We start from the raw sequence: 57,089 nt of genomic DNA, 5'->3' as shown, positions 1-57,089 counted from the left end.
GGCGCTCGGTGAGCGGCACGCGGCCGCCCTCGATGTCGAGGTCCTGGGCGTAGGCGGCGAGCTCCGCCTCGATGACGTCGAGGTCGCTGATCGGGTCGCGGCCCGGCTCGAGCGTCGCGCAGTCGAGGACGTGCACGATCACGGCGGTGCGCTCGATGTGGCGGAGGAACTCGAGCCCGAGCCCCTTGCCCTCGCTCGCGCCCGGGATGAGGCCGGGGACGTCCGCGACGGTGAACCGCGCAGAGCCCGCCTGCACGACGCCGAGGTTCGGCACGAGCGTCGTGAACGGGTAGTCGGCGATCTTGGGCCGCGCGGCCGAGATCGCGGCGACGAGAGAGGACTTGCCCGCGCTCGGGTACCCGACGAGCGCGACGTCGGCGATCGTCTTCAGCTCGAGGACGACGTCCCGCTCCTCGCCCGGCTCGCCCAGCAGGGCGAAGCCCGGCGCCTTGCGGCGCGGCGACGAGAGCGCGGCGTTGCCGAGCCCGCCGCGGCCGCCCTCGGCGACGACGTACTCCGCGCCGTCGCCCACGAGGTCGGCCAGGACGGTCCCGTCCGCGGTCTTGACCACGGTGCCGTCGGGCACGCGCAGGACCAGGTCGTCGCCGTTCGCCCCGTCGCGGTCGTCGCCCATGCCCTGGGTGCCCGACGTCGCGTGCCGGTGCGGCGAGTGGTGGTACTCGAGCAGCGTGGTGGTCTGCGCGTCGACGACGAGACGCACCGTCCCGCCGTCACCGCCGTTGCCGCCGTCGGGGCCGGCGAGCGGCTTGAACTTCTCGCGACGGACCGAGGCGCACCCGTTCCCGCCGTTGCCGCCGGAGACGTGCAGGACGACACGGTCGACGAAGCTGGCCATGGAACGATCCTCTCAGAGGTGGGTGTGCATGAAACAGCAGGAGGGGCGCACCGCGTCGGTGCGCCCCTCCTGCTCGAAGCCTGTGGCTGTCGCTCAGCCCTCGACGGCGACGATGTCGATCACCTTGCGGCCACGACGCGTGCCGAACTGGACCGCACCGGCGGCCAGGGCGAACAGCGTGTCGTCCTTGCCGCGGCCGACGTTCTCACCAGGGTGGAAGTGCGTGCCGCGCTGGCGGACGATGATCTCGCCCGACTTGACGACCTGACCGCCGAAGCGCTTGACGCCGAGGCGCTGGGCGTTCGAGTCGCGACCGTTGCGCGAGGAGCTCGCGCCCTTCTTGTGTGCCATGACGAACCTGCTTTCGTGCTGGTTGCTGAGGGAGGGTGCCGGTCGGCGCGGGGCGGCCCGGGGCCGCTACCTCGCGCCGGGCGAGGTCACTTGATGCCGGTGACCTTGAGGCGGGTCAGCTGCTGGCGGTGACCCTGACGACGGCGGTAACCGGTCTTGTTCTTGTACCGCAGGATCGTGATCTTCGGACCCTTCTCGTCCCGCACGACCTCGGCGGTGACCTTGACCTTCGCGAGCTTCGCCGCGTCGGTGGTCACCTTCTCCCCGTCCACCAGCAGGAGAGCGGGCAGCTCGAGGGACTCACCGACCTTGGCGGACACCCGGTCCACCACGACGATGTCGCCGACGGAAACCTTCTCCTGACGGCCACCGGCCTTGACGATCGCGTACACCACGTTGCTGCTCATCTCTCCTAGTCTTGGCGTGCTCGTCACGGCGAGTTCGTCTTGGAGACTCCGGCCACGCCGCGGCGTGCGAGTGCGAGTCGTCCGTGGGCACACGGGACCGGCGCGCCTGGGCGCGCCGACGTTCAAGAGTACGGAAATCGGCTGGGCAGGTCAAATGGCGCGGACCGTGACCACGCGCACGATCACCCGCGCGCGACGGCCCCGTCCCGCGGTCCGCCGTCCGCCGTCCTACTCGAGGACGAACGTGATCTCGAGGACGACCTGCCAGGTCGTGATGCGACCGTCGACGATGTCGACCTTCTGCTCCTTGACCCACGCGCCCGAGACGTTGCGCAGCGTGCTCGCCGCGCGCTCGACGCCGATCTTGACGGCGTCCTCGAAGCTCGTGTCCGACCGCGCGCTGATGTGCGTGATCCGTGCCACCGTGCCGCTCATGCCGGGCTCCCCCGTCCGGGGCGGGCGCACCGACGCGCCCGCGCACCCGTCGAGCATCCCGCCGCGCGTGCACCCTCGCCACCGGGGGAGGTCCGGTCGCGCCCGTCCGACCTCACGACGTCGGCGACCGCCGGCGACCGCCACGACGGAGGGCGGGTGGCGCGCGGGCGTGCCTACGCTGGCGGTGGAGGTGGTCGCATGCGCCCGGCAGGCCCGCCCGACGGCAGCCGCCGTCGCGGGCACGACGACGCCGTCGCCGCCGCGATGCGCGCGGTCGACCGCCGCGCGTTCCTCCCTCGGGCGCAACGCCGCTGGGCCGGTCAGGACCGCCCGCTCGCGATCGGGCACGGCCAGACGAACTCGCAGCCGTCGACCGTCGCGGCGATGCTGCGGCTGCTCGACCTCGCCCCCGGGCACCGGGTCCTCGACGTCGGCGCCGGCTCCGGGTGGACGACGGCGCTGCTCGCCGTGCTCGTCGGGCCGTCGGGCGCTGTGCTCGGGCTCGAGCGCGACACCGACCTCGCCGCGTGGGGCGCCGCGAACCTCGCGACGGCTCACGTCGCCTGGGCGCGCCTGGAACCTGCGCGCCGCGGCGTCCTGGGGACCCCCGGCGAGCGCTACGACCGGGTCCTCGTCTCCGCGGCGGCCGACGCGCTCCCCCAGGCCCTCGTGGACCAGCTCGCGCCAGGCGGCCGGATGGTGGTCCCCGTGCGGCACACGATGCTGCTCGTCGAGGCCGATCCGGACGCGGCGGGCGGCACCCGGGTGACCGAGCACGGCTCCTACTCGTTCGTCCCGCTGATCGAGGACCCGCCGGGCCGCCCGGGGGCGCCGGCCGGCTGAGCCCGCCACGGCGCCGCGGGCAGGTGCGCGCGGCACCGCGCCTCGTAGCTCTCGGCGCCGCCGACGTGCGCGGCCACGGGGATCAGCGGGTCGCGCGGCCCGTCGTCCTCGGCCGTCGCCTCCGGAGCCACCCGCACGTGGAACGCCGCGTCCTCCCCGCACACCGCGCACACGGCGGTGAGCTTGTCGACGCGCTCGGCGAGGGCCGCGAGCGTCGGCAGCGGCTCGAACGGCCTCGCGTCGAACGTCACGTCGAGGCCCGCGACGACCACCACGAGCCCGTCGTCCGCGAGGCGCTGCACGACGTCGACGAGGTCGGGCCCGAAGAAGTGCGCCTCGTCGACCGCGACGAGGTCGAGGGGGCCGCCGTCGTGGACCAGCCGAGCGAGGTCGGCCGCGTCGCGCGCCGTGCGCGACGGGATCGCCAGACCGGAGTGCGAGCTCACCGTGCCCGTGCCGCGCCGCGTGTCGAGGACGTGGCCGACCACCTCGACGCGGCGCCCCGCGACCTCGGCGCGTCGGACCCGACGCAGCAGCTCCTCGGTCTTGCCCGCGAACATCGGGCCGCACACCACCTCGACCCGGCCGCCCGCGCGGGGAGAAAGGTCCGGGAGACGTGCCGCGCCGCTCATGCGAGCAGTGAACCACCGGACCCCGACGGCGCGCGACGCGGGCCGGTGCGCCGGTCAGTGGTGCCGGGCCGAGCCGTTCGACGACGGGCGGACGGGGAGCGGCTTGGGCTCCCCCGCCGGGCCGAGCACCGACACACGGTCGGGCGCGCCCGGGCGCGCGACGTCCCGACGGCTGAGGAGCGTGGTCCCGGTGGGCGCCGAGTCCTCGACATCGGACGGACGGCCCGCGCGCTCCGCGCTCGTCGCCGGCTCCGGCCCGGCCTCGCCGTCCCGCGGCGCAGCCGGAGCGGGGGCAGCGGGAGTCGTAGGACCGGGGACCGGCTCGGGACGCTCGGCCTCGCGCGCCGTCTCCGCTGGCGGCACGACCGTCGACGCACCGGCGAGACCGGCGAGGCCCGTACCGCCGATGCCCGGCACGGAGCGCACGAGCGGGAGCTCGCGCGTGCCGGTCCCCCGGGCGCGGACCTCGTCGCCACGCGCGGGCGCCGGCTCCTCCTCGGCGTCGCGCTCGCCCGTCGGCGCCGCCGGTGCCGGCGGCGTGGCCACCTCGCGCCGCGTCGGCGCGGGAGGCACGGCGTCGGCCGGACGCGGGCGCCGGGTGTCGAGCGTCGGGTCCGCGGGCAGGACGCCGCGGTTGAGCTCGCCGTAGGGCACGTGGACCGACGGGGCGACGCGGCGGGTGGCCTCCACGACGGCGCGCTGGTCGTCGAAGAAGATGTGCGGGCGCAGCACCTCGAGGACGCCGTCCTTGTCCACGCCGCCGAGGAAGAACGCGTCGTCGACGGTGACGCCCCACGACGACAGCGTCGCGACCGCGCGCTCGTGCGCCGGGGCCGATCGAGCCGTGACGAGCGAGACGTGCACGCGGGGCCGGTACGACGCGTCGGCCGCGTGCCGCTCGCGCTCGACGACCTGCACGCGGTGGATGCCGACGAGGAGCTCGCGCAGCGGGCCGCGCCCGAGCGGGACATCGGCGTTGAGCTCCTCGTGCGCGCGGAACGAAGCGAGGCCACCGTCCTGGAAGTGGCGCTCCGACGAGTCGTCGGCGAGGACGCCGTCGAAGTCGAAGGCGATGCGCAGCTCGTCGCCGGCCTCGTCGGCGAACGTCGGGTCCAGAACGTATCCGGCCGGCAGGCCGAGGTCGACCGCGTCGCGCACGGAGCGCTCGTCGGCGGAGAGGAACAGGTCGACGTGCAGCGGACGGATGAACTCGTGCGGGCTGCGGCCCTGGCGGAAGACGGCGCGCGTGATGTCGAGGTCGTGGTGCCGGATCGAGCGCATGACCCGCAGGCCCGTCTCGGGCGAGTTGCGCGACATGACGATGACCTCGACGAGCGGGTCGTCCGCCGCCGGCGCCAGGTCGTTCAGCGCGAGCAGGCGGCGCACGAAGCCGAAGGCGACGCCCGGGGCCAGCGCGTCGTCGCGGTGACGCTCCTGGAAGTCGCGGTACGCCGCCTCCCCCTGCGTGCGGAACACGCGGTCGGACTCGGTGAGGTCGAACAGTGCGGACGAGGCGACGCCGACGACGAGGCGGCCCGAGAGGTCGTAACCCATGGCGGCATGATGCCAGGTGCAGGTGACGGGGACGAAGACGCCCCGGAGCCGGTCAGGCCCGGGCGGCCCACTCGCGGCGCAGGACGCCCAGGACGACGGCGTCGTGCCGCACGCCGTCGACGACGCGGGCGTCGCGGAACCGACCCTCCTCGACGAGGCCGAGCGCTCGGGCTGCACCGAGCATCGCGGCGTTCCCCGACCACGTCGCGAGGTCGAGGCGGACCCAGTCCGTCACCGAGAACAGGTAGGTGATCCACGCGCCGAGCGCGTCGCGGCCCAGGCCTCGGCCGCGCACCGCGGGGTCGTACAGGCCGATCCCGACCCGCGCCCACTGCGTCTCGGCCGACTCCCAGTACCAGGAGCACGTCCCGACGAGCCGGTCCTCCTCGTCGGCGACGACGACGCGCCCCGGCGGGAGGCCGTCGGCGTCCAGGCCGTCGGCGCGGGCGGCCTGCGCGGCGGCCGTGCGCGCGAGGCGCGCGACCGCGGCGTCGGACGCGGGGTCGTCGGGCACGGGGTAGTACGGGCCGTCCCATCGGTGCCACTCGTGCTCCGGACGCAGCCACGCTCGGTAGGCCGCGAGGTCGTCCGCGCGCCACCCGCGCAGGCGGGTGTGCGCCCCGGCGGCGTACCGCGGTACGCCGCCGGGTGCGGCACCGGTCACTCCTCGCCGGGCTCCGTGCGCGCGTCGTCGCCGGCGACCGGCGCGGGGTCCGCGCCGTCGTGCTCGTGCTCGTGGGCGTGCGCCGCGGCCGCGGCGATCGTCGCGAGCGTGGCCTTCACGGCCTCGCGCGCCTCGGACGAGACCTCCGGCAGCACCGGGACGGCCGGCTGCGGGAGCGTGATGGCGGTGTCCTTGGCCGCCGCGGTGCCGGATCCCGACCCGCGCTTGCGGCGCGACCGCGAGCGGCCGGCCTCGGCCGGCTCCTCCGCAGCCGTCGGGCCGCTGCTCCCGCCGTGGTCGTGGCCTCCGCGACCGTTGCCGCCCGACTTCTCGATCGGGTCGGTGTGCACGATGAAGCCGCGCCCGTGGCAGTGCTCGCACGTCTCGCTGAACGCCTCGACCAGGCCCTGGCCGACGCGCTTGCGCGTCATCTGCACGAGCCCGAGCGACGTGACCTCGGCGACCTGGTGCTTGGTGCGGTCGCGGCCCAGGCACTCGACGAGGCGACGCAGCACGAGGTCGCGGTTGGACTCGAGCACCATGTCGATGAAGTCGATGACGATGATGCCGCCGATGTCGCGCAGGCGGAGCTGGCGGACGATCTCCTCCGCCGCCTCCAGGTTGTTGCGCGTCACCGTCTCCTCGAGCGTGCCGCCCGAGCCGGTGAACTTGCCCGTGTTGACGTCGACGACGGTCATCGCCTCGGTGCGGTCGATGACGAGCGAGCCGCCGGAGGGCAGCCAGACCTTGCGGTCCATGCCCTTGGCGAGCTGCTCGTCGACGCGGTGCACCGTGAAGACGTCCTGCGTGCCCGTCCACTTCGAGACGCGCTCGCGCAGGTCCGGGGCGAGCTCCTCGACGTACGAGGAGATCTCGCTCCACGCCCCGTCACCCTCGACCACGAGCGAGCTGAAGTCGTCGTTGAAGATGTCGCGGACCACGCGGATCGCGAGGTCGGGCTCGCCCTGGAGCAGCGCCGGCGCCGAGGCGCTCTTCGACTTCTTCTCGATGGCCTCCCACTGGCCGCGCAGCCGCTCGACGTCGGCGCGCAGCTCCTCCTCGCTCGCACCCTCGGCGGCGGTGCGCACGATGACGCCCGCACCGTCGGGCACGACCTCCTTGAGGATCTTCTTGAGGCGGTTGCGCTCGGTGTCCGGGAGCTTGCGGCTGATGCCCGTCATGCCACCGCCGGGCACGAACACGAGGTAGCGGCCCGCGAGCGTGATCTGCGACGTGAGGCGCGCGCCCTTGTGCCCGATCGGGTCCTTGGTCACCTGCACGAGCACGGAGTCGCCCGACTTGAGCGCCTGCTCGATCCGGCGCGGCTGGCCCTCGAGCCCGGCCGCGTCCCAGTTCACCTCGCCCGCGTACAGGACTGCGTTGCGGCCCTTGCCGACGTCGATGAACGCGGCCTCCATGCTGGGCAGCACGTTCTGGACGCGGCCCAGGTAGACGTTGCCCGCCATCGACGCCTGCGACTGCTGGGAGACGTAGTGCTCGACGAGCACGCCGTCCTCGAGCACGGCGATCTGCGTGCGGCCCGAGCGCTCGCGCACGACCATCGACCGCTCGACCGCCTCACGGCGCGCGAGGAACTCCGCCTCGGTGATGATCTGGCGGCGACGACCGGCGTCGCGCCCCTCGCGGCGACGCTGGCGCTTCGCCTCGAGACGCGTCGAGCCCTTGAGCGCCGTGACCTCGTCGGCCAGGCTGCGCTCGCGCGGCCGCGACCGGGTCGAGGAGCTCTCGCCGCTCTCGCCCCGCCCGCCGCGGCGCCGGCGACGCCGACGGCGGCTGCCGCCCGCCTCGTCCTCGCCGGACTCGGCGTCGGCAGCCTCGTGCTCGGGCTCGTCGGCCTCGGCGGTCGCGCCGGCGTCGGCCGGCTCGTCACCCTCGGCGGGGGTCTCGTCGCTCTCGTCCTGCTCGCGACCGGTGTCGGGACGACCGCGGCGACCGCGGCCACCGCGGCGACGGCGGCGGCGGGGACCCGTCTCGGCGTCGTCGGACGCGGCCTGCTCCTCACCGGTCTCGCCCTCGGGCTCGTCGAGGTCTGCGAAGTCCTCCGGGCCGAACGCGTCGTCGGGGAGCTCGACCCCCTCGGCGACGAGCTCCGACTCGATGGCCTCGATCTCCTCGACGGCGGCGGCGTCCTCGCCCGTGAGGGCGACCTCGACCGTCACGTCCTCCGTGCGCTCGGACGCCACCGGGGCAGCCGCAGACTCCTTCGGAGCCCGCTCGCGCGGCTCGGCCGCGACAGGAGCCGCCTCGGCCACGGCGGTCGGCTCGACGTGGCGCGGCGGACCGGCCGGGCTCTGGGCCCGGCGGGGACGACGCGGCGCGGCCGCAGGGTCCGGTGCCTGGAAGAGCAGGGCGGTCGTCGCGAGCCGCGGCGTGCTCGTGCCCGCGCCGGTGGCGGCGGGCGAGACGGGCGCCTCGGGTGCGGTCGTGGGTGCCGCAGCGTCGCTCGACGTCGCCTCGGCCGCCTGCTGCGGCTCGGCCGGGGCTTCGGCGGGGACAGCCTTCGAGGTCGCGCGGCGCGAGCGGCGCGCGGGCTTCTTCGGCGTCTCCTCGGAGGCTGGTGCGTCCGGCCCGACGGGCGGGGCGGTGGCTTCGGCGACGACGGGCGCGGCGTCGTCTGCCGTCGCGACCGGAGCCTGCGCGTCAGCGACCTTCGCGGTCGGGGCCTTCGCGGTCGGGGCGCCGGCCGCGGAGGTCGCGCGGCGCGAGCGACGCGCGGGCTTCTTCTCCACGGGAGCCTCGGCCGCGGCCTGCGCAGGCTCGGTCGGCGCGGCGGGCGCCACCTCGGGCGTCTCGGACGCGGAAGCGTCGTCCGCCGGGGCCGCCTTGCGCGTCGTCCGGGTGCGCTTGGCCTTGCGCGGCGCGTCGGACGCGCCGAGCAGCGCGTCAGCGTCCGGGCCGGGAGCCGCGGACGCTGCCTGCTCCACGGCGGGGGCCGCGCTCAGCCCGAACTCCGAGAGCACGTCGAGCGGGGCGTCCGTCGTGGCGGTCGCGGGCTTCTTCGCGCCGCCCTGGGCGCGGCGCGCGGTGCGGCTACGGCCCTTGGAGGCGGTCGCCTCCGGCGCCGGCTCGACGTCGGCGGACGCCGGGACGTCGGGGGACGGCGGGGTGTCGGGGGACGCCGCGTCGGCGGCAGGCTCGACCGTCACGGACGTCGCGCGGGTCGCGCGGCGCGATCGGCGCGCGGGCTTCTTCTCGGCTCCGTCGGGAGCCGCCGACTCGGCGACCGGCGCCGGGTCGGCGGGTGCCGTGGACGCGTCGGCAGGGGCGGTCGCTGCCTCTGTCGGCGCGGCAGGGGCCTGGGGCGGCGCCGCGCTGCGGGTGGCGCGGCGGCGGGCGGGCTTGCGCCCTGCGGTGGTCGGGCTCTCGGCCCGGTCGTGGGTCGCGGCGGCGTCCGCCGTCGACTCTGAGGGGGTGCTGTCGGAGGTGCTGTCGAGCGTCACGCGTCGTGCTCCTGCTGCCACAGGGACCGCCCCGCACCGTGCGGCCCTTCGGGGCGGTCGGTCGTCGCTCGTGACGAGCGCACCGGAGCGCGTCGTCCGGCGACGGAAGTCGTCGGCCACGGCCGCGGTCCGCGTGCGCGGCGCGGGCGCCTGCCACCGGGCCCTTCGCCCCGGTCGGCGCTCCGACTGCCGCGGTCCGCTGGTGCCGCGATCTCGTGCTCGTCGGGAGGGCGATGCGGAGCCCACCCGGCTTCGCCCAGTATCGCACAGGGGCGCGAACGAACCTCGGCGACACGCACCGCGCCTCGGGCCGCGGGTCCCGGCGGATCGGGACCATGGTCCCGGAGGCTTGTGAACATAGTCACAAGCGGCGTGTTTTCAGCACTTGGCGTCATCTCCCGCCCTGCCGATGGGGCAGATTGGGCCTACCGTCGGAGCACGGGCGGTCCTCCCCCGGACCGTCCTGACCGGCGTCGTAGCTCAGCACCTCCCCCTGAAGCCCGCCGACCCGTCGGCCCCCCGAGGAGCGCACGTGGAAGCCCTGGATCTCGCCCGGTGGCAGTTCGCCATCACGACCGTCTACCACTTCATCTTCGTCCCGTTGACCATCGGGCTGGCGCCCCTCGTCGCGATCATGCAGACGGCCTGGGTCCGCACCGGCAACGAGCGGTGGCTGCGCCTGACCAAGTTCTTCGGCAAGCTCCTGCTCATCAACTTCGCCCTCGGCGTCGTGACGGGCATCGTGCAGGAGTTCCAGTTCGGCATGAACTGGAGCGAGTACTCGCGGTTCGTCGGCGACGTGTTCGGCGCCCCGCTCGCGATGGAGGCGCTCGCCGCGTTCTTCATCGAGTCGACGTTCCTCGGGCTGTGGATCTTCGGCTGGGACCGCCTCAACAAGAAGGTGCACCTCGCGTGCATCTGGGCCGTGGCGATCGCGACCAACCTCTCCGCGTTCTTCATCCTCGCCGCGAACTCGTGGATGCAGCACCCCGTGGGCGCGGTCTTCAACCCCGAGACCGGGCGCGCCGAGATGAACGACATCGGCGCCGTCCTCACGAACAACACCCTCTGGGCCGCGTTCCCGCACCAGATCACGGCGACCTTCCTCACCGCGGGCACGTTCGTCACGGGCATCGCCGCCTGGTGGATGGTCCGGCTCGTGCGCACCAGGAAGGCCGCGAACGTCGAGCTCGCGCGCGACGTCTACCGCCCGGCGGTCACGCTCGGCGTCATCGCCATGCTGGTCGGCGGGATCGGCGTCGCCGTCTCCGGCGACATCCAGGGCAAGATCATGTACGAGCAGCAGCCCGGCAAGATGTCGTCCGCCGAGGCGCTGTGCCAGGGGCAGGAGGCCGCCGCGTTCTCCATCCTCACGATCGGCGACCTGTCGAACTCGTGCGAGAACGTCACGCACCTCATCGAGATCCCGGGCCTCGCGTCCTACCTCGGCACCGGCCACTTCTCCGGCCCCGAGTCCTACCTGCCGGGCGTCGAGGACGTCCAGGAGCAGATGACCGAGCGCTACGGCGACGTCACCGCCTCCGGCGACCCCGTCACATACACGCCCAACCTCGCGATGACGTACTGGTCCTTCCGGCTCATGATCGGCATGGCCGCCGGCTCCGTCCTCCTCGCGCTCATGGCGCTGTGGCTCACGCGCAAGGGCCGGGTCACGGACAACAAGTGGTTCGCGCGCGTCGGCCTCATCGCCATCCCCATGCCGTTCCTCGCCAACTCGTTCGGCTGGATCTTCACGGAGATGGGCCGCCAGCCGTGGGTCGTCGCCCCGAACCCCACGGGCATCGACCAGATCCGCCTGCTCACCGAACGGGGCGTGTCGACCGTGGTGAGCCCCGGCGTCGTGCTCACGTCGATGATCGTGTTCACGCTCCTGTACGGCGCGCTCGCCGCGGTCTGGTTCACGCTCATGCGCCGCTACGCGATCGAAGGCGTGCCGCTCGTCGTGCACGACGAGTCGCCCGAGGCGCAGGAGCCGCCCGACGACGGCACCGAGGCCGCAGACCGACCGCTGTCCTTCGCGTACTGACGCGCCCGGACCCGTCCAGAATCTCAGGAGAACACCACCGTGGATCTCGCCGTCGTCTGGTTCGTGCTCATCGCGGTCCTGTGGACCGGCTACCTCGTGCTCGAGGGCTTCGACTTCGGGGTCGGCATGCTGCTGTCGATCCTCCCGCGCGGTGACAAGGAGCACCGCGAGAAGGAGCGCCGCGTCCTCATCAACACCATCGGCCCCGTCTGGGACGGGAACGAGGTCTGGCTGCTCACCGCGGGCGGCGCGACCTTCGCCGCCTTCCCGGAGTGGTACGCGACCCTCTTCTCGGGCTTCTACCTGCCGCTCCTGCTCATCCTCGTCGCGCTCATCGTGCGCGGCGTGGCGTTCGAGTACCGCGGCAAGATCCGTGACGCGGGCTGGGCGCGGCGCTGCGACGTCGCGATCCAGGTCGGGTCGTGGGTACCCGCCGTGCTGTGGGGGGTCGCGTTCGCCAACCTCGTGCGCGGCGTGCAGCTCGACGCCGACCACCAGTTCGTGGGCGGGTTCTTCTCGCTCCTGTCGCCGTTCGCGCTGCTCGGCGGCCTCGTCACGCTGAGCCTGTTCCTGCTGCACGGCTCGGTGTTCGTCGCCCTGAAGACCGACGGCGAGATCCGCGCGCGGGCCCGGCAGCACGCCTCGGTCTTCGGCGTCGCGGCGCTCGTCCTCGCGGGCGGCTGGGCCGTGTGGGCCCAGGTCGCTTACTCCGTGCCGTGGACGTGGGCGGCCGTCGTGCTGGCCGCCGGCGGCCTCGTCGCGGCGCTCGTCGCCAACCGCCGGGCCGCCGAGGGCTGGGCGTTCACCGCCTCCGCGGTGACGATCGTCGCGGCCGTCGTGCTCATCTTCGGGTCGATGTACCCGGACGTCATGCCCGCGGTCGACCCCGCGAACTCCCTGACGATCCACAACGCGTCGTCCACGGACTACACGCTCACGGTGATGACCTGGGTCGCGGTGATCCTCACGCCCCTCGTCATCGCCTACCAGTCGTGGACCTACTGGGTGTTCCGGCGCCGCCTGTCGACCAAGGACATCCCCGCGCCCGCCGGTCTCTCGCTCAAGAAGGTCCGCGAGGCGGCGTTCGGCGGGGCGTCCTCCGGCGGCTCGGCGGGCCGCGACCTCGGGACCGGCGGGTCGGGAGACGCGTGAAGCCGCTCGACCCGCGGCTCCTGCGCCACGCGCGGGCCGCGCGAGGGTACGTCGTCCTGACGGCGGTGCTGGGGTTCGCCACGGCGGCCCTGGTGGTCGCCCAGGCCGTCGTCCTCGCGTCCGTCCTCGCGCCGGCGATCCAGGGGACGGCCGACCTGGCCGACCTCGGGCCGCGGGTCGGGCTGCTCGCCGGGGTCGTCGCGGCCCGGGCCGCGACGTCCTGGGCGCAGGAGCGGTTCGCGCTGCGCGCCGCGACCCGGACCGTGGCCGAGCTGCGCGAGCAGGTCGTCACGCACGCCGTGGCCCTCGGGCCGCGGTGGCTCGCGTCGGGGCGCGGCCCCGAGGTCGCCACGCTCGCGACCCGCGGGCTCGACGCCCTCGAGCCGTACATGGTGCGCTACCTGCCCCAGCTCCTGCTCGCCGCGACCGTCACGCCCGCGACGCTCGCCGTCGTGCTCGGCCTGGACTGGGTCTCGGCCGTGATCATCGCGGTGACCATCCCCCTCGTCCCGATCTTCATGGTCCTCGTGGGGCGGCTCACGGCCGGGACCTCGGAGCGGCGCCTCGTCGTCATGCAGCGGCTCGGCGCGCAGGTCCTCGACCTGCTCGCCGGGCTGCCGACCCTCCTCGCGTTCGGCCGCGCGCGCGGCCCGGAGCAGCGCGTGCGCGCGCTCGGCGACGCCAACCGGCGCGCGACCATGGGCACGCTGCGCATCGCGTTCCTCTCCGGCATGGTCCTCGAGCTCCTCACGACGCTGTCCGTCGCGGTCGTCGCGGTGGGCGTCGGGCTGCGCCTCGTGCACGGCGGCATGGAGCTCGAGCCCGCGCTCGCGGTGCTCGTGCTCGCGCCCGAGGTCTACCTGCCGCTGCGTCAGGTCGGCCTCCACTTCCACGCCTCGACCGACGGCATCGCCGCGGCGGAGCAGGCGTTCGCGGTGCTCGACGAGGAGGCCCCCGAGCCCGGGACCGCCCTCGCGCCCGCGCTCGCCGGCACCGTGCTGGCCCTGCACGGCGTGAGCGTCCGGGCGGGTGACCGTGACGTGCTCGCCCCCGCCGACGTCGACCTCGTGCTCCGGTTCGGCGGGTCGGGCCACGTCGTCGCCCTCACCGGCCCGAGCGGGGCGGGCAAGACGACGACGGCGCTCGTCCTCCTCGGCCTCGTCCGCCCCGACCGGGGCACGGTCACCCTGACCGCTCCGGGTGCCGAGCCGCTCGACCTCGCCGACGTCGACCCCGCGACGTTCTGGCCCCAGGTGACCTGGCTCCCCCAGCGCCCCGTGCTCGCCCCGGGCCGGCTGCGCGACGTCGTCGCCGGCGGGCTGCCCGTGAGCACCGTGGACCTGGACCGCGCGGCCCGCACCGCCGGGCTCGACGCCGTCCTCGCGACGCTTCCCGACGGCTGGGACACCGAGATCGGACGCGGCGGCGTCGGACTCAGCGTGGGCCAGCGCCAACGCGTCGCGCTCGCCGCAGCCCTGCTCGGCGACCCCGCGCAGGTCCCGCTCGTCGTGCTCGACGAGCCGACGGCCCACCTCGACGCCCGCGGGGAACAGGTCGTGCTCGACGCCGTGCGGGCCTTCCGCGACCAGGGCAGGACGGTCGTCGTCGTCGCGCACCGGGCCTCGCTCGTCCGCGCCGCGGACGACGTCGTCGAGGTCCGCTCGGCGGCGCTCGACGACCGGCCGGCTCTCGCGGACGGCGGGCCCGAGGACGCGATCGAGCTCGCCCCCGCCACCGCGCCCGTCGAAGGGAGGCACCCGTGACCGGTCCCCGTGCTCGCCTCGCGGACGACCCGCTGTGGCGCGCCGTCGGGCTGCTCGACGTGCGCTGGCGCCGTGTCGTGTGGGCCGTCGTGCTCGGCACGCTCTCGCTGGGGAGCGCCGTCGGCCTCGCGGCCGTCGCCGCGTGGCTCATCGCGCGCGCCTCGCAGATGCCGCCCGTCCTCACGCTGTCCGTCGCGGTCGTCGGCGTCCGCGCGTTCGGCATCTCGCGCGGGGTGTTCCGCTACCTCGAGCGCCTCGCCTCGCACGACGTCGCGCTGCGCGGCATGGCCGCCCTCCGCGCCAACCTCTACACCGCGCTGGCGGAGGGGTCGCCGGGCGCGCTCGTCGGGCTGCGGCGCGGCGACCTGCTCGCCCGGGTCGGCGCGGACGTCGACGCGGTGGGGGACGTCGTCGTGCGCGCGCTCGTCCCGGCGGGTGTCGCGCTGGCGATCTCCGTGGGGTCCGTGGTGCTCGTCGGGGCGTTCCTGCCCGCCGCGGGCGTCGCCCTCGCGCTGTGCCTGCTCCTCGCCGCGGTCGTCGCACCGTGGCTCTCCGCGCGGTCGGCGCGCGAGGTCGAGGCGCGTGGCGCGACCACGCGCGCGGCGATGACCGCGACCACGCTCGAGATCCTCGAGCAGTCCGGCCCGCTCGCCGTCTCCGGTCGTCTCGACGCGCGCCTCGACGACCTCCGCGCGACCGACCGCGCCCTCGCCCGCGTGACCGACGACGGCGCCCGCCCCGCCGGGGTGGCCGCCGGGATCGCCGCGCTCGCGGTCGGCCTCGCGGTGCTCGCGTCGCTCCTGCTCGGCATCCCGGCGGTGACGTCCGGGACGCTCGCGCCCGTGGAGCTGTCGGTCATCGTGCTCACGCCGCTCGCGGTGTTCGAGGCCGCGAACGCCCTGCCCGCCGCCGCCGTCCAGCTCCACCGCTCGCGCCAGGCGGCGGCCCGCGTCGTCGGGCTCCTCGACGGCTCCGCGACGCGCGCCACCACGACCGCCCGCGCGGCGGACGCTTCCGTCGCCGGTCCGGCGGGGCCGTCGTCCACCGAGCAGGCGTCGCTCGCGCTCGACGACGTCGCGGCGGGCTGGCCGGGCGCGGCGCGCGTCGTCGTGGCGGGCGTCGACCTCGACCTGCGCCCCGGGCGCGCGGTCGCGGTCGTCGGACCGTCCGGCGTCGGCAAGACGACGCTGCTCGCGACCGCCGCCGGGCTCGTCCCCGCGCTCGCGGGCCGGGTGACGCTCGACGGGACCGAGGTGGGCGCACTCCCCCGCGAGGCCGCGGCGCGCGGCGTCGTGCTCGTCGCCGAGGACGGGCACGTCTTCGACACGACGGTGCTGGAGAACCTGCGCGTCGCGCGGGGCGACGTGACGGCCGAGGTGGCCGTGGCGACGCTGCACGACGTCGGCCTGGACTCCTGGCTCGCCGCGCTGCCGGACGGCGTCGGGACGTTGCTCGGCCCGGACGCCACGACCGTCTCCGGTGGCGAGCGTCGTCGCCTGCTCGTCGCGCGGGCGCTGCTGTCACCGGCGCCGCTGCTGCTGCTCGACGAGCCGGCCGAGCACCTCGACGCGGCCGGCGCCGACGCGCTCGTGCGGCACCTCGTCGCGACGACGCGCGGGACGGCGGGCGTGCCGGCCGGAGGTGGCCGGCGCGGCGTCGTCCTCGCGACGCACCGGCTCAGCGCGCTCGAGGCCGTCGACGAGGTGCTGCTCCTCGGTGTCCCCGACGGTGCGCCGGACGATGCTCCGGCGCGCGTCGTCGCGCGCGGGACGCACGCCGAGCTGCTCGGGCTCCCCGCCTACCGGTGGGCGCTCGACCAAGAGGCTCCCGCACCGCGGTAGCCCCGAGATCGACCCGCACGGTCGAGATCGGCCCTCCGAGGGCCGATCTGGGGACCGGAGGGTCGATCTCGGACGGTGTCAGCGCGTCAGCCCTCGCCGAGGCGCGCGAGGAACAGCGCCTCGCCGACCGCGAGGCTCTCGATCTCGCTCGGTGCGACCGACTCGTTGGGCGCGTGGATGAGGCAGGCCGGCTCCTCGACCCCGAGGAGCACGATCTCCGCGTCCGGGTACTGCCCGGCGAGCACGTTGCACAGGGGGATCGAGCCGCCCTGCCCCGCGGTGACCGTCTCGCGCCCGTACGCGTCCGCGAGCGCCGCGGTGAGCGTGTCGAAGACGTGGCCGCTGGTTCGGGCCGCGAACGGCTGCCCCACGGCGTCGCGCTCCACGCGCACCCGCACCCCCCACGGCGCGTGGGCGTCCAGGTGCGCGACGAGCTTGTCCTGCAGGTCCTGCGCGTCCGATCCCGGCGGGACGCGCAGGTTGAGCCGCGCCGAGGCGCGGGGCTGGATCGCGGCCGCCGAGCCGACGACGCTCGGCGCGTCGATCCCGAGGATCGTCACCACGGGGCGCGCCCAGAGCCGGTCGGCGACGCTCCCCGTCCCGACGAGCCGGACGCCGTCGAGCACGCCCGCGTCGTGACGGAACTGGTCCTCGTCGTACGCGACGCCGTCCCACGTCCCGTGCGCGACGGCGGCCGGCACGCCGTCGATCGTCGTGTCGCCGTTCTCGTCGCGCAGGGTCGCGAGCACCGCGACGAGCGCGGCGAGCGCGTCCGGTGCCGCCCCGCCGAACATGCCCGAGTGGATCTCGCCCTCGAGCGCCTCGACGTGCACGACGACGTTCGCCGCACCGCGCAGCGTCACGGTGAGCGTCGGCAGGCCGAGCTCGGCGTTGCCGGTGTCCTGGACGAGCATCGCGTCGGCCGCGAGCGCCCCCGGGTTCGCCTCGACCCACTGGTCGAGGCCGCCGGTCCCCTGCTCCTCCGAGCCTTCGACGACGAGCCGCACGCCGACCGGGTAGTCCTCGCCGCCGAGCGCGCGCAGGGCCCGCAGCGCGGTGAGGTGCGTGACGATGTTCCCCTTGCAGTCGGCGGCCCCACGCCCGTAGAGCCGGCCGTCGCGCTCGGTGAGCTCGAACGGCGGCGTCGTCCACGCGTCGTCGTCGAGGGGCGGCTGCACGTCGTAGTGCGCGTAGAGCAGGACGGTCGGTGCGCCGTCGGGGCCGGGACGGTGCCCGAGCACGACCTGCGACCCGTCGGGGGTGACCTCGAGGTGCGTGTCGATCCCCTCGGCGCGGAACGCGTCGGCGACCCACCGGGCGGCGCGCTCGCACTCGGCGCGCGGGAAGAGGCGCTCGTCGGCCACGGACGGGATGGCGACGAGCGTGCGCAGGTCGTCGAGCGCGCGGGGCACGAGGCCCTGCACGGCGGCACGCACCTCCTCGACGTGACCGGTGCCGGCGGATCGTGCTCCGGTGCCCTGCTGGCTCATGCGCCCTCCTCGGTCGGGGTGTCGTCGGCGCCCTCGGTGGGGTCGCTGCCCGGCTCGGTCGTGCGGCCGGGGTCGAGGTCGAGCGAGTCGACGTAGGCGTCGAACTCGTCGAGCTGGTCGGGGCAGTAGACCTCGATGACGAGCCGGTCGCCCGCGAGGCGACGCTCGTCGAGCACGGACGGGCGCAGCCCCGGGCCGGCCGCCCCGTTCGCGGCCCCGAGGTTCGCCGTCGCCTCGACGAGGGCGGCCGGGTCGGTGCAGAAGCCGCCGCCGTCGTCGCCCAGCACGTCGGCGATGGTCTCCTCGCTGAACGCCGTGATCCCGATCTCGGCGAAGCGGTCGTGCAGCTCCGCCGCCTTCTGCTCGGCCTCGCGTGCGTCGCGGTGGGACCGCACGTTGTCGAAGACGATCAGCATGACCGCGCCGAGCGCGACCAGGAGCAGCGCGGCGGCGGTGTACGTGACCCACCGCTTGGACGAGACCGGCTCGGGCTCGTGCACGGGGACGTGGTCGGGGCGCGTCGAGGTCATGCCGCCTCGCCCTCCCCCGCCTCGTCCGCCGCCGCGATCGCCGCGGCCTCGGGGTCCTTCCAGGACGGCTTGCGCAGCAGGTAGAACAGCGCCGGCACGAGCAGGCCGATGATGCCGAGGCCGCCGCCGACGATGAGCACGTACACCCCGACGTTCCCGCTGGAGAACTGGGCGGGCGGCACGAACCCGATGATCATCGCCGCCACCGACGCGCAGAACCCGACGACGCACAGGAGCGTGAGCGCCGGGGCGCGGTAGCCGCGCGGGTGGTCGGGCGCGCGGCGGCGCAGCCGCACGGCCGCGATGAACAGCAGCAGGTACATGACGAGGTACACCTGCGTCGTGATGACCGACAGGATCCAGTAGGCGCTCGACACGTCCGGGATGAACGCGTAGAGGAGCGCGATCCCGGTCGTGATGACGCCCTGCGTGACGAGGATGTTCTGCTGCACCCCGTGCTTGTTCAGGCGCTGGAGGAACGGGGGCAGGTAGCCCTCCTCGCGCGCGACGGTGAGCAGGCCCTTGGACGGCCCGGCGAGCCACGTGAGCATCCCCCCGAGGGACGCCGCGATGAGCATGAGGCCGAGGATCGGCGTCAGCCAGCTCACGCCGAAGTTGGCGAAGAACGCGTCGAACGCCTGCATGACGCCCGCGGTGAGGCTGAGCTGGTCGGCCGGGATCACCCAGCTGATGGCGACGGCCGGGAGGATGAAGATGAGGAGCACGAGCCCGATCGCGAGGAACATCGACCGCGGGAACTCCGTCGAGGGCTTGCGCAGGCTCGTGACGTGCACCGCGTTCATCTCCATGCCCGCGTAGGACAGGAAGTTGTTGACGATGAGGACCAGGGAGGCGAGCCCCGTCCAGGCGGGCAGCAGGTGCTGGGCGTCCATCGGCGCGGCCGACGGGTTGCCCTGGCCGAGGAACACGATGCCGAGCACGACGAGGATCGCCGCCGGGATGAGCGTGCCGATGATCAGGCCCCAGCTCGACAGCCCGGCGACCGTCTTGGTGCCCTGCGAGGAGAGCCACACGCCCGTCCAGAAGAGCACGACGATGACGATCGCCACGTAGAGCCCGTTGCTCGCGAGGCTCGGGTTGATGACGTACGCGAACGTGCTCGCGACGTACCCGAGCAGGCTCGGGTAGTAGAAGATCGTCATCGCGAACTGGCACCAGATGGCGAGGAAGCCGAGCGGCTTCGAGACGCCGTCCGCGACCCACCGGTACACCCCGCCCGACCAGCCGGACGCCAGCTCGGCGGACACGAGCGACGTCGGCAGCAGGAACACGAGCGCCGGGACGACGTAGAGGAACACCGCCGCGAGGCCGTAGACCGCCATCGTCGGCGCGGCGCGCAGGCTCGCGACCGACGACGTGATCATGAACGCGAGCGTGAGCCAGGTGATGTAGTTCTTCGGCGTCCGTGCCGTGATCGCCGCGCGCACCTCTGCGTGCGTCGGCGTACCCGTGGACGAGCCCATCCCCACCCCCGAAGCCGTGACCCCGCGGGGCCGACCGGGACGGCGCGCGGAGGGCGCGTCGTCGGAACATCGCGAACATATCCCCGGGGGCCAGGTCGCGCCCGCGGAAGCGCAGGTGGGAGGGGCGAGCGGGACCTCCACCGCACCGGGACGGCGGCTGAACGGCTGGTGGTACGTTCACGAGGCGGTCCGCCCCGCGCCGGGAGGCCGCGACCTCGACGGACCACCCGGGAGCAGTCTTGAAGATCCTCGTGCCCAGCACCATCGCCCTCGACGTGCACGCCGGGCCGGGCGACGTCGTCGTCCGCTACGACGCCGCGGCGCCGATCGGACCCGAGGACGCCGACGCCGAGGCGCTCGTGGCATGGGCGAACACCCCCGAGAACCTCGCGGACGCCGCCGCACGGCTGACCCGCCTGCGCTGGGTCCAGACGCTCGCGGCCGGTCCGGACGCGGTGCTGGCCGCCGGGTTCGGCCCGGACGTGACGATCACCTCCGGGCGGTCGCTGCACGACGGTCCCGTCGCCGAGCACGCGCTCGCGCTCGTCCTCGCGGCCGTGCGCCGGCTCGACGAGCTCGGGGCGGCGCAGCGCGAGCACCGGTGGGACACCGCCGTCAACCGCGCCCAGGCCGACCCCGCGACCGCCGCGCGGTACACGCTCGACGGCGCGCGCGTGACGGTCTGGGGGTTCGGCTCGATCGCGGCGCGCCTCGCGCCGCTGCTCGCCGCCCTGGGCGCTGAGGTGACGGGCATCGCGAGCAGCCCGGGCGAGCGCCACGGCTTCCGCGTCGTGACCGACGACGACCTCCCGGACGTCCTCGCGACGACCGACGTCCTCGTCTCCCTGCTGCCCGCTCTCGACGCGACCCGGCACGCGTTCGACGCCGCCCGGATCGACCAGCTCCCCGACCACGCGGTCTTCGTCAACGTCGGCCGCGGCGCCACGGTCGACGAGGACGCGCTCGTCGCGGCGCTGCACGACGGCCGTCTGGGCGGGGCCGCGCTGGACGTCACCGAGACCGAGCCGCTGTCGGAGACGTCACCCCTGTGGGACGCGCCGCGCCTGATCCTCACCCCGCACGTCGCCGGCAACCGCCCCCAGCGCGCGTCGGACCTCGTGAACGCCAACCTCGACGCGCTCCGCGCGGGCCGCGAGCTCCGCAACGTCGTCCCCCGCTGACCCGCTGAGTGCATGAATTCGTCGCGCCCGATCGACTCGGACGCGACTATCTCATGCACTCAGTGGAGCCAGGGGCGGGTTACCAGCGGCCGTTGCGTGGGCGCGGCTGGCAGCGCGGGCACGTGTAGGACGAGCGGTTCATGAACTCGTCGCGACGCACCGGCGTCCCGCACCGCGGGCACGGCTCGCCCTCCTGCCCGTACACCGCGAGCGAGCGCGAGAAGTAGCCGGACTGCCCGTTGACGTTGACGTAGAGCGCGTCGAAGCTCGTCCCGCCCTGGGCGAGCGCCTCGTTCATCACCTCGGCGGCGGCGTCGAGCAGGCGGTGCGCCTCCGGGCGGCGCAGCGTGTCGGTGGCGCGCGCGAAGTGCAGCCGGGCGCGCCACAGCGCCTCGTCGGCGTAGATGTTGCCGACCCCGGACACGACGGTCTGGTCGAGCAGCGCGCGCTTCACGCCGGTCCGACGACGGCGGATCGCGTCCACGACGTCGTCGCGCCGCAGGGCGGGGTCGAGCAGGTCGCGGCCGATGTGCGCGACCGGACCGGGCACCGCGGCGAGGTCGGAGCCGAGGCCGCCGGGGGCGCCGTCGGGCGTGGGCACGAGGTCCTGGACGGACAGGTGCCCGAACGTGCGCTGGTCGACGAAGTCGAGCGCGAGCGCGCCCGCGGGGCCCGCGCCTTCTGGCTCGAGCACGAGCCGCACGCGCAGGTGCGGCGACCGCTCGCCGAGGCCCGGCCCCGAGCGCACGAGGAGCTGGCCCGACATGCCGAGGTGCGCGAGCAGCGCGGCCGCGGGGCCGTCGGCGGGGCCGTCCGTCGGCCCGCTCGGGGCGAGCGGGAGCCAGAGGAACTTGCCGCGGCGCACCGCCGCGTCGAGGCGCTGGCCCAGGAGCTGGTCCCGGAAGTCGGCCGGGCCGCCGTCGTGGCGCCGCACGCTGTAGTCGCGCAGCACCTCGACGTCGACGACCCGGGCGCCCAGCACGTGGCGGTCGAGACCGTCGCGGACGGTCTCGACCTCGGGCAGCTCAGGCACGGGTGTCCTCGGCCGCCTCCGCCGTCGCGTGCTCGTCGGACGGCTGCGACTCCGCCCGTTCGGTCGCCAGGGCCCGGTAGGCGCGCTCCGCGGCCTCCTGCTCGGCGTACTTCTTCGCGGTGCCGCTGCCGGTGCCGTAGAGGCGCCCGTCGAGGTGCACGTACGACGTGAAGACGCGTGCGTGGTCGGGCCCGACGGCGTCGCTCGAGTAGGAGGGCGCGCTGAGCCCCGCGGCGGCCGCGGCCTCCTGGAGCGACGTCTTCCAGTCGAGCCCCGCGCCGAGCCCCGCGGCGGCCGACAGCGTCGGCTCCACGAGCCGGAGCACGAGGCCGCGTGCGGGCTCGAGCCCGTGGCTCAGGTAGACCGCGCCGATGATGGCCTCGACCGTGTCCGACAGGATCGAGTCCTTGTCGTTGCCGCGCGTGCGGATCTCGCCCTTGCCGAGCAGCACGTACTGGCCGAGGCCGAGCCGGCGCGCGATCGCGGCGAGCGACTTCTGCGAGACGGTCGCGGCCCGCATCTTGGCGAGCTCGCCCTCCGACAGGTCGGGGTGGCGGCGGTAGAGGGTCTCCGTGACGACGAGGCCCAGCACCGTGTCACCGAGGAACTCGAGACGCTCGTTCGTGGGGATGCCGCCGTTCTCGTGCGCGAACGACCGGTGCGTGAGCGCAAGCACGAGAAGCTCGGGGTCCAGATGGACCCCGAGCTTCTCGAGAAGACCGGATGCCGGTGCAGCCGGTGCCACGCGCCTCAGCCTGCGTGCTCGGTGCGCAGCGCCTCGGCGTACTGGCGGCCCTTGTAGGTACCGCACGTCGGGCACGCCGCGTGCGACAGCTTGTCGCCCTTGCACTGCGGGCAGGTGGTGAGGTTCGCGGCGGTCGTCTTCCACTGCGAACGACGCGCACGGGTGTTGCTGCGCGACATCTTGCGCTTCGGAACAGCCACGGCTAGCTCTCTTTCGTCTCGTCGGACACGTTCGAGGTGTCGAACATGCTCTCCAGCGCCGACCAACGAGGGTCGACAAGTTCGTGCGTGTGCCCCGGGTCGTCCGCCAGACGCGCCCCGCACTCGGAGCACAGCCCCGGGCAGTCCGCTCGGCACACCGGACTGAATGGTAGTGCAGTGACGACCGAATCCCGTAGCGCGGGCTCGATGTCCGCGAGGTCGCCGTCGAGGTCGTAGACGTCCTCGGCGTCCTCCAGGTCGTCGCCCGACTCCTGGGCGGCCTTCGCGCGCTCGGGGTAGGCGAAGAGCTCCCCGAGCTCGACCGTGACGTCCTCGTGGACCGTGTCGAGGCAGCGCACGCACTCCCCGACCGCCTTGCCCGACACCGTGCCCGAGACGAGCACGCCCTCCATGACCGCCTCGAGGCGCAGGTCGAGCTCGAGCTCGCTGCCCTCGGGGATGCCGATGACGGCCGTACCGAGGTCGGCGGGCGCAGGGACGGTCGCGACGACCGTCCGCATGCTCCCGGGTCGCCGACCGAGCTCGTGCGTGTCGAGCACGAGCGGCGACGTCTTCTCGGCGGTGATGGCGCACTCCAGGATCGCCAGGCCGCGGGCGTGGAGGCCCGCGGACGGATGGTCAACGATGGTCGGGGGCCGACGGCCGCTCGACGGCGACTGCCAGGCACAGGTCGACGCGTGACGCGCCGAGCCAAACATCGATCTTACGTCACGCGACGGCCCGACCGCCACCTGCCCTCCGCGCCCGTCGAGCCGGGATCACGGCGTCGGGACGACGGCGCCCCGTGGTCCCGGAGCGGCGCGCGGCCTCAGCGGGCGGCGCGCTCGCGCATCGTCGCCGGGAACGGCGACTCCTCCGGCTCGCCGACACGGTCCCCGAGGCGGTCCGCGAGCTTCGCGCGCCCGCCCTGGACCTGTGCGAGCAGCTTGCCGAGGTCGACCTCGAAGTCCGCGAGCCGGCGGTCGCAGTAGTCGTCGGCGTCGCGGCGGAGCACGGCTGCCGCCTCGTCGGCCTCGTCGACGATCTCCCGCGCCCGCGACTCCGCCTGGACCACGACCTGCTCGGCCTGCACGAGCTCGATGGCCCGCGCCCGTGCCGTCGTGAGGATCTCCTCCGCCTGCCGGTGCGCGTCCTCGAGCACGGCGTCCGCCTGGGCCAGCACCTCGTCGGCGTGCGCGAGCTGCTCGGGCAGCGCGCCGCGCAGCTCGTCCAGGAGCGCGACCGCGTCACCCTTGTGCACCAGCACGGACGCCGACATGGGCATCGCGCGCGCCGACTCCACGAGGTGCGTGAGGTCGTCGAGGATCGCGTTCAGCCCGACCTGCGCCTCCTCCGTCGCGCGGTCCTCGTGCGTCACCCGCCGGTCCTGCTGCTCGCTCACGTACCCGGTCCTTCCCGTCGTGCTCACCTGCTGCTCCCCTGCACCCGTGCCAGCGCCGCACGGACGGCGTCCCCGACCCCCGGGGGGACCAGGTCGTCGACCGGCCCCCCGTAGCGCGCGATGTCCTTCACGAGCGACGACGCGACGTGCAGGAGCGCGGCGTCGCCCGCGACGAACACGGTCTCGACGCCGGCCAGGTGCCGGTTCATGAGCGCCATCGGCAGCTCGGCGTCGAAGTCCGCGCCACCGCGCAGGCCCTTGACCACCGCGCCCGCGCCGATCTCCCGGCAGAAGTCCACCAGGAGCCCCGGCACGACCTCCACCCGGACCCCGTCGAGCCCGGCGTCGGCGACCGCCGCGCGGGCCAGCGCGACCCGCTCGTCGACGCTGAGGAGCGCCGACTTCGACGCGTTCCGCGCGACGCCGACGACGACGTCGTCGAAGAGCGCACGGGCACGTCGGACGATGTCGAGGTGGCCCAGGGTGATCGGGTCGAACGACCCGGGACAGACGGCTGTGGTCACCTCGTCACGGTAGTACACAGGGTCGCGCGGACCGCGACGGCACGGCCGGGCGGGCGCGGATCGGCGTCGCGCGCGACGATGGTCCGCGTGACCGCCCCGGAGGAACCCGCCGTCGTCCCGCTCACGACGCCCGAGCTCGTGCGCTCGCTCCACCGCGACGTGCTCGCGCCGTCGTTCCCGCCCGCCGAGCTCGTGGACGTCGACGAGCTCCTCGACGACCACGCGAGCGGACGCCTGCGCAGCCTCGGGGTGGTGGAGGACGGCCGCGTCGTCGCCGGTGTCGTCGGCGAGTGGTTCCCCGACGCGCGCGTCCTCCTCGTCCTCTACCTCGCCATCGCGCCCGGTCGGCGGGGCGGAGGCGTCGGCGGACGGCTCGTGGCCGCCGCCCTCGCCGACTGGCGCGCCCTGGACCCGCTCCTCGTCGTCGGGGAGGTCGAGCACCCCGCGCACCACGCCGGCAGCGAGGCGCACGGCGATCCCGTCGCACGGCTGCGGTTCTACGCGCGGCTCGGCGCACGTGTGCTCGCGCTCCCCTACTTCCAGCCCGGCGACGGCCCCGGCGGCGAGCGCGTACCGGCGCTCCTGCTCGTGTCCTTCCCCCTCGGGCCGGACGCGGCCGACGACGTCCCCGCCGCGCCGCTGCGCGCGTTCCTCGCGGAGAACCTCCGCGCGAGCGAGGGCACCCTGGCGGAGGACGCCGCGACCCACCACCTGCTCGACGCCGCGTCCGGGGACCGCGTCACGCTCGTCGACCCGGCCGACCCCGACGCCCTCGCGGCCGTCCCCGTCGGTCTCCTCGCCCCTGACGAGGCCCACGCGCCCCGGGCCTGACGCCGACGCCCCCCGAGACCGCCGCCGCAGGCCACGGAGCGCTCGAGCACACGACCGTCGCCCGCCGAGCACGTGGTTGCCGCCCGTTCCGCCCCCAGGACGAGCGACGACCGCATGCTCGGCCGGAGCGACGGCTCTGCCCCGGCGGGGTGAGGGGCCCGCGCGGCTACGTCTCGTCGGGGAGCTCGGGGCCGACGAAGTACACCGCCGTCTCGCCGTAGTCCTTGTGCGCCACGAGCTCCCAGCCGGAGGGCCAGGTCGGTTCCGGGGTGCGGGTCGAGCGCTCGACGACGACGACGGCGGCCGGGTCGAGGACGCCGGGCACCGCGAGGTGGGCGAGCACGCGCTCGAGCGCCTCCGCGGTCACGTCGTACGGCGGGTCGACGAGCACGAGGTGGTACGGGCCGCGGCCCGCGCGACCGGTCGGCGTCCCGTCCGCGCCGCCGAGCGCCGCCCGCTGCGCCGCCTCCGCCGCCACGCCGGCGACGAACGTCTCGGCCGGCTGGGCGACGACCCGGACGCCGCTGAGCCCCAGGGCGGCGACGTTGCGTCGGGCGACATCGGCGGCGACCCGGGCGGAGTCGACGAGCGTCACGTCGGCGGCGCCACGGCTCGCGGCCTCCAGGCCGAGAGCGCCCGAGCCCGCGTAGAGGTCGAGCACGTGCGCGTCGTCGACGACGCCGAGGTGCTCGAGCCGCGAGAAGATCGCCTCCCGCACGCGCTCGCTCGTCGGTCGGGTACCGCGGGGCGGGACCTGCAGAGTGCGCCCGCCGACTGTTCCCGCCACGATCCTCGTCACGCGCCCACCCTACGCACGGGTCGCGGGGCGCGACGCACGCGGCACCCCGCAAGGCGCACTGGCCGGGGCACGCCCGGACCGCGGCGCCGGCGCCGTCCCCCGTCACGCGCGCTCGAGGAACTCCTCGCGCTCGGGGTCGAGCTGGTCGCGGATCGCGTCGGCGAGCGCCGGGTGGCCGGTCAGGTCGGGATCCTCCGCCACGACGGCGGCCGCGTCGGCGCGCGCGGTCGCGATGACGTCCGCGTCCTTGACCACGCGCAGGAGCCGCAGCGAGCTCGCGCGCCCCGACTGCGCGGCGCCGAGGACGTCCCCCTCGCTGCGCAGCTCGAGGTCGACGGTCGCGAGCTCGAACCCGTCGGTCGTCCGGGCCAGCGTCTCGACACGCGTCGCGGCGGGCGTGCCGGGCTGAGCGGTCGAGACGAGCAGGCACAGCCCCGCCGCGGAGCCGCGGCCGACACGCCCGCGGAGCTGGTGGAGCTGGGAGATGCCGAACCGGTCCGCGTCGAGCACGACCATCGCGGTCGCCTCGGGGACGTCGACCCCGACCTCGACGACCGTCGTCGAGACGAGCACCTGGACCGCACCCAACGCGAAGTCGGCCATCACGGCGTCCTTGTCCGCCGGCGGCATCTGCCCGTGCAGCACCCCGACCTCGAGCCCCACGAGGCGCGGGTGTCCGCGCAGCTCCTCGGCGACCTCGAGCACGGCCCGCAGGGGCGCGCGGTCCGAGGCGTCCGGGGCGTCGGGGTCGAGGAGGAAGTCGGGCACCTCGTCGAAGTCGTCGGTCCCCTCCGGCGGTCCGTCCGCGTCCGGCTCGTCCGGGTGGATGCGCGCGCACACCACGTACGCGCGGTGCCCCGCGTCGACCTCCTCGCGCACGCGCGCCCAGGTGCGCTCCATCCACGCCTCGTTGCCGGCGGGCACGACGTGGGTCGTGATGCCGGCCCGCCCGGCCGGGATCTCCGTGAGCGACGACGTCTCGAGGTCGCCGAACACGGTCATCGCGACGGTGCGCGGGATCGGGGTGGCCGTCATGACGAGCAGGTGCGGGGCCGTGCGCGCCTTGGCGCGCAGCGCGTCGCGCTGCTCGACCCCGAACCGGTGCTGCTCGTCCACGACCACGAGGCCGAGGTCGGCGAACTGCACGTTCTCGGACAGCAGCGCGTGCGTGCCGACGACGATCCCCGCCGCCCCGCTCGCAGCGTCGAGCAGCGCCTCCTTGCGCGCCGCCGCGCCGAGCGAGCCGGTGAGGAGCGCGACGCGCGTCCCGTGCTCCGCGCCGCCGAGGAAGCCGCCCTCCGCGAGCGGCCCGAGCAGCGCGCGCAGCGTGCGCGCGTGCTGCGCGGCGAGCACCTCGGTCGGGGCGAGGAGCGCCGCCTGCCCGCCGGCGTCGATCACCTGGAGCATGGCGCGCAGCGCGACGACCGTCTTGCCGGAGCCCACCTCGCCCTGCAGGAGCCGCTGCATGGGCCGCGCGAGCGCGAGGTCCGTCGCGATCTCCTCCCCGACCTCACGCTGACCCGTCGTCAGCGTGAACGGGAGGGCGGCGTCGAAGTCGGCGAGGATGCTCGGCTCCCCCGGACCCCGGGGAGGGCGGGCAGTCGCAGGCTCGGCCGCGGCGCGGGCCCGGCGCTGGGCGAGCGCCGCCTGGAGGACGAACGCCTCCTCGTACCGCAGCCGGTCGCGACCGCGCCGCCACTGCTTCTCGTCGTAGGGCTCGTGCACGTCGCGCAGCGCCTCGAGCCGCGTCCCGAGCCCGTGCCGCTCGCGGACGGCGTCCGGGAGCGGGTCCGGGACGTCCTCCTCGCGCAGCGGGTCGAGCACGGTGCGCACCGCGGGCTGGATCTTCCAGCTCGGGATGCTCGCGCTCGCGGGGTAGATGGGGATGGGCCGGCTCGCCTCGAGCACGGCGCTCTCCGTGTCCTCCGCGTCGTCGTCGACCCCGATGATCTTGTAGTCGGGGTGCGTGAGCTGCCGCGTGCCCCGGTAGAGCCCGACCACCCCGGTGAAGAGCCCGTGCCGCCCCGGCGCGAGCCGTTGCTCGTGGTAGCGCAGGACGTTGGGGCTCTTGGCGAAGAACGTGAGCGAGAGCTGCTGCGGGCCGTCGGTCACGACCGCCTCGAGGATCGCGCCCGCACGGTTGCGCATGCGCCGGACGGTCGCGCTGCGGACCTGCGCGACGATCGTCACGTGCTCACCGAGGGCGAGGCCGCCGAGGTCGGTGAGGCGCCCCGAGTCCCCGTAACGACGCGGGTAGTGCCGCAGGAGGTCCCCGACGGTCTCGAGGCCCAGCTTCGCGAGCGGGCCCGCGCTGCGCGTGCCGACCGCACGGGTCAGCGGCTCGGCCAGGCGGTCGCTCATCCCTCGGCCTCCACGGTCTCGTCGTCCAGGGCCTCCGGCCCCTCGACGGCGAGCGTGACGACACCGCCGTCGCGCCCCGAGCGCAGGAGCACGACCTCGGCGCCTCCCCCGGTCGCGTGCGCCGCGAGCGCGTCGAGGGCCACGCCCGGCACGTCGTCGTCGGCAAGCACCGTGACGAGCGCCCCGACAGGAGCCCGGAGCGGTCCGAGCAGGTCCGTCAACCGCCGCACCAGCCCCGGCACGGGCACGCCCGCGGTGTCGAGGCGAGCCCACCGTGCGGCGTCGAGCGCCGACCGGGCCGCCTCGAGCCGCTGCGCGGCACCGGGCTCCACGAGCTGCGCGGCGGCGAGCGCCACCGCGACGTGCAGGTCGGTCACCGCGGGCAGCACCTCGAGCGTCTCGACCCCGTCGTCGCGCAGGGTCGCGCGCAGGGACTCGGCGTCGTCCTCCGGCAGGTCCGCGCCGGGCAGGAGCGCGACGTGCGACGCGCGGGCGTCGACCGCGACGCGGTGCAGGGCGGGCAGGTCGAGGGGGCCGGGAGCCTCCCGCAGCAGCACGACGGCGCCCGCCCGGGCGAGGTCCGCGACGAGCGCGGGCGCCGTGGTCACCGCGACGATCCCGGGAGCGTCGGCGACGGCGGACGCACCGGTCCGGGCGTCGTGCGCCCCGTCGGCAGCGGCGTCCGGGGCGTGGCCCGGCTCGTGGGGCCCCGGGAGGTGGCGGACGCGCACCTGGCGCAGCGCGACGTCAGACCCCGCCGTGGACGGGGCGCCGACCTCGCGGCCGTCCCGGGGCCGCAGGGTCGCGAGCGCGGCCCGCCCGACGGCGACCGCGGCCATCGGGTCGTCGGTGTGGACGTGCGCCTGCCAGAGGCCCGAGCCGTCGTCGCCCGGCCCGCCCACCACGACCACGGAGTCGCCGATCCGCGCGAGCTCCGCGCGGAGCGGCTCGGCGGGGTCCCCGACGGCCACGCCTGCAGGGTGCTCCGCACCGCCCACCGGGACGTCGACCACGTACATCACCTCGAACTCGCCCCCCTCGTGCCCGGACCGCGGTCCGGCGCCCGCGTCACCGGGCGAGCCCGGCACCGGCACCATGCCGGCCATCATGCCGAGCACCTCCGACACGCCCGCCCCCGCGGGCCCGGCGTCGTCGTGCCCGCCGAGCGCGGGGAGCGGTGCGGAGGCGGCGGCCACGGGCTCGGCCGTCGGGACGGACCCTCGGCCACGGGCGTCGATCGCCGCGACGAGAGCGCCGAGGACCAGCACGAGGCCGAGCGCTCCAGCGTCCAGGACCTGCGCCCGGGCGAGCACGTCGAGCTCGCCGGTGCTGCGCAGCGCCGCGGCACGCGCCGCGTCCCGGGCTGCGGCCGCGACGACCGCGGGCGAGGACGCGCCGGGCCCCTCCGACGCGGTCGCCGCGGCGCGCGCCGCGGCGTCGGCCGCCGTGAGGATCGTGCCGGGCGCGGGGCGCGCGACCGCGCCGCGGGCGGTGCGGGCGGCGCGCTCGAGGCCGACCGCGAGCGCGGCACCGGTCACGGTCCGATGCTCGGCGAGCGCGAGCGCGATCCCGCGGAGGTACTCGCTGAGGATGACGCCCGAGTTGCCGCGCGCCCCGACGAGCGCGCCGCGGGCCAGCCGCACGAGCAGGTCGCCGGCACCGCCCGCCGCACCCGCCTCCACGACGCCCGCCGCGTCACCACCTGGCAGCGCCCGGACCGCGTCGAGGAGCGTGAGGTACATGTTCGTGCCCGTGTCGGCGTCCGCGACGGGGAAGACGTTCACGCGGTCGAGCGACTCGCGCGCGGCGGCGAGCGCGCGGACGCCGCCACGGCCCCACGCGACGACGACGGCGGCGTCGACCACGTCGGCTCCGGGGCTCACGTCGGACCGCCTCGCGCTCGGGGGACGACCGGGCCGGGCGGCCGGACGGTCGGACGGCACCGCGGGCCGTCGGGACCACGGTAGTCAACCGCGCGCGCGGTCGGGGCGCGCGGGGGCGGCCTCCGGGCGCCCGAGGGTGTGACGAGCGCCCGGTTTGAGCTCGGGCCCTCGGATCGGCTACCCTGACGAGGTTGCCCGGGTGCTTCGCGCGCCCTCGACACCGTCGAGGAGCCGCCGAGGAACACCGGGCGAGACACCCTACAGACCATTCAGGACGTCGCCGCTGCGTGCGCGACGTGCACGACGATCAGGAGAAACCGTGGCTGCCAACTGCGACGTCTGCGGCAAGGGCCCGGGCTTCGGGCACAGCATCTCGCACTCCCACATCCGGACGAAGCGCCGCTGGAACCCGAACATCCAGCGCGTGCGCGCCGTGGTCGCGGGGACGCCCAAGCGTCTCAACGTGTGCACCTCCTGCCTCAAGGCCGGGAAGGTCACCCGTCCCGCCTGAGCATCGCGAGACTCCCTGACGAGAGCGTCTGCCGGATTCCGGCAGGCGCTCTCGTCGTCTCTGCACGTCGGACCCGGCTCCGGCCGCAGCCTGCCGCGTCGCCGAGATGCGGAGATCTCCTGAAGATCAGGACAAACCGGTTTGGTGGATCCGGGCCGCGGTGGCAGTCTTTGTGCATGGTGACGGAACTGAGCGAGGTAACCATCCGCCCGGCCGCTCCCGCGGACGCGAGCGCCATCGCGGCCGTGCACATCGCGTCCTGGCGAGGCGCCTACGCGGGCATCGTGCCCGACGAGTACCTGGCCTCCCTGGACCACGACCAGCGCGAGCAGCACTGGGTCCAGAGCCTCGCCACCCCCGGCGCCCGCACGTGGCTCGCCGATGCCGACGGCCGCACGATCGGTTTCGCCACCCTCGGCCCCAGCCGCGACGAGGACGCCGAGCCCGGCGACCTCGAGATCTTCGCCATCTACCTGGACCCCGAGTCCTGGGGCCGCGGCGTCGCGCGCGACCTCATGCGCACCATGCTCGGCGAGGTGCGTCCCGGCACGACCGTCACGCTCTGGGTCCTCGAGGACGCGGAGCGCGCGCGCCGCTTCTACCGTCGCCACGGCTTCACGCCGGACGGCGTCGAGCGCCGTGACGACATCGGCGGCAAGGACCTCACCGCCGTCCGCTACCGCCGGGGCTGACCGCCGCGCTCAGGCGCGGAAGTGGTCCCATCCCGTCGCGCGGCGCGCCACACGGCCGTCGACCCGGACACCGGGATCGTCGCACCACGCACGTCGGGCCGCACCGATCGCCCGGAACCCGTCGGGCAGGTCGGCGTCGGCGGGGAACGTCGCGAGCAGCGCGTGGTCCTCGCCTCCTGACAGCACCCACCCCTCGGCGCGGTCGCCGACGTCCGTCCCGGCGTCGCCGTCCGTCGCTCGGGCACCGTCCGTCGCTCGGGCACCGTCCCCGCTCGCTCCGTCGAGCGCTGCGGCCGCCGCGCGCAGCCGGTCGCGGTCCGCGTCGAGAGCGGCGAGCTCGAGGTCCACGACGACGCCGCTCGCGCGCGCCATCCGGCCCGCGTCCCGCAGCAGCCCGTCGGACACGTCCATCATCGCGGTCGCGCCGGCGGCGGCGGCCGCGGGACCCGCGGCGAGCGGAGGGTCGGGGCGCAGGTGCGCGACGACGAGCGCGTCGTCGAGGTCCGCCCGGTCGGCGTCGAGCAGCGCGAGACCCGCCGCTGACCGGCCGAGGCTCCCCGCGAGGGCGACGACGTCGCCCGGCCGGGCGCCGGAGCGCAGCACGGGGTCCCGGCCCTCGAGGTCCCCGTGGACCGTGACCGCGACGACGACCTGGTCGCCCCCCGACAGGTCCCCGCCGACGACGGCAGCCCCGAGGGGCGTGCACGCGTCGGCGAGCCCCCGCGCCAGGCCGGTGACCCAGTCGACGGGCAGGTCGCCGGGCATCACGAGCGACACGACGAGCGCCGCGGGGCGCGCGCCCATGGACACGACGTCGGCGAGGTTCTGCACCGCGGCCCGCCACCCGACGTCGTACCCGGACGACCAGCGCCGACGGAAGTGCCGGTCCTCGACGAGGACGTCGGTCGACACGACGTAGCGGCCGTCGGGCGCCGCGACGACGGCGCAGTCGTCGCCCGGCCCGACGAGGGTGGTCGGCGCGGTGGGCAGCAGGGGGAAGATCCGGGCGAGGAGCGCCTCCTCGGGCACGTCGCGGACCAGCAGGGGCGTCTCGCTCACGCCGCCACCCTAGTCGCCGCCCGGGCGGTCACGGGCACCCTCCGCGGGCCGCTACGGTGGTCGCGTGCTCGACGCCGTCCCTCCCGCCTCGCCGTCCACCCACCCCGGCGCCCCCCGCCGCTCGCACCCCCTCCTCCGGGCTCTCGCGGTGCCGGCGCTCCTCGGCGTCGTCGCGGCGACCGCCGCGTGCGCGCCGCGCATCGGCGTCCCGGTGGCGGACGACGCCCAGAACCCGCTGTGCGCGGACGTCGTGCTCGCGCTGCCGGAGACCCTGGGCGAGGACCTGGCGAAGGTCGGCACGACGAGCCAGGCCACCGCGGCCTGGGGCGAGCCGGGCGCCGCGGTGACGCTGCGGTGCGGCGTCGAGGTGCCCGGGCCGACGACGACGGCGTGCCAGAGCGTCGAGTCCGAGGGCGGCACCGTGGACTGGCTCGTGGTCGAGGACCAGGGCACGTGGACGTTCACGACCTACGGGCGCGACCCCGCGGTGCAGGTCGTCGTGCCGCCGGCCGTGACCGAGGGCCACTCGACGGCGTTCATCGCGGACCTGGGTCGCGCGGTCATGGAGGTCCCCCAGACGCGCGCGTGCGTCGGCACGACCGACGTGGGCTGAGCCGGCCGGGTCGGCGCAGGCGGTCAGCGCAGGCCGGTGGGCCGCTCGAGCGCGAGCGCGACGAGCTCGTCGATGAGCTCGGGGTAGCTCAGCCCCGACTTCTCCCACATGCGCGGGTACATCGAGAACGGCGTGAAGCCGGGCATCGTGTTGATCTCGTTGACGACGACCTGCTCGTCGGGCGTGACGAAGACGTCGACGCGCGAGAGACCCTCGGCGCCGACCGCCTCGAACGTGCGGACCGCGATCTCGCGCACGCGCTCCACGAGGTGCTCGGGCAGGTCGGCGGGGCACGACAGCTCGACCCCGGCCTCGTCGAGGTACTTGGCCTCGAAGTCGTAGAAGTCGTGCGCCTCGCCCGTGACGACGATCTCGCCGGGCAGCGACGCGCGCGGGCGCGCGCCCCCGCGGCCCCCGAGGACGGCGCACTCGATCTCCCGGCCGACGACGCCCGCCTCGACGATCACCTTGGGGTCGTGCTCCTGCGCGGCGGCGATGGCGGCGGGCAGGTCTGCGAGGTCGTCGACCTTGGAGATGCCGAGGCTCGACCCGGCGCGCGCGGGCTTGACGAACACCGGGAGGCCGAGAGCCGCCACGGTCTGCGTCCACGCCTCGGGGTCGCGCTCGAACGCGCCCGGGCGGATCACGGTGTACGGGGAGACGGGCAGCCCCTCGCCCGCGAGCACGAGCTTCATGAAGTGCTTGTCCATGCCGACGGCGGACGCCAGGACGCCCGCGCCGACGTAGCGGACGTCGGCGAGCTCGAGCATGCCCTGGAGCGTGCCGTCCTCGCCGTACGGTCCGTGCAGCAGCGGGAAGACGACGTCCACCTCGCCGAGCACGCGCGGGACGTCGCCCGGCGTGAGGACGCGCAGCTCCCGGCGCCCGGTCGACAGCGGCAGGATGACCTCCTCGCCGGTCGGCTCGACCTGCGGTAGGCGCCCGTCGGCGATCTCCCAGCGCGCGGGCTCGTCGGCGGCGAGGACCCACTCCCCCGTCGGCGTGATCCCGACGGGGACGACGTCGTAGCGCGACCGGTCGATCGCGCGCAGGACGCCGGCGGCGGTCGCGGCGGAGATGGCGTGCTCGCCGGAGCGCCCCCCGAACAGCACGAGGACGCGGGGCTTGCGGGGCGCGCCGGTGGGGTGCTCGTCGGTGGACGGCACGGACCGGTCGGGGCTCTGGCTGGACATCGCGGACGACCCTACCGGACGCCTGCTCGCCCGCCCGACGCGCCTCCGGGAACGATCCGAGGGCGTTCCGCGTTGGGAGTGCCGTGGAAGACACGACTCTCGAGGCCCCCGCGGCCGACGACCCCGACCATAGTCCCGGCCGCACCGGCCCCGGCAGCGAGCGGACGCACCAACGCGTCCCCGACGACCGGAGGGCGGTGCGGGCACGATGACGACCTTCCTCTCCCTCCTGCTCGGGCTCCTCGTGGTTCTCGCGATCACGGCGGCGACGGCCTACTTCGTCGCCCAGGAGTTTGCCTACATGACCGTCGACCGCTCCCGCCTGGGGGCCAAGGCGGAGGCCGGCGACGAGTCGGCCCGGCGCGCGCTCGCCGTCACCCGGCGCACCTCCTTCGTCCTGTCCGGGGCCCAGCTCGGCATCACCGTGACGGGCCTGCTCGTCGGCTACGTGGCCGAGCCCCTCATCGGCGAGTCGCTGGGCACGATGCTCGGCGGCGTCGGCGTCCCCACGGGCGTCGGCGTGGCGGTGGGCACCGTGCTCGCCCTCGTGCTGTCGACGATCATCCAGATGCTCTTCGGCGAGCTGTTCCCCAAGAACCTCGCCATCGCGCGGCCGGAGCCGCTCGCGAAGGGCCTGGCGCGCTCCACGTCCGCGTACCTCACGGTGTTCGGCTGGCTCATCGCGGTCTTCGACAAGGCGTCCAACGCCCTGCTGCGCCTGCTGAAGATCGAGCCCGTGCACGACGTCGACAACACCGCGACCGCGCGCGACCTCGAGCACATCGTGGCCGACTCGCGCGAGAGCGGGGACCTGCCCGACGAGCTGTCCGTGCTGCTCGACCGCATCCTCGACTTCCCCCAGCAGGACGTCGAGCACGCGATGATCCCCCGCTCACGCGTCGGCACGGTGCGGCCCGAGGCGACCGTCGCCGAGGTGCGCGAGCTCATGGCCCGCGCGCACACGCGCTACCCGGTCGTCGACGAGACGGACCAGCCGCTCGGCGTCGTCCAGCTCGCCGACGTCCTCGCGACCGGCCTGTCCGACGACGCGCCCGTGACCGACCTCATGCGCCCGGCCGTCGTGCTGCCGACGACCATGACGCTGCCCGACGCGCTCGGGCAGCTGAACTCCACGCGCAACCAGCTCGCGTGCGTCATCGACGAGTACGGCGGCTTCACCGGCGTGCTGACCGTCGAGGACCTCGCCGAGGAGCTCGTCGGCGAGATCACCGACGAGCACGACCCGGAGCAGCCCGTCACGGTCACGGCCGAGGACGACGGCGTGTGGGTCATGGGCGGCGACGTCCACGTCGACGAGGCGGAGCGCGCGCTCGGCCACGACCTGCCGCGCGGCGACCACGAGACGGTCTCCGGTCTCCTCATCGCCCAGCACGGCGCCCTGCCGCGCGCGGGCGACACGATCGAGGTCCCGCTCCCGGACGACCCGGCCGACCTCGTCCACGACGAGCCCGTGCACCGCACGCTCGTCGTCGACGTCCTGTCGGTCGAGCGGCACGTGCCGCGCCTCGTGCGCGTCCGGCTCGTCGAGCAACGGGGCGACGCCCCCGCGGCCGACGACGCACACCCCACCACGCACGAGGCCGCCCGCCCGAAGGACGCAACGGAGGAGACCCGATGAGCAACCCCTGGGTCGTCGTCGTGGCGACCGTCGCGATCATCGCGCTCAGCGCGTTCTTCGTCGCCGTGGAGTTCGCGCTCCTCGGCGCCAAGCGGCACCGGCTCGAGGACGCCGCACCCACGAGCCGAGCGGCGCGCGCCGCGCTGCGCAGCTCGAACGAGCTCACGCTCCTCATGGCGGGTGCGCAGCTCGGCATCACGGCGTGCACGCTCGCGCTCGGCGCCATCACCAAGCCGGCCGTGCACCACTGGCTCACGCCTGTCTTCGAGACGTGGGGCGCGCCTCTGTGGGCCGCCGACGTCGCGGGCTTCGTGCTCGCCCTGATCGTCGTGACGTTCCTCCACCTCGTCATCGGCGAGATGGCGCCGAAGTCGTGGGCGATCGCCCACCCGGAGCGCTCGGCCACGCTCCTCGCCCTGCCGATGCGCGGGTTCATGTGGGCGTTCCGCCCGCTGCTGCGCTGGCTCAACGCGCTCGCGAACCGCTGCGTGCGCGCCGTGGGCGTCGAGCCTGTGGAGAACGTCGAGGGCGGCGGGCAGGACCCCGCGACCCTGCGCCACCTCGTCGAGCACTCGGCGAACGTCGGTGCGCTCGAGGCGTCGTACCGCGTGCAGATCTCGGGCGTCATCGAGCTCGAGACCCTCACGGTCGACGCGCTCGTCCCGGCCGGCGGAAACCCGACGTCGGTCCCCGCGACGGCCACGGCCGCGGACGTCCGCGCGGCGTCCGCACGGTCGGGGCACCTGCGCATCCTCGTCCAGAACGGGAGCGTCGTTCCGAAGGTCGTGCACGTGCGCGACACGCTCCTGGAGCCCGACGACCGACCCGCCGGGGAGCTCGCCCGCCCGGGGTTCGTGCTCGCGTCGGGCACGACGGTGCACGCGGCGCTCGCGCGCATGCGCGAGTCGAGCGAGCAGCTCGCGATCGTCATGGACGGCGAGCGGTTCGTCGGCGTCGTGACGCTCGCCGACGTGCTGCGCCGCATCCTGCCGTCCCCGGAGGAGCCGGCGCCGGTGCTCGTCGGCTGACTGTGAGGATCGCCGGCCGACCGGCCCGGCGTACGGTGGAGGGGCCTCGGCGACGCACGTCGCCGGGGCCTCTCGCCGTCCGCCCCGACCGAAGGCAGGCCATGTCCACGCCCGTCGCCCCGCCGTTCGCTCCGCCGTTCGCTCGGCCGCGCACCCTCCTCACCGACGACCTGCTCGACGCCGTCCGCGGCCGCGCGGCCGGCTACGACCGCGACAACGCGTTCTTCGACGAGGACCTCGCCGCCCTGACCGAGGCGGGGTACCTGCGCGCGCTCGTGCCCACGTCGTTCGGCGGCGCCGGGCTCGGCCTGCGCGAGGTCGCGCACGAGCAGGCGCGGCTCGCAGGCGCGGCGCCCGCGACGGCCCTCGCGGTGAACATGCACCACGTGTGGACCGGCGTCGCGCGCTACCTGCACGAGCGTGGCGACGCCTCGCTCGACTGGCTGCTCGAGGAGGCCGGTCGCGGCGAGGTGCTCGGCTTCGGGTACTCCGAGGGCGGCAACGACCTCGTCCTGCTCGGGTCCCGCACCGAGGCGCGTCCGGACGGCTCGGGCGGCTACACGTTCCACGGCCGCAAGATCTTCACGTCCAACTCGCCGGCGTGGACGCGCCTGGGCGTCCTCGGGCTGGACACGGTGTCCGACGACGCCCCGCGCCTCGTGCACGCGTTCGTCACCCGGGACTCCGGGGTCGAGGTGCTCGACGACTGGGACACGATGGGCATGCGGGCGTCGCAGTCCCGGTCCACGGTGCTCGACGGCGCCCACGCGCCCGCCGACCGCGTCGTCCGGCGGCTCGCGCCGGGCCCCACGCTCGACCCGCTCGTCGTCGGGATCTTCACGACGTTCGAGACCCTTCTCGCGTCCGTCTACACCGGGATCGCGGAGCGCGCGCTCGAGCTCGGCGTCGCCGCGGCGCGCCGCCGCACGTCGATGAAGAACGACGGCGCGTCCCTCGCGCAGGACCCGGACATCCGTTGGCGCCTCGCCGACGCCGCGCTCGCGCTCGACGCGGTCTGGCCGCAGATCGACACCGTCGCGGGCGAGCTCGACGCGCTCGTGGACCGAGGCGCCGGCTGGTTCCGCGCGACCGCCGGGCTCAAGGTGCGCGCCACGGAGACGGCGAAGACGGTCGTCGACCAGATGGTGCGCGTCGCCGGTGGGTCCAGCTACTTCGCCGGGAACGAGCTGGGCCGCCTGTACCGCGACGTGCTCGCCGGGATCTTCCACCCGTCGGACGACGAGTCCGCGCACTCCACGGTCGCGCAGTCCCTGCTAGGCCCGCTCGACTGAGCCTCGCGGTCGCCCGCCGAGCATGCAGCTGTGGTTCGTCCCGACCACCGGACGGGCTACGACCGCATGCTCGGCGGGTCCGGGACCGTGCCGGGAGGTGATCGCCCGGGGCATGTGTCGTGCGACCGGGCGTACGCTGCCGCCATGAACGACGCGCACGTCTCCGCCTCCCTCTCCCCCGCGACCGTCGTCGTCGCCGCGGGGCGCCCCGAGCGGACGCAGGGTGCGCCCGTGAACCCGCCGATCGTGCTCTCGTCGACGTACGTCTCGCAGGGTGTACAGCAGCCTGGTGAGCTCCTGTACACGCGCATGGACACCGAGACCTGGCACCCGTTCGAGGAGGCGCTCGCCGCGCTCGAGGGCGGCGAGCACCCCGGCGTGGCCTTCGGGTCCGGGATGGCGGCGATCGCGGCGGCCTTCTCGGTCGTCCCGGCCGGTGGCAAGGTCGTCCTCCCCCGGCACGCGTACCAGGTGACGCTCGGCTTCGCCGACGACCTCGCCGCGCGCGCCGGTGTCGAGGTCGTCCACGTGGACGTCGCCGACACCGACCAGGTCGTCGCCGCGCTCGACGGCGCCTCGCTCCTGCTCGTCGAGTCCCCGACGAACCCCATGCTCGAGGTCGCCGACCTGCCCGCGCTGCTCGCGGCCGCTCGCGAGCGGGGCGTGCTCACCGCCGTCGACAACACGTTCGCGACCCCGCTCGGGCAGCAGCCGCTCGCCCACGGCGCGGACGTCGTCGTGCACTCGGTGACCAAGTACCTCGCCGGGCACTCCGACGTCGTCCTCGGCGCGGCCGTCGCGCGCACGGCCGAGCTCACCGCGACGCTGCGCGCCTACCGGACGCTCCACGGGTCGATCCCCGGTCCGTTCGAGGTGTGGCTCGCGCTGCGCGGCCTGCGCACCCTCGCGCTGCGCGTCGAGCGCGCCCAGGCGAACGCCGCCGAGCTCGCGCGGCGCCTCGCCGACCACCCCGACGTCGTCGAGGTGCGCCACCCGAGCCTGCCGACGGACCCCGGGCACGAGCGCGCGTCGCGCCTCATGACCGGGTACGGCTCGATCCTCGGTGTCCGGCCCCGTGGTGGGGCGGCGGGCGCGGACGCCGTCATCGGTGCCGTGCGCCTGTGGGTCCCGGCGACGAGTCTCGGCGGCGTGGAGTCGAGCCTGGAACGTCGCCGCCGGTTCGCGACCGAGTCGCTCACGGTTCCCGAGGACCTGCTCCGGCTCTCCGTGGGCATCGAGGACGTCGAGGACCTCTGGCGGGACCTCGACCGAGCGCTGCGGGCACCCGCCGGCTGATCTCCCCCGAGGCGCGCTACCGCGTCTCCGCGTCCGGGCGCGCGGGCCGCGACAGGTTCGACGGGTCCGGCCGGTCCGGCGGGACGTAGAAGACGCCGCCGTCGAGGTCGACGTCGAACGGGCGGCCCTCGGCGGGGCGCTGCACGATGTCGAGGCGCTCGCGCTCCTTCTCTTCGGTGAGGTGCGTGCGGCTCGGCTGGAAGATCTCGACGATCTCGCCGAACATGCCCGACGACGCGCTCTCGCCCCCGCCCGCGTCGCGGCGGGCGCGCGCCTCGGAGCCGGAGGTGAACCGCGTGATCCCGACAACGAGCAGCACCGTGAGCGCGACCGCGACGAGCACGCCCACCACGTCTGTGCCGATCCACTGCACCATCCTCCGAGCCTAGCGTCGGCCACCTGGGCGGGGTCACGACGACCAGGACCCGCGCACGCAAGACCTACCAGACGACGGCGCGATCTCGCCGAGACCCCTTCGTGACCGGACCGGGACCTCACCGTGGCCCGTCCGCCGCGCGAGCGTGACCTGCAGTTTCTACGATCGGTCCATGACGGCACGACGAACGAGGCGGACAGACCGTGGCGACCGGGGGCGACGCGGGGCCGTGGCGTCACCGCGGGCCGCGACGGCCGTCGTCGGGCTGCTGGCGCTCTCGCTCGCCGCGTGCACCCCCGGCGGCACGGACGACTCCCCGTCGCCGTCGGACACCGCGACGGGTGGCTCGCCCAGCCCCACGGACTCGCCGACCGACGCCCCGGCAGAGAGCCCGACGGACGACTCCACGGCACCGCCCGACGACGCGACCGAGGCACCGCTCCCGTTCCCCGCGAACACCGAGCCGGACACGCAGGACCCGTCCGCGGACGCGGCCCTGACCGTGACGGACATCCGGATCGGGCACCACGACGGGTACGACCGGGTCGTCCTCGAGCTCGGCGGGACCGGGACGCCCGGGTGGCGCGTCGAGTACGTCGACCAGCCGGTCGACGACGGCAAGGGTGACGTCGTCGCGGTCGACGGCGACGCCTACCTCCAGGTCATGATCTCCGGCTCGGGGTACCCCATGGACACCGGGGTGGACGAGTACGCGGGTCCCAACCCCGTGCGCGCGGGGGACGACGGCGAGGTCGAGGAGGTCCTGCTGCGCGGCGTCTTCGAGGGCTACACGCAGGCGTTCGTCGGGGTCGACGACGAGCAGCGCCCGTTCCGGGTGTTCGCGCTCGAGGACCCGACGCGCGTGGTGGTCGACGTCCGCGACGACGACTGACGACGGCGTCGCCCGCCGCGGTCGACGTCAGCGCTCCGCCGAGATCCCCTCGGCCTTCTGGGGCCGCGCGAGCAGGCCACGTGCCATCTCGTCGACCGGCATTCCCTCGTGCAGGACGGCGACGACGCCGGCGGTGATCGGCATCTCGACGCCCACCTTCTGCGCCAGCTCGAGCACCGAGCGGCACGACTTGACGCCCTCGGCCGTGCCGCCGGTCGCGGCGATCGCGTCGTCGAGGCTCAGCCCCTGCCCGACGTGCTTGCCGAGCGTGTGGTTGCGCGAGAGCGGCGACGAGCACGTCGCGACCAGGTCGCCCATGCCCGCGAGGCCGGGGAACGTCTCGGCGTCCGCGCCGAGCGCGAGGCCCAGGCGCGTGATCTCGACGAGGCCGCGCGTGATGACGGTGGCGGTCGTGTTGTAGCCGAAACCGCGGCCCTGCGCGATCCCCACGGCGAGCGCGATGACGTTCTTCACGGCCCCGCACAGCTCGACCCCGACTACGTCGCGGTTGGTGTAAGGGCGGAAGTACGACGACGAGCAGGCCCGCGCGACGTACCGCGCCACGTCCTCGTCGACGCACGACACGACGGTCGCCGTCGGCTGGCGGTGCGCGATCTCGCGCGCCAGGTTCGGTCCGGACACCACGGCGACGCGCTCGGGCGGCAGCCCGAGGGACTCCGCGACGACCTCGCTCATGCGCCGGTCGGTGCTCAGCTCGACGCCCTTCATGAGCGAGACCGCGACGGCGTCGGGCTCCAGGTACGGGCGCAGCTCGGCGAGCGTCGTGCGCGCGACCTGCGAGGGGATCGCGACGACCACCAGGCCCGCCCCGGCGAGCGCGTCGCGCGCATCGGTCGTGGCCCGGATGCCCGCGGGCAGCTCGATGCCCGGCAGCCGCTTCTCGTTCCGACGGGAGAAGTTCACCTGCGCGGCGACCTCGGGGTCGCGACCCCACAGGCGGACCTCGCAGCCGGCGTCGGCGAGCACGGCGGCGAACGTCGTGCCCCAGCTCCCCGACCCGAGGACCGCGGCGACGACGCGCTCCGCGGCGGGGACGTCGTCGGCGCCGAGCGGCACGGGGCTGATCTCGACGGTCTGGTCCCCGCTCACCGGCGGCGCTCCGAGCCCGGGTGCTGACGCAGGTCGAAGCGCTCCGCGGGCGCCTTCGCGCCGCGGATCTCCTCGAGCTGGCGCGTGATCGCCGTCATGATGCGCTCGGTCGCCTCGCGCAGCGTCGCGGTGTCCTGCGGGCGGTCGTAGAGGTCGGACAGGTCGACGGGCGGTCCGGCGTGCACGGCGACCCGCTTGGGCGGGATCGGCTTGAACACCTTGCCGTACGGCGCGAGGAGCTGCTCGGCTCCCCACTGCGCGATGGGTACGACGGGGGCGCGGCTCGTCAGGGCGAGGCGCGCGACGCCCGTCTTGCCGACCATCGGCCAGCCGTCGGGGTCGCGCGTCAACGTCCCCTCGGGGAAGAACACGACGCACTCCCCCTCGCCGAGGCGCGCGGTGGAGTCGACGAGGGACTGCGCGGCACCTGACGTCCCCCGGTGGACCGGGATCATGCCCGTGCGGCGCAGGAGGCCGCCCAGGACCGGCACCGTGAAGAGCGACGCCTTGGCCGTGATCTTGGGCGCGCGCCCCTGGTCGTAGAGGAAGTGCGCGAGCGTCACGGGGTCGACCTCCGTGACGTGGTTCGCTGCGGCGATGAAGCCGGTCGGGGGCAGGTTCTCCGCACCGCGCCAGTCACGGCGGGTGATCGCGAAGAGGATCGGGCGCAGGAAGAACGCGAGGGTCCTGTACGCGCGCGGGGTCTCGGGCAGGCTCGGCACGGTCACCGAGCCTACCGGGCGCGGCCCTCCGCTCAGATCCAGCCGTGCCGCCGCGCCACGTGCGCCGCCTCGTGACGGTTCGCCGCCCCGAGCTTCGCGGCGGCCGACGACAGGTAGTTGCGCACGGTCCCCGGGGCCAGGTGGGCGCGCGTCGCGATCTCCTCGACGGGCGCGCCGTCGGCGGCGAGCTCGAGCACGTCCGCCTCGCGCGCGGTGAGCGGGCTCGCGCCCGCCGCGATCGCCTCGGCGGCGAGCTCGGGGTCGACGTACCGGCCGCCGTCGCGCACCTGCCGCACGACGTCCGCGAGCACGCGCGACGAGACCGTCTTGGGCAGGAACCCGCGCGCGCCCGCCTCCAGCGCGCGCTTGAGATAGCCCGGCCGGCCGTGGCTCGTGACGATCACCACACCGCACGACGGCAGGTCGCGCGCGAGGCGCTGCGCCACCTCGACCCCGTCGAGGCCGGGCATCTGGAGGTCGAGCACCGCGACGTCGGGCTCGAGCTTGAGGGCGGCGGCGACGGCCTCGGGGCCTGAGGCAGCCTGCGCCACGACCTCCAGGTCGTCCTCGAGGGCCAGGAGCGACGCGACGGCGTCACGGATGAGGTTCTCGTCGTCGGCGAGCAGGATGCGGATCACGCGCGCGTGGTCCTTTCGGGGGCAGGAGCGGGGAGGTCGCGGTCGGGCTGCCGCGCCGGTGCGCCCCGGGCCGCGCCGTCGTCGGGCACGCGCGCGACGAGGCCGAACCGCCCGCCGTCGAGCCACGTCCGCAGGCTCCCCCCGGCGCCCTCCAACCGCTCGCGCAGCCCCACCAGCCCCGAGCCGCGCCCGTCCCCCGCGTCGGCGGGTGCGCCGTCGTTGACGATCTCCACGACGCTCGACGTGCCGTCCCGGTGGACGGTGATCGTGCAGGTGCGCGCTGTGGAGTGCCGCACGACGTTCGTCACGGCCTCGCGCACGGCCCACGCGAGCGCCTCCTGCGCTGCGGTGCCGACCGGCGTCTCCTCGCCGTGCACGGTCGTCTCGATGCCCGCCGAGCGCAGCACCGAGCGCGCGCCCACGAGCTCGGCGCCGAGGTCGGCGGTGCGATATCCCGCGACGACGGCACGCACCTCGCGCAGCGCGTCCTGCGCGATGCGGCGCACCTCGAGCATCTGCTCCTCCGCCCCGGGGCGACCGCGGGCGGCGAGCTCCGCGGCGAGCTCGCTCTTCACGGCGACCACGGACAGGGTGCGCCCGAAGACGTCGTGCAGGTCGCGCGAGAACCGCAGCCGCTCCTCCGCGACCGCGAGCCGGGCGTGCAGCACGCGCGTGCGCTCCTGCTCCCACACGATGCCGAGCATCCAGACCGACACGCGGTAGGACCCGAAGATCGCGACGAGCATGACCGCGCTCGACACGCCGAGCCCGACCGCCATGCCCACGGTGGTCGAGGAGACCGGTCCGGTCCCCACCCACACGGAGCACCCGGTGATCGCCCCGAGCAGGACCGCGAGCAGGGCGAGGCGCCGGAACGTGAGGAGCGGCACGACGGCGAGCGTGCCGAAGCCGAACCCCACCAGGAGCGCGTAGTACCGGGCGCTCCCGGCGACGTCCTCCGCGGAGCCGACGGGGAAGGTCCAGAACCCGACCACCGCGACCGCGAGGGACACGGTCCCGTGAAGAGCGAGCAGCCACGGGCGCACGACCGGACCCCCGAGGAAGTGCACCACCCCCGCACGCAGCAGGACGAGGCACGTGACGGTGTGCCCGAGCACGAGCACGAGCCACGCGTTGACGGCCCCCGGCCGGAACGTCGGGTCGGAACCGACGAGCACGAGCGCGAGGAACGGCTCGAACAGCGAGAGCAGGTACAGCGACCAGCGCGTGTAGGCGTCGAACCGCTCGGGGGCGGTCCGACGGCTCCACACGTCGAGGAACGTGCGCGGTCGGGTGATCACGTCGACCAGCGTCCCACGCACGCGCGCCGCACCGCCGTGACAGGCGTCATGACCTGCGGCGACGTCGCGCCCGGGTCAGTCGCGACGGACGTCGGCGCCGAGGGCGACCAGCTTCTCCTGGAAGTTCTCGTAGCCGCGGTCGATGAGGCTGATGCCGCGCACGGTCGACGTGCCCTTCGCGGCGAGCGCCGCGATGAGGTGGGAGAAGCCGCCGCGCAGGTCGGGGACCTCGATGTCGGCCGCGGCCAGGGGCGTCGGGCCGGAGATCACCGCGGAGTGGTGGAAGTTGCGCTGGCCGAACCGGCAGTCGCGACCGCCCAGGCACTCCTTGTAGACCTGGATGGTCGCGCCCATGCCGCGCAGCGCGTCCGTGAAGCCGAACCGGTTCTCGTAGACCGTCTCGTGCACGATCGACAGGCCCTTGGCCTGGGTAAGCGCGACGACGAGCGGCTGCTGCCAGTCCGTCATGAAGCCGGGGTGCACGTCGGTCTCGAGCACGATCGGCGACAGGTCGCCGCCCGGGTGCCAGAACCGGATGCCGTCGTCCTGCACGTCGAACCGGCCGCCGACCTTGCGGAAGGTGTTGAGGAACGTCATCATCTCGGGCTGCGTCGCACCCTTGACGGTGATGTCGCCGCCCGTGGCGAGCGCGGCCGACGCCCACGAGGCCGCCTCGATGCGGTCGCCGAGCGCCGTGTGGGTGTACCCGTCGAGGCGGTCCACGCCCTCGATGCGGATCACGCGGTCGGTGTCGACCGAGATGATCGCGCCCATCTTCTGGAGCACCGCGATGAGGTCCATGATCTCGGGCTCGATCGCGGCGTTGGCGAGCTCGGTGATGCCCTCGGCGCGCACGGCGGTGAGCAGGAGCTGCTCGGTGGCGCCCACCGACGGGTACGGCAGCGCGATCTTGGTGCCCTGGAGGCGGCGCGGGGCGCGAATGTGGATCCCGTTCTCGCGCTTGTCCACGACGGCGCCGAACTGGCGCAGGATGTCCAGGTGGTAGTTGATCGGCCGGTCGCCGATCCGGCACCCGCCCAGGTCGGGGATGAACGCCTCGCCCAGGCGGTGCAGCAGCGGGCCGCAGAACAGGATGGGGATGCGGCTCGAGCCCGCGTGCGCGTCGATGTCCGCGACGTGCGCCGACTCGACGTTCGACGGGTCCAGGTCGAGGATCCCCGCGTCCGGGTCGGACTTCACCGCCACGCCGTGCAGCTCCAGCAGCCCCGTCACGACGCCGACGTCGCGGATCTGCGGCACGTTGCGCAGCACGCTCGGCGACTCCCCCAGCAACGACGCCACCATCGCCTTGGACACGAAGTTCTTCGCGCCCCGCACGGTGATCGTCCCGTCCAGCGGGGTCCCGCCGTTGACGTACAGCACATCCTTCATGAGCTCTGGTCGCCCTCTCGCCAAGCCGATGGTCCGTGGTGCCCCTGCGGGCCCGGGCCCGCGCGTCGGGCCGCGGACGGCTCGTCCGCGGCTGCGGGTCCCGAGTGCGCCAACGTGCGGCACCCGGAGATTATTCACCCACTGCGGGCATGCTCGCCGCCATCCGGACGGCGGCGGCCGTCCCCGACACGTTACTCCCCGGTACGCCCGCCCGTGCCGCGCGGCTCGTGGGCCGAGACACGGGCAGGCGTCCGGCGTGTCAGACGGCGGCCGCGTCGAACCCCGCGACGTACCGGTCGACCTCGGCCAGGTAGGCGGCCCGCTGCGAGTCGCCCAGCCACGACGCCTCGAACGAGTTCCGCGCGAGCTGCACGACCTCCTCCGTCGTCAGCCCCGCCGCCTCCGCGAGCGCCACGTAGTTGTCGGCCACGTACCCGCCGAAGTACGCCGGGTCGTCGGAGTTCACCGTGACGCGCACGCCCGAGCGCAGCAGGCCCGCGATCTCCGTCGCCTTCATGTCGTCGGTCACGAACGAGTTCGAGATCGGGCAGCACGTGAGGCCCAGCCCGCGCTCGCGCACGACGTCGACGAGCGCCGGGTCCTCCACGACGTTCGTGCCGTGGTCAACGCGGTCCACGCCGATCTCGTCGAGCACGGTGCGGATGTTGTCGATGCTGCCGACCTGGTCGATGTCGCAGTGCATCGTCAGCCGGTAGCCGAGCTCGCGGGCGCGCGCGAAGACCTCGGCGAACTTCTGCGGCGGGTTGTCGCGCTCGTCCGAGTCGAGCCCGACGCCCAGGATCTTGTCCCGGAACGGCACCGAGGCCTCCAGGGTCTCGACCGCGCTCTCCGCGGAATGGTCGCGCAGGAAGCACAGGATGAGGTGCGCGTCGATGCCGTGCTTGCTCGGTGCCTCGGCCGCGGCGCGGTGGTAGCCCGTCACGACCGCCTCGAACGGCACGCCGCGCGACGTGTGCGCCTGGGGGTCGAAGAACATCTCGACGTGCTTCACGCCGTCGGCGGCCGCGCGCGCGAGGTACGCGTCGGCGAGCTCGTAGAAGTCGTCCGCGGTCTGCAGCACCTCCATCGCCGGGTAGTACACGGCGAGGAAGCTCGTGAGCGAGTCGAACGCGTACGTCGCGCGCACCTCCTCGACCGTCGACTGGCCGATGTCGATCCCGTTCCGCTGCGCGAGGCGCAGCTTGAGGTCGGGCTCGAGCGTGCCCTCGAGGTGCAGGTGCAGCTCCGCCTTGGGCAGGCCGGTGACGAACTCGCGGGTGGGCGTCGTGGGCGCAGGCATGGGTCTCCTTCTCGTGTCGGTGTCCCCCGCCCTCATCCTCTCCCGTGCCCGACGCCCGGGGCGCACCCGTGCACCGGACGGCCGCACCGGCGTCGGGCGGGTCGGGCCGACGCAGGGCCGAATCGATTAGGCGACTGCCCCCGAGGGTGGGGTGCGAGGCATGGTCGTCGTGTTCGACATCCGAGAGCAAAGGAGCTGGAGAGATGCGACGCATGGCAGCGTGGGCCGCCGCGGTGGTCCTCGGCGCGGCGGGCCTGGTGGCGGCCTCACCGCCCGCCCCGGCGGAGGCGCACGGGGCGGAGGTGTTCCCGGGGAGCCGTCAGTACCTGTGCTGGGTGGACGGCGGGACGGCGAACGGTCAGGTCGACCCGCAGAACCCGGCGTGCGCGAACGCCTACGCGGTCAGCGGCACCTCGGCGTTCTACAACTGGTTCGGCAACCTGGACTCGAACGGCGCAGGCCGGACGGCGGGCTACATCCCGGACGGGCAGATCTGCGACGGCGGCGGTCGCGGCCCGTACGACTTCAGCGGGTTCAACGCCGTGCGGGACGACTGGCCGCGGACGCACCTGACCGCCGGGGAGACCTACCAGTTCCAGCACAACAACTGGGCCGAGCACCCCGGGCGCTTCGACGTGTACGTCACCGAGGAGGGCTGGGACCCGTCGAGCCCGCTCGCGTGGGACGACCTCGAGCTGATCGACTCCGTGACCAACCCGCCGGACACCGGCGGACCGGGTGCCCTGAACTACTACTACTGGGACGTCACGCTCCCCGCCGACCGCAGCGGCGACCACATGATCTTCACCCACTGGGTCCGCTCGGACAGCAACGAGAACTTCTACTCGTGCTCCGACGTCGCGTTCGACGGCGGCGACGGCGAGGTCACGGGCATCGGCGACGACGGCGGCGAGCCGACCGAGCCCGCGTGCCCCGGCGAGACGCCGGGCGCCCCGGGATCCGTCATGGCCATGTCCGTCACCGCCACGAGCGCGCACGTCATGTGGGGCGCGGCCGAGTCCGGGTGCGTCACCGGGTACGACGTGCTCGACCCCGCGACCGGCCAGGTGATCGCGAGCACCGACGGATCGCCCATGGTCGACCTCACCGGACTGGAACCCGACACCGCGTACACCGTGGCGGTCCGGTCCCGGAACGACCACACCGGAGCGGTCTCCGTGGCCAGGGACGTCACGTTCACCACCCTGGACGACGGCGGCGTGCCAGAGCCCACCGGCGCGTGCACCGTCGACTACTCCGCGCCCGGCTGGGGCGGGAGCAGCAGCGGGTTCACCGCGTCGGTCACGGTGACCAACACGTCCGCGGCGACGGTGAACAGCTGGGTCGTCACGTTCGACTACCCCGGGGGCCAGCGGGTCGACGTCCCGGGATGGAGCGCGACGGTCGCCCAGCTGGGCACGAGGGTCACGGCGACCCACCCCGCGTGGAAGACGGGCATCGCCCCCGGTGAGTCCGTCACGTTCGGCTACAACGGCGCGACCGCCACGGCCGGGATCCACCCGGCGCCGGCAGGCTTCGCGCTCAACGGCGCGGCCTGCGGCTGACCCGCAGACGGCGGTGCGCCGGCAGGGACGTCCCTGCCGGCGCACCGTGGTGTCATGACGACCGGGCCGCGAGCAGCCCTGTCCCGTGTCAGAAGTTGATCATGTGCCCCGCGAGGCCGTGGATCGACTCCTGGACGGCCTCGGACAGCGTCGGGTGGGTGTGCACGTTGCGTGCGACGTCGTAGACGGTGAGGTCCCACTTCTGCGCGAGCGTGAGCTCGGGCAGCAGCTCGGACGCGTCGGGGCCGATGAGGTGGCCGCCGAGGAGCTCGCCGTAGGTCTCGTCGGAGATGAGCTTGACGAAGCCGGTCGGGTCGCCGAGGCCGTGCGCCTTGCCGTTCGCCATGAACGGGAAGGTCGCGACCTTGACCTTGTAGCCCTCGTCGCGGGCCTGCTGCTCGGTGAGGCCGAAGCTCGCGACCTGCGGCTGGCAGAACGTCGCGCGCGGCATCATGCGGTAGTCGCCGAGCGTGAGGGTCTCGGCGCCGCCGATGGTCTCGGCCGCGACGACGCCCTGCGCCTCCGCGACGTGCGCGAGCATGAGCTTCGCGGTGACGTCACCGATCGCGTAGATGTGCTCGACGTTCGTGCGCATGACGTCGTCGATCGCGATGGCGCCGCGCTCGGTGAGCTGGACGCCGGTGTTCTCGAGGCCGAAGCCCTCGACGTTGGGCGCGAACCCGACGGCCATGAGGACCTTGTCGACGACGAGCTCGCCCGGCTTGTCGTCCTTCACGCCCTTGTAGCTGACGGTGACGCCGGCCGTGCCGTTGTCCTTGACGGTCTGGACGGCGGTCGACGTGAGCAGGTTGATGCCGAGCTTCTTGTACTGCTTGGCGATCTCCTTCGACACGTCCGCGTCCTCGTTGGGCAGCGCGCGGTCGAGGAACTCGATGATCGTGACGTCCACGCCGTAGTTCTTGAGGACGTAGCCGAACTCCATGCCGATCGCGCCCGCGCCGACGATGGCGATGGAGCGGGGCAGGTCGCGCGTGAGGATCTGCTTCTCGTACGTGACGACGTTCTCGGACAGCTCGACGCCCGGGAGCAGGCGCACCTTCGAGCCGGTCGCGATGATGACGTTGTCGAACGTCACCTGGTCGGTCGAGCCGTCAGCGAGCTTCACGTCGAGCGTGTGCGCGTCGCGGAACGTGCCGCGGCCGTCGTACTCGGTGATCTTGTTCTTCTTCATGAGGAAGTGCACGCCCTTGACGCGCCCCTCCGCGACGGTGCGCGAGCGGTCGAACGCCGCGCCGAAGTCGAAGCTGACCTCTCCGGAGATGCCGAAGGTCTTCGCGTCGTGCTGGAAGATGTGCGCGAGCTCGGCGTTGCGCAGGAGCGCCTTGGACGGGATGCAGCCCACGTTGAGGCACACCCCACCCCAGTACTTCTCCTCCACGACCGCGACCGACAGGCCCAGCTGGGCTGCACGGATCGCGGCCACGTAACCACCGGGACCTGCACCGAGGACGACGACGTCGTAGTGGGATGCCATGGCGACCAGCCTACTGGCGCCGGATCGGCCCTGGGGTGCCCTCGCGCGCGACGTCCGCCACACCTGCCGGTACCGCGAGGGTTGACCCTGCGCCGTCGAGCGGGTCACGATGTCCGGGATGCGACACCTGCGGCTCCTCCTTCGCCGGCCGCGCTGAGCCCGCCGGGCGGGCACGCTCAGCGCGGCGGTGCCTGCGCGTCCCGGTCGAGCTACCGGCCAGCGCACGGCGAGTGCCCGACGACGAAGCCCACCTTCTCGAGGAGCCTTCCCGTGGACGCCGCACACCCACCTCACCCCTCCGCCCCCGCCGACCCTGCGGGGATCGACCATGTCGAGCCCGTCTCGGGCGACGACCGCGTGCTCGGCGGGCCACCCCGCGAGATCGAGGACCGCTGGCAGCGGTACTGGGCCGAGCACGGAACGTTCCGCGCGCGCGACGACGGCGCCCGCCCCCGCCGCTACCTGCTGACGATGTTCCCGTACCCCTCGGGCGACCTGCACATGGGCCACGCCGAGGTGTTCGCGCTCGAGGACGTCGTCGCGCGGTACTGGCGCCTGCGCGGGTTCGACGTGCTCAACCCGATCGGCTGGGACTCTTTCGGGCTGCCCGCCGAGAACGCGGCGATCCGTCGCGGCGAGAACCCCGCCGTCTTCACCGAGGCCAACATCACGACGCAGGCCGCGACGGCGCACCGGTACGGGGTGTCGTTCGACTGGTCGCGCCGCCTGGAGACCCACCGCCCGGAGTACTCCCGCTGGACGCAGTGGCTGTTCCTGCGGCTGCTGGAGCGCGACCTCGCCTACCGTGCGACCGCCCCCGTGAACTGGTGCCCGGACGACCAGACCGTGCTCGCCAACGAGCAGGTCGTGGGCGGCCGGTGCGAGCGGTGCGGGGCGGTCGTCGTGCAGCGCGAGCTCACGCAGTGGTTCGTGCGCGTCACCGCGTACGCCGACCGCCTGCTCGACGACATGGACGCGCTCGAGGGCGCGTGGCCCGCGCGCGTGCTGACGATGCAGCGGAACTGGGTCGGGCGCAGCACGGGCGCGCGCGTGCGCTTCCCCGTCGTGCCCGACGGCGGCCCGCACCCGGGACGTGACGCGGCGGCGGGGCCGCGACGCACGACGGCGACGGACGGGCCGGTCGACACGCCTCCCGTCGCCGTGCGCCCGACCCTCGTCGAGGTCTTCACGACGCGCCCCGACACGCTGCCCGGCGCGACGTTCGTCGCCGTCGCGCCGGACGGACCGTTGGCGCCGGCGCTGTGCGCGCCCGAGCGCGCGGACGCGCTCGCCCGGCACCGCGAGGCCGCGTGGGCGTCCGGTGAGATCGAGCGCACGAACGCGCAGCGTCCGAGCGCCGGGACGTTCCTCGGTACCTGGGTCCGCCACCCCGTCTCGGGTGAGCGGCTGCCCGTCTGGGCGGCGGACCACGTCCTGCCCGGCTACGGGACAGGGGCGGTCATGGGGGTGCCCGCGCACGACGACCGCGACGCGCGCTTCGCCGCCGCGCACGGCCTGCCCGCGGGGTCGGGCGAGACGTGGCGCGGCGTCGAGGGCGCGATCGCCCGGCTGGAGGCCGACGACGCGGGCGAGCGCGCGACGTCGTACCGGCTGCGCGACTGGCTGGTCTCGCGCCAGCGCTACTGGGGCGCCCCGGTGCCCGTCGTGCACTGCCCGGGATGCGGCGTCGTCCCCGTCCCCGAGGACGAGCTGCCCGTGCGGCTGCCCGACCTGGCGGGCGACGACCTGCTCCCCCGCGGCCGGTCGCCGCTCGCCTCCCCCGCCGCCGACGCGTGGCGGCGCGTGCCGTGCCCGCGCTGCGGCGCGGACGCCGAGCGCGACCCGGACACGCTCGACACGTTCGTCGACTCGTCCTGGTACTTCCTGCGGTACTGCTCGCTGGGTGGCGACGGCCCGCCCGACGACGCCCCGTTCCGCCCCGAGGACGCGCGGCGGTGGATGCCCGCCGCGCAGTACGTGGGCGGCGTCGAGCACGCGATCCTGCACCTGCTGTACAGCCGGTTCGTCACGAAGTTCCTGCACGACGAGGGGTGGGTGGACGTCGTCGAGCCGTTCGCGACGCTGCTCAACCAGGGACAGGTCCTCAACGGCGGGCGGGCGATGAGCAAGTCGCTCGGCAACGGCGTCGACCTGGGCGAGCAGCTCGACCGGCACGGCGCCGACGCGGTCCGCCTCGCGATGGTGTTCGCGGGGCCGCCCGAGGACGACGTGGACTGGGCGGACGTCGACCCGGGCGCGATGCGGCGGTTCTGCGCGCGCGTGCTGCGGCTCGCGGACGCCGTCGGTCCGGGCTCCTCGCCCGGCGAGTCCGGTCCCGGCGCACGGGCCGTCGTCGTGCCCGGGTCGCGCGCGCACGCGCTGCGCCGTGCCACGCACCGGACCGTGCACGAGGCGGAGGACCTGCTCGACCGGGACCGGTTCAACGTGGTCGTCGCGCGCGTCATGGAGCTCGTCACCGCCGCGCGGCGTGCGTCCGAGGACGGCCCTGTGGCGGGCGAGGACGCGGGAGCGCACGCCGCTGCCGTGCGCGAGGCCGTCGAGGCGGTCACGGTGCTGCTGAGCCTGTTCGCGCCGCACACGGCCGAGGAGGCCTGGCACCGGCTGGGCCGTGAGCCGTCGGTGGCCGAGGCGACCTGGCCCGCCGTCGACCCGGCGCTGCTCGTCGCGGACGAGGTCGTGGCGGCCGTCCAGGTCGACGGGAAGGTCCGCGACCGGGTGCGCGTGCCCGCGGACGTCGACGAGCGCGCGCTGCACGACCTCGCGCTCGCGACCGGCGGCGTCGTGCGGGCGACGTCCGGGCGCGAGGTCGTGCGCGTCGTCGTGCGCGCACCGCACGTCGTGAACGTCGTGACGCGCGACGCGAGGTCCTGACGGACCGCGGCGGCGGCGTCGGGCCCGCAGTCGCTACGATGCTGCCGCCGCGTCCACTCGACCAGCGGGCCCGTGCGCGGCGACGCGGGCCGGCGCACGGAGCACCTCCCCATGGCCTTCGGACTCGCTGCTCTCCTGGACGACATCGCGGCGTTCGCCAAGCTCGCCGCCGCGTCGATCGACGACGTCGGCGCGGCCGCCGGGCGCGCGAGCGCCAAGGCGACCGGCGTCGTCATCGACGACACCGCCGTCACGCCCCGCTACGTCGAGGGTCTGGCCGCCAAGCGCGAGCTGCCCGTCGTCAAGCGGATCGCGACCGGGTCGCTGCGCAACAAGCTGCTGTTCATCCTCCCGGCGATCCTGCTGCTGAGCCAGTTCCTGCCCCAGCTGCTCACGCCGCTGCTCATGCTCGGCGGGACGTACCTCGCGTTCGAGGGTGCCGAGAAGGTGTGGGAGCTCGTCTCGGGCAAGCATCACGCCGAGGTGGAGACGAAGGCCGAGAAGAAGGCCGTCGACGAGGACTCGGTCGTCTCGAGCGCGGTGCGGACCGACTTCATCCTCAGCGCGGAGATCATGGTCATCGCGCTCAACGAGGTCGCCTCCGAGGGCTTCTGGTCGCGCCTGGTCATCCTCGTGATCGTCGCGGTGCTCATCACGGTGCTCGTGTACGGGGTCGTGGCGCTCATCGTGAAGATGGACGACATCGGCCTGCACCTCGCGAAGCGCGACACGCCCTGGGTCCAGTCGTTCGGGCGCGGCCTCGTCGGCGCGATGCCCAAGGTCATGGCCGTCATCTCGTTCGTCGGGATCATCGCGATGCTGTGGGTCGGCGGGCACATCCTGCTCCAGGGCGCGTACGACCTCGGCTGGCACGGCCCGTACGACGTCGTGCACCACCTCGAGCACGCGGTCACCGGCGTCGCGGGCGTGGGCGGGTTCCTCGGCTGGCTCGTCAACACGGCGTGCTCGGCCGTCGTCGGCATCCTCGTGGGTGGCGTCGTCGTCCTCGTCGCGCACTTCATCCCCCGCCGCAAGCACGCCGAGCCGGCCACCGAAGAGGCGACGACCGACGCGACCGATGACTCGACGGCGGGGACTGCGACCGAGGCCACCGCGCCGGAGAGCGCGCCGCGTGTCTCCGAGCCGACCGACCCCGACCCCGACCCCGACCCCGACCGGACGAACCCCGGCGGGGAGCCCACGGACCGCTGATCCCGCGGCGGGCCGCGCGGCCTGCTTGGATGGAGCATGGACTCCGGCACCTGGGCCAACATCGGCCTCGTCCTGCTCTTCATCCTCGTCGGCGGCGTGTTCGCCGGCACCGAGATCGCCCTCGTCTCCCTGCGCGAGAGCCAGGTCGCGCGGCTCGAGAGGCAGTCGGCGCGCGGCGCCCGCGTCGCGGCCGTCGCGCGCGACCCGAACCGGTTCCTCGCCGCCGTCCAGATCGGCGTCACCGTCGCGGGCTTCTTCTCGGCCGCGTACGGCGCCTCGACGCTCGCCCCCGACCTCGCTCCCGCGCTCGAGGGCCTCGGGCTGTCGGGCGCGCTCGCGGACACGGTCGCCCTCGTCGGGCTGACGCTCGTCATCGCCTACCTCTCGCTCGTGCTCGGCGAGCTCGTCCCCAAGCGCATCGCGCTCCAGCGGTCGGCCGGGGTCGCGCTCGTCGTCGCGCCGCCGCTCGACCGCTTCGCGACGCTCATGCGGCCGGTCATCTGGCTGCTCTCGCGCTCGACCGACGGCGTCGTGCGCCTGCTCGGCGGCGACCCGTCGGCGCGCAGCGAGGAGATGAGCGAGGAGGAGCTGCGGGAGATCGTGCTCGCGCACGAGTCGCTGCCCGAGGACGAGCGCCGCATCCTCGACGACGTGTTCCAGGCGGGCGACCGGTCGCTCGCCGAGGCCATGACGCCGCGCGGCGAGGTCGCGTTCCTCAGAGCCGACACGACGCTCTCCGAGGCCGCCGCGACCGTCGCCGCGGGCCCGTACTCGCGCTACCCCGTGACCGGCGACGACTTCGACGACGTCGTGGGGTTCCTCCACGTGCGCGACCTCCTCGGGCGCGACTGCCCGGACCACCCGGCGACCGACCCGACGACCGGGCGCGCCCTGGCGGTGCGCGACGTCGTCCGCCCGATCCTCGCCCTGCCCGCGACGAACACCGTGCTCCCCGCCATGTCGCAGATGCGCCGCGAGGGCGTGCACATCGCCGTCGTCGTGGACGAGTACGGCGGGACCGACGGGATCGTCACGCTCGAGGACCTCGTCGAGGAGCTCGTGGGTGACATCCGCGACGAGTACGACCCCGACGAGCCGTCGCCGGCGCGCGAGCACGGCACCGCGACGAGCGTCGACGCCGGACAGACCATCGAGGAGTTCGCGCGGCGCACCGGCGTCGAGCTGCCCGACGGCCCGTACGAGACGGTCGCCGGCTACGTCGTCGCGCAGCTCGGCCGGCTGGCGACGGTGGGCGACCACGTCGACGTCGACGACCGCCGCCTCACCGTGACCGACGTCGCCCGCCGCCGCATCGTCCGTCTCGACGTCACCCCGCTCCCCTGACCGCTGAGTGCGTGAAAGAGTCGCGCGCGAGGTGCTGGAACGCGACTATTTCACGCACTCAGCGGTGTGGGTGGCGGGGCGTAGCGTCGGGCGGATGAGCGCAGCGACGACGGAGACAGGGTCGGGGATCAAGGTCGGGGTGGTCGGGAGCTTCGGCTCCGCGGCCCAGGTGCTGGACATGGCGGTCGGGGCCGAGGAGTCCGGCTGGGACGGGTTCTTCTCGTGGGACGGGCTGAGCCTGCTGTCGATGCCGGTCGACACGTTCGACCCGTGGGCGGTGCTCGCCGCGGCGGCGGTCCGGACGGAGCGCATCGCGCTCGGCGCCATGGTCTTCGCCCTCCCGCGCCGCAGGCCGTGGGAGGTCGTGCGGCAGGCGCTGACCGTCGACCACCTGTCGGGCGGGCGCCTCGTCCTGCCCGTCGGGGTGGGCGTGCTCGACGACGGCGGCTTCTCGGCCGTCCCGGGCCAGCTCCAGACCCTGCGCGAGCGCGCGGAGCTGCTCGACGACGCGATCGCCTACCTCGATCGCGCGTGGTCCGGGGAGCGGTTCACGTTCGACGGCACGCACGTGCACGCGGGCGAGATGCTGTTCCTCCCGCGGCCCGTGGAGCGCCCGGTCGTCGGGCACCACGTGCCGGTGTGGCCGGTGGGCGTCTGGGACGCCGAGCGACCGCCCCTGCGCTCGCTCGACCGGGCGCTGCGCGCCGACGGGATCGTGCTCCAGCTCCGGGGCGAGCGCGGCTTCGACGTGCCCACGCCCGACGACGTCTCCGCCCTGCTCGCCTGGCTCACCGAGCGCCGCGCAGAGCTGGGTCTCGACGCTGGCCGGCCCTTCGACGTCGTCGTGCAGGGCGAGCTCCCCGCCGACCGGGCGGCAGCGGCGGACCAGCTCGCCGGCCTCGCCGACGCCGGAGCGGCGTGGTGGGTCGAGTCGCGCTGGAACCCCGAGACCGCGACCCCCGACTCGCTCCTGGCCGCGATCCACGCGGGCCCGCCCCGACCCTGAGACGGCGGGAGGCGGGCGCCGGGGAGCCGACGACGCATCATCGGCTCCCCGG

50 protein-coding genes (1 of these 50 running past the window's edge) are annotated in these 57,089 nt (G+C 74.6%); 20 read left to right on the top strand and 30 right to left on the bottom strand.

Annotated elements, in window-relative coordinates:
- The 4 genes from obgE to ACFVN3_RS10900 all read right to left on the bottom strand — a co-directional run.
- On the bottom strand, positions 1 to 856 hold the 5' portion of the coding sequence (gene obgE, locus ACFVN3_RS10915; RefSeq protein ID WP_154798362.1) for a GTPase ObgE. It extends 665 nt beyond the left edge of the window; 856 of the gene's 1,521 nt are visible here — the first part of the coding sequence; it begins with the start codon at positions 854 to 856; the stop codon falls past the left edge of the window.
- Between the two features lie 93 nt (positions 857 to 949).
- Positions 950 to 1,207, bottom strand: a complete 258-nt coding sequence (gene rpmA / locus ACFVN3_RS10910; protein ID WP_047234735.1) for a 50S ribosomal protein L27 — start codon at positions 1,205 to 1,207, stop codon at positions 950 to 952.
- Positions 1,208 to 1,293: 86 nt separating this feature from the next.
- Complete coding sequence (rplU, locus tag ACFVN3_RS10905) at positions 1,294 to 1,614, bottom strand: 50S ribosomal protein L21 (protein WP_047234734.1); 321 nt, start codon at positions 1,612 to 1,614, stop codon at positions 1,294 to 1,296.
- Between the two features lie 228 nt (positions 1,615 to 1,842).
- A complete protein-coding gene (locus ACFVN3_RS10900) occupies positions 1,843 to 2,049 on the bottom strand; it encodes a dodecin family protein (RefSeq protein WP_047234741.1) in 207 nt (68 codons plus the stop codon).
- 198 nt (positions 2,050 to 2,247) lie between these two features.
- Between ACFVN3_RS10900 and ACFVN3_RS10895 the strand changes: the two genes are divergently transcribed.
- Complete coding sequence (locus ACFVN3_RS10895; protein ID WP_378232846.1) at positions 2,248 to 2,892, top strand: protein-L-isoaspartate O-methyltransferase; 645 nt, start codon at positions 2,248 to 2,250, stop codon at positions 2,890 to 2,892.
- Here ACFVN3_RS10895 and ACFVN3_RS10890 read toward each other — a convergent pair.
- From ACFVN3_RS10890 to ACFVN3_RS10875, 4 genes are read right to left on the bottom strand one after another with little or no spacing between them, the layout of a single operon-like run.
- On the bottom strand, positions 2,832 to 3,524 hold the full coding sequence (locus ACFVN3_RS10890) for a thymidine kinase (RefSeq protein WP_378232845.1): 693 nt from the start codon (positions 3,522 to 3,524) through the stop codon (positions 2,832 to 2,834). The genes ACFVN3_RS10895 and ACFVN3_RS10890 overlap by 61 nt on opposite strands.
- 54 nt (positions 3,525 to 3,578) lie before the next feature.
- Positions 3,579 to 5,078, bottom strand: a complete 1,500-nt coding sequence (locus ACFVN3_RS10885; RefSeq protein WP_378232844.1) for a 5'-nucleotidase — start codon at positions 5,076 to 5,078, stop codon at positions 3,579 to 3,581.
- A gap of 52 nt (positions 5,079 to 5,130) precedes the next feature.
- The gene (locus ACFVN3_RS10880) at positions 5,131 to 5,742 is read right to left on the bottom strand and encodes a GNAT family N-acetyltransferase (protein WP_378232842.1); all 612 of its coding nucleotides are present in this window, start codon (positions 5,740 to 5,742) and stop codon (positions 5,131 to 5,133) included.
- Positions 5,739 to 9,203, bottom strand: a complete 3,465-nt coding sequence (locus ACFVN3_RS10875) for an Rne/Rng family ribonuclease (protein ID WP_378232841.1) — start codon at positions 9,201 to 9,203, stop codon at positions 5,739 to 5,741. The genes ACFVN3_RS10880 and ACFVN3_RS10875 overlap by 4 nt, the downstream gene beginning before the upstream one ends.
- A 532-nt stretch (positions 9,204 to 9,735) precedes the next feature.
- On the opposite strand from ACFVN3_RS10875, the gene ACFVN3_RS10870 reads away from it, so the two are divergent.
- From ACFVN3_RS10870 to cydC, 4 genes are read left to right on the top strand one after another with little or no spacing between them, the layout of a single operon-like run.
- The gene (locus tag ACFVN3_RS10870) at positions 9,736 to 11,250 is read left to right on the top strand and encodes a cytochrome ubiquinol oxidase subunit I (RefSeq protein ID WP_378232839.1); all 1,515 of its coding nucleotides are present in this window, start codon (positions 9,736 to 9,738) and stop codon (positions 11,248 to 11,250) included.
- A gap of 39 nt (positions 11,251 to 11,289) precedes the next feature.
- Entirely contained in the window at positions 11,290 to 12,402 is a 1,113-nt protein-coding gene (gene cydB, locus ACFVN3_RS10865; RefSeq protein WP_378232838.1) for a cytochrome d ubiquinol oxidase subunit II, read from the top strand.
- Positions 12,399 to 14,165 (top strand): thiol reductant ABC exporter subunit CydD, encoded by a 1,767-nt coding sequence (cydD, locus tag ACFVN3_RS10860; RefSeq protein WP_378232837.1) that lies wholly within the window; start codon positions 12,399 to 12,401, stop codon positions 14,163 to 14,165. Before cydB ends, cydD begins: the two co-directional genes overlap by 4 nt.
- Entirely contained in the window at positions 14,162 to 16,006 is a 1,845-nt protein-coding gene (cydC, locus tag ACFVN3_RS10855; protein ID WP_378232835.1) for a thiol reductant ABC exporter subunit CydC, read from the top strand. Before cydD ends, cydC begins: the two co-directional genes overlap by 4 nt.
- A gap of 86 nt (positions 16,007 to 16,092) precedes the next feature.
- On the opposite strand, the gene ACFVN3_RS10850 is transcribed toward cydC, so the two are convergent.
- The 3 genes from ACFVN3_RS10850 to ACFVN3_RS10840 are packed head-to-tail and all read right to left on the bottom strand — an operon-like array spanning position 16,093 to position 19,510.
- On the bottom strand, positions 16,093 to 17,496 hold the full coding sequence (locus tag ACFVN3_RS10850; RefSeq protein WP_378232834.1) for a dipeptidase: 1,404 nt from the start codon (positions 17,494 to 17,496) through the stop codon (positions 16,093 to 16,095).
- Entirely contained in the window at positions 17,493 to 18,026 is a 534-nt protein-coding gene (locus ACFVN3_RS10845; protein WP_378232832.1) for a hypothetical protein, read from the bottom strand. Before ACFVN3_RS10845 ends, ACFVN3_RS10850 begins: the two co-directional genes overlap by 4 nt.
- Entirely contained in the window at positions 18,023 to 19,510 is a 1,488-nt protein-coding gene (locus ACFVN3_RS10840) for an APC family permease (RefSeq protein WP_378232831.1), read from the bottom strand. Before ACFVN3_RS10840 ends, ACFVN3_RS10845 begins: the two co-directional genes overlap by 4 nt.
- A 239-nt stretch (positions 19,511 to 19,749) precedes the next feature.
- On the opposite strand from ACFVN3_RS10840, the gene ACFVN3_RS10835 reads away from it, so the two are divergent.
- Complete coding sequence (locus ACFVN3_RS10835) at positions 19,750 to 20,691, top strand: NAD(P)-dependent oxidoreductase (RefSeq protein ID WP_378232830.1); 942 nt, start codon at positions 19,750 to 19,752, stop codon at positions 20,689 to 20,691.
- Positions 20,692 to 20,770: 79 nt separating this feature from the next.
- On the opposite strand, the gene mutM is transcribed toward ACFVN3_RS10835, so the two are convergent.
- From mutM to coaD, 6 genes are all read right to left on the bottom strand, one after another.
- On the bottom strand, positions 20,771 to 21,724 hold the full coding sequence (gene mutM, locus ACFVN3_RS10830; RefSeq protein ID WP_378232828.1) for a bifunctional DNA-formamidopyrimidine glycosylase/DNA-(apurinic or apyrimidinic site) lyase: 954 nt from the start codon (positions 21,722 to 21,724) through the stop codon (positions 20,771 to 20,773).
- Entirely contained in the window at positions 21,717 to 22,469 is a 753-nt protein-coding gene (gene rnc, locus ACFVN3_RS10825) for a ribonuclease III (protein WP_378232826.1), read from the bottom strand. The genes mutM and rnc overlap by 8 nt, the downstream gene beginning before the upstream one ends.
- 5 nt (positions 22,470 to 22,474) lie before the next feature.
- Positions 22,475 to 22,669, bottom strand: a complete 195-nt coding sequence (gene rpmF, locus ACFVN3_RS10820) for a 50S ribosomal protein L32 (RefSeq protein ID WP_021482203.1) — start codon at positions 22,667 to 22,669, stop codon at positions 22,475 to 22,477.
- 2 nt (positions 22,670 to 22,671) lie between these two features.
- Positions 22,672 to 23,190, bottom strand: a complete 519-nt coding sequence (locus ACFVN3_RS10815) for a YceD family protein (RefSeq protein ID WP_378232984.1) — start codon at positions 23,188 to 23,190, stop codon at positions 22,672 to 22,674.
- Positions 23,191 to 23,498: 308 nt separating this feature from the next.
- Positions 23,499 to 24,071 (bottom strand): hypothetical protein, encoded by a 573-nt coding sequence (locus tag ACFVN3_RS10810; RefSeq protein WP_378232824.1) that lies wholly within the window; start codon positions 24,069 to 24,071, stop codon positions 23,499 to 23,501.
- Positions 24,072 to 24,094: 23 nt separating this feature from the next.
- Positions 24,095 to 24,595, bottom strand: coding sequence for a pantetheine-phosphate adenylyltransferase (gene coaD, locus ACFVN3_RS10805; RefSeq protein ID WP_378232823.1), 501 nt, complete (start codon positions 24,593 to 24,595; stop codon positions 24,095 to 24,097).
- Between the two features lie 87 nt (positions 24,596 to 24,682).
- On the opposite strand from coaD, the gene ACFVN3_RS10800 reads away from it, so the two are divergent.
- Positions 24,683 to 25,426, top strand: a complete 744-nt coding sequence (locus ACFVN3_RS10800) for a GNAT family N-acetyltransferase (RefSeq protein ID WP_378232822.1) — start codon at positions 24,683 to 24,685, stop codon at positions 25,424 to 25,426.
- 166 nt (positions 25,427 to 25,592) lie between these two features.
- On the opposite strand, the gene rsmD is transcribed toward ACFVN3_RS10800, so the two are convergent.
- From rsmD to ACFVN3_RS10785, 3 genes are all read right to left on the bottom strand, one after another.
- The gene (rsmD, locus tag ACFVN3_RS10795) at positions 25,593 to 26,225 is read right to left on the bottom strand and encodes a 16S rRNA (guanine(966)-N(2))-methyltransferase RsmD (RefSeq protein ID WP_378232820.1); all 633 of its coding nucleotides are present in this window, start codon (positions 26,223 to 26,225) and stop codon (positions 25,593 to 25,595) included.
- 102 nt (positions 26,226 to 26,327) lie between these two features.
- A complete protein-coding gene (locus ACFVN3_RS10790) occupies positions 26,328 to 28,586 on the bottom strand; it encodes an ATP-dependent DNA helicase RecG (RefSeq protein WP_378232819.1) in 2,259 nt (752 codons plus the stop codon).
- Positions 28,583 to 30,469 carry a DAK2 domain-containing protein gene (locus tag ACFVN3_RS10785; RefSeq protein ID WP_378232817.1) on the bottom strand — a complete coding sequence of 629 codons (1,887 nt, stop codon included), beginning with the start codon at positions 30,467 to 30,469 and terminating at the stop codon, positions 28,583 to 28,585. The genes ACFVN3_RS10790 and ACFVN3_RS10785 overlap by 4 nt, the downstream gene beginning before the upstream one ends.
- Positions 30,470 to 30,788: 319 nt before the next feature.
- On the opposite strand from ACFVN3_RS10785, the gene rpmB reads away from it, so the two are divergent.
- Together rpmB and ACFVN3_RS10775 are read left to right on the top strand one after the other, a co-directional pair.
- Positions 30,789 to 30,980: a 50S ribosomal protein L28 gene (gene rpmB, locus ACFVN3_RS10780; RefSeq protein WP_024840757.1), complete on the top strand. Its 192-nt coding sequence runs from the start codon at positions 30,789 to 30,791 to the stop codon at positions 30,978 to 30,980.
- 176 nt (positions 30,981 to 31,156) lie between these two features.
- The gene (locus ACFVN3_RS10775; RefSeq protein WP_053371462.1) at positions 31,157 to 31,672 is read left to right on the top strand and encodes a GNAT family N-acetyltransferase; all 516 of its coding nucleotides are present in this window, start codon (positions 31,157 to 31,159) and stop codon (positions 31,670 to 31,672) included.
- A 9-nt stretch (positions 31,673 to 31,681) separates the two neighbouring features.
- Here ACFVN3_RS10775 and ACFVN3_RS10770 read toward each other — a convergent pair whose 3' ends face one another.
- The gene (locus tag ACFVN3_RS10770) at positions 31,682 to 32,731 is read right to left on the bottom strand and encodes a thiamine-phosphate kinase (protein WP_378232816.1); all 1,050 of its coding nucleotides are present in this window, start codon (positions 32,729 to 32,731) and stop codon (positions 31,682 to 31,684) included.
- 64 nt (positions 32,732 to 32,795) lie between these two features.
- Between ACFVN3_RS10770 and ACFVN3_RS10765 the strand changes: the two genes are divergently transcribed.
- Positions 32,796 to 33,344: a DUF3515 family protein gene (locus ACFVN3_RS10765; RefSeq protein ID WP_378232815.1), complete on the top strand. Its 549-nt coding sequence runs from the start codon at positions 32,796 to 32,798 to the stop codon at positions 33,342 to 33,344.
- 23 nt (positions 33,345 to 33,367) lie between these two features.
- Here the strand turns inward: ACFVN3_RS10765 and ACFVN3_RS10760 are convergent, their stop codons facing one another.
- Positions 33,368 to 34,537: a D-alanine--D-alanine ligase family protein gene (locus ACFVN3_RS10760; protein WP_378232814.1), complete on the bottom strand. Its 1,170-nt coding sequence runs from the start codon at positions 34,535 to 34,537 to the stop codon at positions 33,368 to 33,370.
- Positions 34,538 to 34,745: 208 nt separating this feature from the next.
- Between ACFVN3_RS10760 and ACFVN3_RS10755 the strand changes: the two genes are divergently transcribed.
- The 4 genes from ACFVN3_RS10755 to ACFVN3_RS10740 all read left to right on the top strand — a co-directional run bounded on the left by ACFVN3_RS10755 (position 34,746) and on the right by ACFVN3_RS10740 (position 39,792).
- Positions 34,746 to 36,176, top strand: coding sequence for a hemolysin family protein (locus tag ACFVN3_RS10755; RefSeq protein WP_378232813.1), 1,431 nt, complete (start codon positions 34,746 to 34,748; stop codon positions 36,174 to 36,176).
- Complete coding sequence (locus ACFVN3_RS10750; protein ID WP_378232811.1) at positions 36,173 to 37,204, top strand: hemolysin family protein; 1,032 nt, start codon at positions 36,173 to 36,175, stop codon at positions 37,202 to 37,204. The genes ACFVN3_RS10755 and ACFVN3_RS10750 overlap by 4 nt, the downstream gene beginning before the upstream one ends.
- Before the next feature lie 101 nt (positions 37,205 to 37,305).
- Positions 37,306 to 38,496, top strand: a complete 1,191-nt coding sequence (locus tag ACFVN3_RS10745; RefSeq protein ID WP_378232810.1) for an acyl-CoA dehydrogenase family protein — start codon at positions 37,306 to 37,308, stop codon at positions 38,494 to 38,496.
- A gap of 144 nt (positions 38,497 to 38,640) precedes the next feature.
- Positions 38,641 to 39,792, top strand: a complete 1,152-nt coding sequence (locus ACFVN3_RS10740; RefSeq protein ID WP_378232808.1) for a trans-sulfuration enzyme family protein — start codon at positions 38,641 to 38,643, stop codon at positions 39,790 to 39,792.
- A 16-nt stretch (positions 39,793 to 39,808) separates the two neighbouring features.
- On the opposite strand, the gene ACFVN3_RS10735 is transcribed toward ACFVN3_RS10740, so the two are convergent.
- Positions 39,809 to 40,168 (bottom strand): DUF6191 domain-containing protein, encoded by a 360-nt coding sequence (locus ACFVN3_RS10735; RefSeq protein ID WP_378232807.1) that lies wholly within the window; start codon positions 40,166 to 40,168, stop codon positions 39,809 to 39,811.
- Between the two features lie 229 nt (positions 40,169 to 40,397).
- Here ACFVN3_RS10735 and ACFVN3_RS10730 point away from each other — a divergent pair, with 229 nt between their 5' ends.
- On the top strand, positions 40,398 to 41,060 hold the full coding sequence (locus ACFVN3_RS10730) for a hypothetical protein (RefSeq protein WP_378232805.1): 663 nt from the start codon (positions 40,398 to 40,400) through the stop codon (positions 41,058 to 41,060).
- A gap of 27 nt (positions 41,061 to 41,087) precedes the next feature.
- On the opposite strand, the gene ACFVN3_RS10725 is transcribed toward ACFVN3_RS10730, so the two are convergent.
- From ACFVN3_RS10725 to ACFVN3_RS10700, 6 genes are all read right to left on the bottom strand, one after another.
- A complete protein-coding gene (locus ACFVN3_RS10725; protein WP_378232983.1) occupies positions 41,088 to 42,137 on the bottom strand; it encodes an NAD(P)H-dependent glycerol-3-phosphate dehydrogenase in 1,050 nt (349 codons plus the stop codon).
- Positions 42,138 to 42,166: 29 nt separating this feature from the next.
- Entirely contained in the window at positions 42,167 to 42,892 is a 726-nt protein-coding gene (locus ACFVN3_RS10720; protein ID WP_378232804.1) for a lysophospholipid acyltransferase family protein, read from the bottom strand.
- Positions 42,893 to 42,924: 32 nt separating this feature from the next.
- Complete coding sequence (locus tag ACFVN3_RS10715) at positions 42,925 to 43,530, bottom strand: DNA-binding response regulator (protein WP_047232570.1); 606 nt, start codon at positions 43,528 to 43,530, stop codon at positions 42,925 to 42,927.
- Positions 43,527 to 44,831: a sensor histidine kinase gene (locus ACFVN3_RS10710; RefSeq protein ID WP_378232803.1), complete on the bottom strand. Its 1,305-nt coding sequence runs from the start codon at positions 44,829 to 44,831 to the stop codon at positions 43,527 to 43,529. The genes ACFVN3_RS10715 and ACFVN3_RS10710 overlap by 4 nt, the downstream gene beginning before the upstream one ends.
- Before the next feature lie 75 nt (positions 44,832 to 44,906).
- Positions 44,907 to 46,223, bottom strand: coding sequence for a UDP-N-acetylglucosamine 1-carboxyvinyltransferase (gene murA / locus ACFVN3_RS10705; RefSeq protein ID WP_064317243.1), 1,317 nt, complete (start codon positions 46,221 to 46,223; stop codon positions 44,907 to 44,909).
- A 259-nt stretch (positions 46,224 to 46,482) separates the two neighbouring features.
- On the bottom strand, positions 46,483 to 47,523 hold the full coding sequence (locus tag ACFVN3_RS10700; RefSeq protein WP_378232802.1) for an adenosine deaminase: 1,041 nt from the start codon (positions 47,521 to 47,523) through the stop codon (positions 46,483 to 46,485).
- Positions 47,524 to 47,726: 203 nt separating this feature from the next.
- Between ACFVN3_RS10700 and ACFVN3_RS10695 the strand changes: the two genes are divergently transcribed.
- Positions 47,727 to 49,088 (top strand): lytic polysaccharide monooxygenase, encoded by a 1,362-nt coding sequence (locus tag ACFVN3_RS10695; protein WP_378232801.1) that lies wholly within the window; start codon positions 47,727 to 47,729, stop codon positions 49,086 to 49,088.
- A gap of 88 nt (positions 49,089 to 49,176) precedes the next feature.
- Here ACFVN3_RS10695 and lpdA read toward each other — a convergent pair whose 3' ends face one another.
- Positions 49,177 to 50,583, bottom strand: coding sequence for a dihydrolipoyl dehydrogenase (lpdA, locus tag ACFVN3_RS10690; RefSeq protein ID WP_154798340.1), 1,407 nt, complete (start codon positions 50,581 to 50,583; stop codon positions 49,177 to 49,179).
- Positions 50,584 to 50,904: 321 nt separating this feature from the next.
- Here lpdA and ACFVN3_RS10685 point away from each other — a divergent pair, with 321 nt between their 5' ends.
- The 4 genes from ACFVN3_RS10685 (at position 50,905) to ACFVN3_RS10670 (ending at position 57,037) form a co-directional block, all read left to right on the top strand.
- Positions 50,905 to 53,475 carry a leucine--tRNA ligase gene (locus ACFVN3_RS10685; protein WP_378232982.1) on the top strand — a complete coding sequence of 857 codons (2,571 nt, stop codon included), beginning with the start codon at positions 50,905 to 50,907 and terminating at the stop codon, positions 53,473 to 53,475.
- Between the two features lie 111 nt (positions 53,476 to 53,586).
- Positions 53,587 to 54,687, top strand: a complete 1,101-nt coding sequence (locus ACFVN3_RS10680; RefSeq protein WP_378232799.1) for a DUF808 domain-containing protein — start codon at positions 53,587 to 53,589, stop codon at positions 54,685 to 54,687.
- Positions 54,688 to 54,723: 36 nt separating this feature from the next.
- Complete coding sequence (locus ACFVN3_RS10675) at positions 54,724 to 56,031, top strand: hemolysin family protein (RefSeq protein WP_378232798.1); 1,308 nt, start codon at positions 54,724 to 54,726, stop codon at positions 56,029 to 56,031.
- Positions 56,032 to 56,125: 94 nt separating this feature from the next.
- A complete protein-coding gene (locus ACFVN3_RS10670; RefSeq protein ID WP_378232797.1) occupies positions 56,126 to 57,037 on the top strand; it encodes an LLM class flavin-dependent oxidoreductase in 912 nt (303 codons plus the stop codon).
- Positions 57,038 to 57,089: the final 52 nt, after the last annotated feature.

This window comes from Cellulosimicrobium sp. NPDC057862 (genome assembly GCF_042797035.1).
GTDB lineage: Bacteria > Actinomycetota > Actinomycetes > Actinomycetales > Cellulomonadaceae > Cellulosimicrobium.
The sequence above is the reverse complement of the archived record's forward strand: the minus strand, read 5'-3'. Positions and strand labels throughout refer to the sequence as shown.

What these genes read in the sequence shown, in the direction of transcription:
- ACFVN3_RS10745 (WP_378232810.1), top strand. Translation starts at nt 37,306, where the DNA reads ATGTCCACGCCCGTCGCCCCGCCGTTCGCTCCGCCGTTCGCTCGGCCG.
- ACFVN3_RS10680 (WP_378232799.1), top strand. Translation starts at nt 53,587, where the DNA reads ATGGCCTTCGGACTCGCTGCTCTCCTGGACGACATCGCGGCGTTCGCC.
- rplU (WP_047234734.1), bottom strand. Translation starts at nt 1,614, where the DNA reads ATGAGCAGCAACGTGGTGTACGCGATCGTCAAGGCCGGTGGCCGTCAG.
- ACFVN3_RS10900 (WP_047234741.1), bottom strand. Translation starts at nt 2,049, where the DNA reads ATGAGCGGCACGGTGGCACGGATCACGCACATCAGCGCGCGGTCGGAC.
- ACFVN3_RS10760 (WP_378232814.1), bottom strand. Translation starts at nt 34,537, where the DNA reads ATGTCCAGCCAGAGCCCCGACCGGTCCGTGCCGTCCACCGACGAGCAC.
- ACFVN3_RS10670 (WP_378232797.1), top strand. Translation starts at nt 56,126, where the DNA reads ATGAGCGCAGCGACGACGGAGACAGGGTCGGGGATCAAGGTCGGGGTG.
- ACFVN3_RS10695 (WP_378232801.1), top strand. Translation starts at nt 47,727, where the DNA reads ATGCGACGCATGGCAGCGTGGGCCGCCGCGGTGGTCCTCGGCGCGGCG.
- ACFVN3_RS10740 (WP_378232808.1), top strand. Translation starts at nt 38,641, where the DNA reads ATGAACGACGCGCACGTCTCCGCCTCCCTCTCCCCCGCGACCGTCGTC.
- ACFVN3_RS10890 (WP_378232845.1), bottom strand. Translation starts at nt 3,524, where the DNA reads ATGAGCGGCGCGGCACGTCTCCCGGACCTTTCTCCCCGCGCGGGCGGC.
- ACFVN3_RS10845 (WP_378232832.1), bottom strand. Translation starts at nt 18,026, where the DNA reads ATGACCTCGACGCGCCCCGACCACGTCCCCGTGCACGAGCCCGAGCCG.
- ACFVN3_RS10895 (WP_378232846.1), top strand. Translation starts at nt 2,248, where the DNA reads ATGCGCCCGGCAGGCCCGCCCGACGGCAGCCGCCGTCGCGGGCACGAC.
- rpmA (WP_047234735.1), bottom strand. Translation starts at nt 1,207, where the DNA reads ATGGCACACAAGAAGGGCGCGAGCTCCTCGCGCAACGGTCGCGACTCG.
- ACFVN3_RS10885 (WP_378232844.1), bottom strand. Translation starts at nt 5,078, where the DNA reads ATGGGTTACGACCTCTCGGGCCGCCTCGTCGTCGGCGTCGCCTCGTCC.
- ACFVN3_RS10850 (WP_378232834.1), bottom strand. Translation starts at nt 17,496, where the DNA reads ATGAGCCAGCAGGGCACCGGAGCACGATCCGCCGGCACCGGTCACGTC.
- ACFVN3_RS10840 (WP_378232831.1), bottom strand. Translation starts at nt 19,510, where the DNA reads ATGGGCTCGTCCACGGGTACGCCGACGCACGCAGAGGTGCGCGCGGCG.
- ACFVN3_RS10755 (WP_378232813.1), top strand. Translation starts at nt 34,746, where the DNA reads ATGACGACCTTCCTCTCCCTCCTGCTCGGGCTCCTCGTGGTTCTCGCG.
- ACFVN3_RS10750 (WP_378232811.1), top strand. Translation starts at nt 36,173, where the DNA reads ATGAGCAACCCCTGGGTCGTCGTCGTGGCGACCGTCGCGATCATCGCG.
- ACFVN3_RS10700 (WP_378232802.1), bottom strand. Translation starts at nt 47,523, where the DNA reads ATGCCTGCGCCCACGACGCCCACCCGCGAGTTCGTCACCGGCCTGCCC.
- lpdA (WP_154798340.1), bottom strand. Translation starts at nt 50,583, where the DNA reads ATGGCATCCCACTACGACGTCGTCGTCCTCGGTGCAGGTCCCGGTGGT.
- ACFVN3_RS10775 (WP_053371462.1), top strand. Translation starts at nt 31,157, where the DNA reads ATGGTGACGGAACTGAGCGAGGTAACCATCCGCCCGGCCGCTCCCGCG.
- ACFVN3_RS10675 (WP_378232798.1), top strand. Translation starts at nt 54,724, where the DNA reads ATGGACTCCGGCACCTGGGCCAACATCGGCCTCGTCCTGCTCTTCATC.
- ACFVN3_RS10735 (WP_378232807.1), bottom strand. Translation starts at nt 40,168, where the DNA reads ATGGTGCAGTGGATCGGCACAGACGTGGTGGGCGTGCTCGTCGCGGTC.
- ACFVN3_RS10815 (WP_378232984.1), bottom strand. Translation starts at nt 23,190, where the DNA reads ATGCGGACGGTCGTCGCGACCGTCCCTGCGCCCGCCGACCTCGGTACG.
- ACFVN3_RS10790 (WP_378232819.1), bottom strand. Translation starts at nt 28,586, where the DNA reads ATGAGCGACCGCCTGGCCGAGCCGCTGACCCGTGCGGTCGGCACGCGC.
- murA (WP_064317243.1), bottom strand. Translation starts at nt 46,223, where the DNA reads ATGAAGGATGTGCTGTACGTCAACGGCGGGACCCCGCTGGACGGGACG.